55 protein-coding genes and 2 pseudogenes (2 of these 57 running past the window's edge) are annotated in these 57,671 nt (G+C 39.4%); 20 read left to right on the forward strand and 37 right to left on the reverse strand.

Features of this window, described 5'->3' with window-relative positions; all coding sequences use genetic code 11:
• From gyrB to QM859_RS03065, 5 genes are all read right to left on the reverse strand, one after another.
• On the reverse strand, positions 1-1,521 hold the 5' portion of the coding sequence (gyrB, locus tag QM859_RS03045) for a DNA topoisomerase (ATP-hydrolyzing) subunit B (protein ID WP_414262083.1). The gene continues 426 nt to the left of window position 1, outside the view; only the first 1,521 of its 1,947 coding nucleotides appear in the window; its start codon is at positions 1,519-1,521; its stop codon lies beyond the left edge, outside the window.
• A 14-nt stretch (positions 1,522-1,535) separates the two neighbouring features.
• Positions 1,536-2,099: an HAD family hydrolase gene (locus QM859_RS03050; RefSeq protein WP_368909976.1), complete on the reverse strand. Its 564-nt coding sequence runs from the start codon at positions 2,097-2,099 to the stop codon at positions 1,536-1,538.
• Between the two features lie 110 nt (positions 2,100-2,209).
• Complete coding sequence (locus tag QM859_RS03055) at positions 2,210-2,758, reverse strand: DJ-1 family glyoxalase III (RefSeq protein WP_070677564.1); 549 nt, start codon at positions 2,756-2,758, stop codon at positions 2,210-2,212.
• Positions 2,759-2,768: 10 nt separating this feature from the next.
• Positions 2,769-3,992: an FtsW/RodA/SpoVE family cell cycle protein gene (locus QM859_RS03060; protein WP_070677565.1), complete on the reverse strand. Its 1,224-nt coding sequence runs from the start codon at positions 3,990-3,992 to the stop codon at positions 2,769-2,771.
• Between the two features lie 33 nt (positions 3,993-4,025).
• Entirely contained in the window at positions 4,026-6,476 is a 2,451-nt protein-coding gene (locus tag QM859_RS03065; RefSeq protein WP_414262084.1) for a bifunctional DnaQ family exonuclease/ATP-dependent helicase, read from the reverse strand.
• A gap of 122 nt (positions 6,477-6,598) precedes the next feature.
• Here QM859_RS03065 and QM859_RS03070 point away from each other — a divergent pair, with 122 nt between their 5' ends.
• Positions 6,599-6,784, forward strand: a complete 186-nt coding sequence (locus QM859_RS03070) for a hypothetical protein (protein ID WP_414262085.1) — start codon at positions 6,599-6,601, stop codon at positions 6,782-6,784.
• 23 nt (positions 6,785-6,807) lie between these two features.
• Here QM859_RS03070 and QM859_RS03075 read toward each other — a convergent pair whose 3' ends face one another.
• The 5 genes from QM859_RS03075 to QM859_RS03095 all read right to left on the reverse strand — a co-directional run bounded on the left by QM859_RS03075 (position 6,808) and on the right by QM859_RS03095 (position 11,013).
• Positions 6,808-7,656: an NAD(P)H-hydrate dehydratase gene (locus QM859_RS03075; protein ID WP_414262086.1), complete on the reverse strand. Its 849-nt coding sequence runs from the start codon at positions 7,654-7,656 to the stop codon at positions 6,808-6,810.
• Positions 7,643-8,485 carry a phosphate ABC transporter ATPase gene (locus QM859_RS03080; RefSeq protein ID WP_414262087.1) on the reverse strand — a complete coding sequence of 281 codons (843 nt, stop codon included), beginning with the start codon at positions 8,483-8,485 and terminating at the stop codon, positions 7,643-7,645. The genes QM859_RS03075 and QM859_RS03080 overlap by 14 nt, the downstream gene beginning before the upstream one ends.
• A 120-nt stretch (positions 8,486-8,605) precedes the next feature.
• On the reverse strand, positions 8,606-9,463 hold the full coding sequence (locus tag QM859_RS03085; protein WP_414262088.1) for a bifunctional methylenetetrahydrofolate dehydrogenase/methenyltetrahydrofolate cyclohydrolase: 858 nt from the start codon (positions 9,461-9,463) through the stop codon (positions 8,606-8,608).
• A gap of 132 nt (positions 9,464-9,595) precedes the next feature.
• Positions 9,596-10,330 (reverse strand): amino acid ABC transporter ATP-binding protein, encoded by a 735-nt coding sequence (locus QM859_RS03090; RefSeq protein WP_247912981.1) that lies wholly within the window; start codon positions 10,328-10,330, stop codon positions 9,596-9,598.
• The gene (locus tag QM859_RS03095; RefSeq protein ID WP_004253828.1) at positions 10,330-11,013 is read right to left on the reverse strand and encodes an amino acid ABC transporter permease; all 684 of its coding nucleotides are present in this window, start codon (positions 11,011-11,013) and stop codon (positions 10,330-10,332) included. The genes QM859_RS03090 and QM859_RS03095 overlap by 1 nt, the downstream gene beginning before the upstream one ends.
• 205 nt (positions 11,014-11,218) lie before the next feature.
• Between QM859_RS03095 and QM859_RS03100 the strand changes: the two genes are divergently transcribed.
• The 5 genes from QM859_RS03100 (at position 11,219) to QM859_RS03120 (ending at position 15,646) form a co-directional block, all read left to right on the forward strand.
• On the forward strand, positions 11,219-11,449 hold the full coding sequence (locus tag QM859_RS03100; RefSeq protein ID WP_004253825.1) for a DUF1797 family protein: 231 nt from the start codon (positions 11,219-11,221) through the stop codon (positions 11,447-11,449).
• Positions 11,450-11,689: 240 nt separating this feature from the next.
• Positions 11,690-13,939: an ATP-dependent Clp protease ATP-binding subunit gene (locus QM859_RS03105; protein WP_223332722.1), complete on the forward strand. Its 2,250-nt coding sequence runs from the start codon at positions 11,690-11,692 to the stop codon at positions 13,937-13,939.
• Between the two features lie 89 nt (positions 13,940-14,028).
• Positions 14,029-14,478, forward strand: coding sequence for an NUDIX hydrolase (locus tag QM859_RS03110; RefSeq protein WP_414262089.1), 450 nt, complete (start codon positions 14,029-14,031; stop codon positions 14,476-14,478).
• A 63-nt stretch (positions 14,479-14,541) separates the two neighbouring features.
• A complete protein-coding gene (locus QM859_RS03115; protein ID WP_004253819.1) occupies positions 14,542-14,841 on the forward strand; it encodes a DUF1827 family protein in 300 nt (99 codons plus the stop codon).
• Between the two features lie 172 nt (positions 14,842-15,013).
• Entirely contained in the window at positions 15,014-15,646 is a 633-nt protein-coding gene (locus tag QM859_RS03120) for a GNAT family N-acetyltransferase (protein WP_414262090.1), read from the forward strand.
• Positions 15,647-15,692: 46 nt separating this feature from the next.
• On the opposite strand, the gene metK is transcribed toward QM859_RS03120, so the two are convergent.
• A complete protein-coding gene (gene metK, locus QM859_RS03125) occupies positions 15,693-16,883 on the reverse strand; it encodes a methionine adenosyltransferase (RefSeq protein WP_414262091.1) in 1,191 nt (396 codons plus the stop codon).
• 236 nt (positions 16,884-17,119) lie between these two features.
• Complete coding sequence (locus QM859_RS03130) at positions 17,120-17,818, reverse strand: GntR family transcriptional regulator (RefSeq protein WP_414262092.1); 699 nt, start codon at positions 17,816-17,818, stop codon at positions 17,120-17,122.
• A 140-nt stretch (positions 17,819-17,958) separates the two neighbouring features.
• On the opposite strand from QM859_RS03130, the gene guaA reads away from it, so the two are divergent.
• Positions 17,959-19,521 carry a glutamine-hydrolyzing GMP synthase gene (gene guaA / locus QM859_RS03135; RefSeq protein WP_414262093.1) on the forward strand — a complete coding sequence of 521 codons (1,563 nt, stop codon included), beginning with the start codon at positions 17,959-17,961 and terminating at the stop codon, positions 19,519-19,521.
• A gap of 81 nt (positions 19,522-19,602) precedes the next feature.
• On the opposite strand, the gene QM859_RS03140 is transcribed toward guaA, so the two are convergent.
• Positions 19,603-19,782: a hypothetical protein gene (locus QM859_RS03140; RefSeq protein ID WP_414262094.1), complete on the reverse strand. Its 180-nt coding sequence runs from the start codon at positions 19,780-19,782 to the stop codon at positions 19,603-19,605.
• 66 nt (positions 19,783-19,848) lie between these two features.
• On the reverse strand, positions 19,849-21,414 hold the full coding sequence (locus QM859_RS03145) for a hypothetical protein (RefSeq protein ID WP_414262095.1): 1,566 nt from the start codon (positions 21,412-21,414) through the stop codon (positions 19,849-19,851).
• 425 nt (positions 21,415-21,839) lie between these two features.
• On the opposite strand from QM859_RS03145, the gene QM859_RS03150 reads away from it, so the two are divergent.
• Genes QM859_RS03150 through QM859_RS03165 form a run of 4 tightly spaced genes read left to right on the forward strand, consistent with a single transcriptional unit; the run spans position 21,840 to position 26,364 of the window.
• On the forward strand, positions 21,840-22,613 hold the full coding sequence (locus QM859_RS03150; RefSeq protein WP_004251193.1) for an ABC transporter ATP-binding protein: 774 nt from the start codon (positions 21,840-21,842) through the stop codon (positions 22,611-22,613).
• Positions 22,603-24,657: an FtsX-like permease family protein gene (locus QM859_RS03155; protein WP_414262096.1), complete on the forward strand. Its 2,055-nt coding sequence runs from the start codon at positions 22,603-22,605 to the stop codon at positions 24,655-24,657. The genes QM859_RS03150 and QM859_RS03155 overlap by 11 nt, the downstream gene beginning before the upstream one ends.
• 32 nt (positions 24,658-24,689) lie before the next feature.
• Positions 24,690-25,373, forward strand: coding sequence for a response regulator transcription factor (locus QM859_RS03160; protein ID WP_414262097.1), 684 nt, complete (start codon positions 24,690-24,692; stop codon positions 25,371-25,373).
• Positions 25,363-26,364: a sensor histidine kinase gene (locus QM859_RS03165; protein ID WP_414262098.1), complete on the forward strand. Its 1,002-nt coding sequence runs from the start codon at positions 25,363-25,365 to the stop codon at positions 26,362-26,364. The genes QM859_RS03160 and QM859_RS03165 overlap by 11 nt, the downstream gene beginning before the upstream one ends.
• 92 nt (positions 26,365-26,456) lie before the next feature.
• Here QM859_RS03165 and QM859_RS03170 read toward each other — a convergent pair.
• The 9 genes and pseudogenes from QM859_RS03170 to rpsO form a co-directional block, all read right to left on the reverse strand.
• Positions 26,457-26,528: pseudogene (locus QM859_RS03170) on the reverse strand (IS3 family transposase); the annotation flags it as partial.
• A pseudogene (locus QM859_RS03175) lies at positions 26,521-26,715 on the reverse strand (IS3 family transposase); the annotation flags it as partial. The pseudogenes QM859_RS03170 and QM859_RS03175, both read right to left, overlap by 8 nt.
• Positions 26,716-26,806: 91 nt before the next feature.
• On the reverse strand, positions 26,807-27,007 hold the full coding sequence (locus QM859_RS03180) for a hypothetical protein (protein WP_316599594.1): 201 nt from the start codon (positions 27,005-27,007) through the stop codon (positions 26,807-26,809).
• Between the two features lie 183 nt (positions 27,008-27,190).
• Entirely contained in the window at positions 27,191-28,534 is a 1,344-nt protein-coding gene (locus QM859_RS03185) for a DEAD/DEAH box helicase (protein WP_414262099.1), read from the reverse strand.
• A 152-nt stretch (positions 28,535-28,686) separates the two neighbouring features.
• The gene (locus tag QM859_RS03190) at positions 28,687-29,382 is read right to left on the reverse strand and encodes an alpha/beta hydrolase-fold protein (RefSeq protein ID WP_414262100.1); all 696 of its coding nucleotides are present in this window, start codon (positions 29,380-29,382) and stop codon (positions 28,687-28,689) included.
• Positions 29,363-30,373, reverse strand: coding sequence for an ABC transporter substrate-binding protein (locus QM859_RS03195; RefSeq protein WP_414262101.1), 1,011 nt, complete (start codon positions 30,371-30,373; stop codon positions 29,363-29,365). Before QM859_RS03195 ends, QM859_RS03190 begins: the two co-directional genes overlap by 20 nt.
• Before the next feature lie 23 nt (positions 30,374-30,396).
• Positions 30,397-31,152 carry an ABC transporter ATP-binding protein gene (locus QM859_RS03200; protein ID WP_414262102.1) on the reverse strand — a complete coding sequence of 252 codons (756 nt, stop codon included), beginning with the start codon at positions 31,150-31,152 and terminating at the stop codon, positions 30,397-30,399.
• A 1-nt stretch (position 31,153) separates the two neighbouring features.
• Positions 31,154-32,200 carry a FecCD family ABC transporter permease gene (locus tag QM859_RS03205; protein WP_414262103.1) on the reverse strand — a complete coding sequence of 349 codons (1,047 nt, stop codon included), beginning with the start codon at positions 32,198-32,200 and terminating at the stop codon, positions 31,154-31,156.
• A gap of 566 nt (positions 32,201-32,766) precedes the next feature.
• Complete coding sequence (gene rpsO / locus QM859_RS03210) at positions 32,767-33,036, reverse strand: 30S ribosomal protein S15 (RefSeq protein ID WP_001018251.1); 270 nt, start codon at positions 33,034-33,036, stop codon at positions 32,767-32,769.
• A gap of 205 nt (positions 33,037-33,241) precedes the next feature.
• On the opposite strand from rpsO, the gene QM859_RS03215 reads away from it, so the two are divergent.
• Positions 33,242-33,616: a hypothetical protein gene (locus QM859_RS03215; protein ID WP_414262104.1), complete on the forward strand. Its 375-nt coding sequence runs from the start codon at positions 33,242-33,244 to the stop codon at positions 33,614-33,616.
• Between the two features lie 310 nt (positions 33,617-33,926).
• Complete coding sequence (thrS, locus tag QM859_RS03220; RefSeq protein WP_036755187.1) at positions 33,927-35,870, forward strand: threonine--tRNA ligase; 1,944 nt, start codon at positions 33,927-33,929, stop codon at positions 35,868-35,870.
• Positions 35,871-36,081: 211 nt separating this feature from the next.
• Here the strand turns inward: thrS and QM859_RS03225 are convergent, their stop codons facing one another.
• From QM859_RS03225 to QM859_RS03265, 9 genes are all read right to left on the reverse strand, one after another.
• Entirely contained in the window at positions 36,082-37,131 is a 1,050-nt protein-coding gene (locus QM859_RS03225) for a DUF389 domain-containing protein (RefSeq protein WP_414262105.1), read from the reverse strand.
• Positions 37,128-37,451, reverse strand: a complete 324-nt coding sequence (locus tag QM859_RS03230) for a potassium channel family protein (protein WP_000825751.1) — start codon at positions 37,449-37,451, stop codon at positions 37,128-37,130. The genes QM859_RS03225 and QM859_RS03230 overlap by 4 nt, the downstream gene beginning before the upstream one ends.
• Entirely contained in the window at positions 37,448-37,807 is a 360-nt protein-coding gene (locus tag QM859_RS03235) for a hypothetical protein (protein ID WP_000397555.1), read from the reverse strand. Before QM859_RS03235 ends, QM859_RS03230 begins: the two co-directional genes overlap by 4 nt.
• Entirely contained in the window at positions 37,732-38,034 is a 303-nt protein-coding gene (locus QM859_RS03240; protein ID WP_006151097.1) for a TMEM175 family protein, read from the reverse strand. Before QM859_RS03240 ends, QM859_RS03235 begins: the two co-directional genes overlap by 76 nt.
• Before the next feature lie 719 nt (positions 38,035-38,753).
• The gene (locus tag QM859_RS03245) at positions 38,754-39,803 is read right to left on the reverse strand and encodes a DUF389 domain-containing protein (RefSeq protein WP_414262106.1); all 1,050 of its coding nucleotides are present in this window, start codon (positions 39,801-39,803) and stop codon (positions 38,754-38,756) included.
• Between the two features lie 576 nt (positions 39,804-40,379).
• A complete protein-coding gene (locus QM859_RS03250) occupies positions 40,380-42,377 on the reverse strand; it encodes an ABC transporter permease (protein WP_414262107.1) in 1,998 nt (665 codons plus the stop codon).
• A 1-nt stretch (position 42,378) separates the two neighbouring features.
• A complete protein-coding gene (locus tag QM859_RS03255; RefSeq protein WP_045616090.1) occupies positions 42,379-43,137 on the reverse strand; it encodes an ABC transporter ATP-binding protein in 759 nt (252 codons plus the stop codon).
• Positions 43,138-43,461: 324 nt separating this feature from the next.
• Positions 43,462-44,436, reverse strand: coding sequence for a sensor histidine kinase (locus QM859_RS03260; RefSeq protein WP_414262108.1), 975 nt, complete (start codon positions 44,434-44,436; stop codon positions 43,462-43,464).
• A complete protein-coding gene (locus tag QM859_RS03265) occupies positions 44,429-45,106 on the reverse strand; it encodes a response regulator transcription factor (protein WP_000548968.1) in 678 nt (225 codons plus the stop codon). Before QM859_RS03265 ends, QM859_RS03260 begins: the two co-directional genes overlap by 8 nt.
• A gap of 95 nt (positions 45,107-45,201) precedes the next feature.
• On the opposite strand from QM859_RS03265, the gene QM859_RS03270 reads away from it, so the two are divergent.
• Entirely contained in the window at positions 45,202-46,278 is a 1,077-nt protein-coding gene (locus tag QM859_RS03270; RefSeq protein ID WP_414262109.1) for a DUF2974 domain-containing protein, read from the forward strand.
• 104 nt (positions 46,279-46,382) lie between these two features.
• Positions 46,383-47,012: an MBL fold metallo-hydrolase gene (locus tag QM859_RS03275; RefSeq protein ID WP_414262110.1), complete on the forward strand. Its 630-nt coding sequence runs from the start codon at positions 46,383-46,385 to the stop codon at positions 47,010-47,012.
• Positions 47,013-47,050: 38 nt separating this feature from the next.
• On the opposite strand, the gene QM859_RS03280 is transcribed toward QM859_RS03275, so the two are convergent.
• Positions 47,051-48,943 (reverse strand): M13 family metallopeptidase, encoded by a 1,893-nt coding sequence (locus QM859_RS03280; RefSeq protein WP_414262111.1) that lies wholly within the window; start codon positions 48,941-48,943, stop codon positions 47,051-47,053.
• A gap of 179 nt (positions 48,944-49,122) precedes the next feature.
• Here QM859_RS03280 and QM859_RS03285 point away from each other — a divergent pair, with 179 nt between their 5' ends.
• The 5 genes from QM859_RS03285 to QM859_RS03305 all read left to right on the forward strand — a co-directional run bounded on the left by QM859_RS03285 (position 49,123) and on the right by QM859_RS03305 (position 52,987).
• Positions 49,123-49,845 (forward strand): metal ABC transporter ATP-binding protein, encoded by a 723-nt coding sequence (locus QM859_RS03285; protein ID WP_075228047.1) that lies wholly within the window; start codon positions 49,123-49,125, stop codon positions 49,843-49,845.
• A complete protein-coding gene (locus tag QM859_RS03290) occupies positions 49,842-50,690 on the forward strand; it encodes a metal ABC transporter permease (RefSeq protein WP_006148893.1) in 849 nt (282 codons plus the stop codon). Before QM859_RS03285 ends, QM859_RS03290 begins: the two co-directional genes overlap by 4 nt.
• 31 nt (positions 50,691-50,721) lie before the next feature.
• Positions 50,722-51,651, forward strand: coding sequence for a metal ABC transporter substrate-binding lipoprotein (locus QM859_RS03295; protein ID WP_414262112.1), 930 nt, complete (start codon positions 50,722-50,724; stop codon positions 51,649-51,651).
• A gap of 109 nt (positions 51,652-51,760) precedes the next feature.
• Positions 51,761-52,255: a thiol peroxidase gene (gene tpx / locus QM859_RS03300; RefSeq protein ID WP_000206542.1), complete on the forward strand. Its 495-nt coding sequence runs from the start codon at positions 51,761-51,763 to the stop codon at positions 52,253-52,255.
• Positions 52,256-52,336: 81 nt separating this feature from the next.
• Complete coding sequence (locus QM859_RS03305) at positions 52,337-52,987, forward strand: metal-dependent transcriptional regulator (RefSeq protein WP_414262113.1); 651 nt, start codon at positions 52,337-52,339, stop codon at positions 52,985-52,987.
• Between the two features lie 43 nt (positions 52,988-53,030).
• Here QM859_RS03305 and dtd read toward each other — a convergent pair whose 3' ends face one another.
• From dtd to QM859_RS03325, 4 genes are all read right to left on the reverse strand, one after another.
• Positions 53,031-53,474: a D-aminoacyl-tRNA deacylase gene (dtd, locus tag QM859_RS03310; RefSeq protein WP_314943905.1), complete on the reverse strand. Its 444-nt coding sequence runs from the start codon at positions 53,472-53,474 to the stop codon at positions 53,031-53,033.
• A gap of 30 nt (positions 53,475-53,504) precedes the next feature.
• Positions 53,505-55,721, reverse strand: coding sequence for a RelA/SpoT family protein (locus QM859_RS03315; protein ID WP_004251252.1), 2,217 nt, complete (start codon positions 55,719-55,721; stop codon positions 53,505-53,507).
• A gap of 146 nt (positions 55,722-55,867) precedes the next feature.
• Complete coding sequence (locus QM859_RS03320; RefSeq protein ID WP_004251267.1) at positions 55,868-56,998, reverse strand: ABC transporter ATP-binding protein; 1,131 nt, start codon at positions 56,996-56,998, stop codon at positions 55,868-55,870.
• 112 nt (positions 56,999-57,110) lie between these two features.
• Positions 57,111-57,671 carry the 3' portion of a helix-turn-helix domain-containing protein gene (locus QM859_RS03325; RefSeq protein ID WP_414262114.1) on the reverse strand. Its footprint extends 309 nt past the window's final position, so 561 of the gene's 870 nt are visible here — the last part of the coding sequence; its start codon lies beyond the right edge, outside the window; it ends in the stop codon at positions 57,111-57,113.

The following is a 57,671-nucleotide window of genomic DNA, read 5'->3' on the forward strand; positions in this document are numbered from 1 at the left end:
GGCATCTGTCATGATAACCAGTTTTTGATAGCGAGCTTTGCTAACATCAAACTCAGCCCCAAATCCTGTTCCCATAGCTGTGAAAAGACTGCGAATCTCCTCATTAGCTAAAATCTTATCCATGCTCGCTTTTTCAACGTTAAGGATTTTACCACGAATTGGTAAGATGGCTTGGAACTCACGGTCACGCCCAGATTTAGCAGAACCTCCTGCAGAGTCTCCTTCGACGATGAAAAGTTCAGTTTCAGCTGGATTGTTTGATGAACAGTCCGCTAATTTTCCTGGAAGATTTGAAATTTCTAAACCAGATTTCTTACGTGTAACTTCACGCGCACGCTTGGCAGCAACACGAGCCTTAGCTGCCAAGATTCCCTTTTCTACAATTCGTTTAGCAATCTGCGGATTTTCCATCAAGAAATCTGAAAATGCCTCACTGAAAAGACGATTCGTGATTTTTACAACTTCACTATTCCCAAGTTTGGTCTTGGTTTGACCTTCAAACTGAGGATTTGGATGCTTGACAGAAATAACGGCTGTCAAGCCTTCACGGACATCCTCACCTGTAAGATTGTCCTCATTATCCTTGAGGAGTTTGTTCTTGCGGGCATAGTCGTTAATAACACGAGTCAAGGCAGTTCTGAAACCTTGTTCATGGGTTCCACCTTCATGGGTATGAATATTGTTGGCGAAACTCATGACATTCTCGTGGTAACCCGTTGTGTACTGCATCGCGACTTCCACTGTAATATCATCCATCTCACCGTCTGTGTAGATTGGTGTATCAAAGATAACATCCTTGTTTTCGTTGATGTACTCAACGTAGCTCGCAATCCCACCTTCGTAGTGATAATGCTTAGTTTGTTCAAGTCCTTCACGTTTGTCAGTAATAGAAATTTGAAGCCCGCGGTTCAAAAAGGCTAGCTCTTGAATCCGTTTATTTAATTTATCAAAATCAAATGTAGTTGTCTCAGTAAAAATTTCTGGGTCTGGAGTAAAGTGAACGATTGTTCCTGTTTTATCCGTATCCCCGATCACCTCAAGGTCTGCAACAACATGTCCACGACGGTATTCTTGGTAGTGAATCTTTCCGTTTTTATGAACGCGAACATCCAACTGAGTAGAAAGAGCATTTACAACTGATGAACCTACACCATGGAGTCCACCAGATACCTTGTATCCGCCACCGCCGAATTTACCTCCGGCGTGAAGAACAGTAAAGACTGTTTCAACGGCAGGACGTCCTGTTTTCTCTTGGATATCAACAGGAATTCCACGACCATCATCGACAACTGTAATTGAATCATCCGGTTCAATAAAGACCTCGATATGACTAGCGAATCCCGCCAAAGCTTCGTCGATAGAGTTATCTACGATTTCCCAGACTAGGTGGTGAAGACCTTCTTTGGCAGTTGAACCAATATACATCCCTGGACGCATACGAACAGCTTCCAGACCTTCCAAAACTTGAATTTGACTGGCATCATAATCTTGTGCCTGTTGGTTTTTAATATCTTCTGTCATTTTTCCCCTTTTTCTTACATGTCTATTGCTTGTTTTAAGGACACAACATCCTCAAAGAGATAGGCATCTAAGCCTGCAGCATGTCCTGCTTCTACATCAATGGCACGGTCACCAATGACTAGACCTGACCTTATATGATACTTATCACGTAAATAAATCATCGATTCAGGATCAGGCTTGCGTTTAAAACCTGAACTAGCCGTCACTACTTCTGTAAAGTAAAGAGCTATCTCAGTTTTTGCTAAAATCTCCAATACTTGATCGTTTCGATGAGAAACCAAGAAGTTACGGCCACCTTGGTCCGAAATATTTTCTAAAAGAGTAGGAATCCCATCAAACAAAACTGGATGTTCAAGCTCTCGGGCTTCATTTTCCTTATATTTTTCAAGAAAGTTTTCAATACCTGGAGCATACTTTTCGATGGCAAAGGCAGTCGAAACCTTCAAAGCCTCGTAAACACTATCGTGTTCCTGCTCAATCCCGAACTCTGCTAATGTTTCTACAAAAGCTGCTGTAGAAGTTTCATAATTATCAAGCAGGGTTCCACCTAAATCCCAGATGTAATCGTGATATTTCATACCCTTCATTATACCATTTTTTATAAAAAAAAGCGATGTTTACCTTGGTTTTTGCCATTAAAAAAGAGAAGAATCTTCTCCATCAAGAAAGATTCTCCTCCGTTTGTTCATTATTTTTCAAATAGGTCTGTGTAGAGCATGCCATTTCTTAGAGACTCAGCATCTCCGCCCAGTGTTTCAACCAAGTAGTAAGCAAAGACTAAAGCTGTTGCTGGTCCACGGCTCGTAATGATATTTCCATCCACTACGACTGTTTCTTTGTGGTAGTGACCGCCAGCAATTTGTTCTTGGACTCTATCATAGCAGGTGAAGTTTCTTCCTTCTAGGAGACCAGCTCGATTCAAAGCAATTGGAGCAGCACAGATGGCTGCCACCTTTTTACCGATTTTCTCAAATTTTTGAAGTTCAGTGATTAATTGTTCATTGTCCCGCAAGTGGGCAGCGCCAGGCATACCTCCTGGAAGGACAATCATGTCATACTCTGATAAATCACCATCAAACACTCGATCAGCCTGAACTTGAATGGCATGTGAACCTGTCACTTTATCTTCAAATCCTACCATATGGCAGGTGATATTTGCGCGGCGCATGACGTCTACGACCGTCAAGGCTTCAATTTCTTCAAAACCATTTGCTAGGATAACTGCAACTTTAGGCATAGCGACCTCCTTATTTCACTTTTTTCAATACAACTTTTTTACGTTTGAATCTTGTTCGACCACTCTTTTCATCAGCCAAATGGGTTTGGTAGCTCATCGATAACAGCAAACCGACACCAATTAGATTACTGATAATAGCTGATCCCCCTTGGGAAATAAAGGGCAAAGGAATCCCTGTCAGAGGAAGAAGACCAGTAACCGCACCAATATTTTCAAAGATATGGAACAAGAGCATCATGATAAATCCAGTTGAGATGTAGGTATAAAATTGATTATTGGATTTTAGGGTAATCTTTAACATGCGATAGATGAGCAGTAGATAGAGTGCAACCACTACAACTGAACCAATAAATCCAAAATCTTCCGCAATTACTGTGAAAATCATATCACTCTCGCGGACTGGAATAAGGAGATTAGACACATTAAAGCCTTGACCAAAAATTCCACCGCTACCAATCGCAATTTGACCCTGCGCCTGTTGATAGGTAGTCGTTTGGGCATAATCAAAGGGATTGAGCCAAGCTAGGATACGATTTATCTGATAAGTTGGCATCCCAATCTGATGCATAAAGGCACGCCCGTCTTTTGTGATAAAGATTGCTAGGAATCCTGCAATCGCCGATACAACTGCTACAAAAATTGGAATAATAATCTTCCAAGAAACACCAGACAATAAGACAAGTCCTGCAAAGATTGCGACAAAAACCATAGCTGTACCAAGGTCACTTTGCAAGGCTAGCAAAACCATAACTGGCATCGTGAAAACAATCATCCACAAAATTAATAAAAAATCTAAACCAATCGTTCGTTCTTTGTCTTTATGTTTCTTGGTAAAGGTTACGATAACGTATGCCAGCATCAAAATATAGGATATCTTCATGAATTCGGAGGGTTGAAAAAGTGTATAACCACCGATTGACACCCAGTTTTTCGCACCAGTTGCAGCTACTAAACTCGGCTTGTAGAAGACTAAAGGCAAGACCATCAAGGCTAGACCGAGTCCATATAAATAAGGCGTGGACTGCCAGAGAAATTTTGTGTTAAAAAACATGACTATGAAGCTAAAAACAATCCCTAGCGATATCCAAGCCAGTTGTTGTCCAAGTATGGACCAAACATTGTTTGGGTAGTCATGACTAACTGCTATATAAATAGCTACAACTCCAATCACCAACAAACAAAATACTGGTAATATTAAACTATAATCGACCCTAGAGTCGAGAGAACGTTTCATAAAAGGCCTCCTTCATTCTTTCAGGTATTCATTTCATTGTTTATTTAAAAATTCTTGAACTTTTGAGAATACTTGCTCTCGGCTAATATTCCTTACTCGACTGGTACGAGACAGAGCCTTGCTGATTTGTTTGCCATATCGTTTACTTGACATACGGCTATCTAAAATCAAAACTGCGGAGCGTTGACCAACTCGGCGCATGGTTCGTCCAATCGCTTGCTTAAGACGAATAATGGCCATAGGAAGCTGATAATCGTAAAAAGGATTTTTTCCTTCCAAACGAAGTTCTTGATTCATCTTTTTAGTAAAGGGATCTTCTGGATTTTGGAAAGGTAGACGAGTCACCACTTCAATAACCCGCGGATGTCTTGAAAAATCGACACCTTCCCAAAAACTTCCCGCCCCAAGCAAGAGCTCCCGCTCGCCTCTTTCAAAGCGTTTTTTTAACTGGGCAGGTTCTCCGTGCTTGTACTGGGCTAGATAGGGAACCCTCAAAACATCTGAAACTTGCAACAATAAATCTTTTGCAGTAAATAAGACTAGAATAGGTTCTTCAAGCTGGAATAATTCTTCTAGAACTTCTACAATTGCTTGTGCATATTCCTCGGATGAAATTTCTGTCACCAACGGAAAATCCTTCACCAACAAGATTTCCTGATTTTCCTGAAACTGTTCGTCCATGCAGTAAAAGGCCGCTTGAGGAAAACCTAACAATTCTGGTAAAGAAACCCTACTACTAATTTCAAGGGTTGCAGAGATTCCTAAAAGTTGACAGGTTTCTGGGAAAATCTGAGAAAAGAGCAAACGATGATTGCGACTAGAAGTGATTTCAACCTTCTTACTAGACACATCTGAAGTCGATAACCAAAATTCTCCCTCAGATGTAAAAAATCTCTGATAGTCTTTAAATTCTGGTAAATTCAACTCAGAAAAATCTTGGTGGAGCTTGTCAATGCTACTAGCTGGACACATCCTACGTTTACCAGATAGAAACTGATCGAGTAGGTAAGAAACTTCAAAACGAATACTTTCTAGCAAGCGTCTTTGAAGCATACCTTCTTCTCTCAATAAAGCTTGGTCTAGTTGATCTAGCAAATCCGTTAACAAATAAGATTTTCGAGAAAGATTTTCCAATGTCAACAAGATTTTCTGGGCTTCATCTAAAATCAAGAGACGCCCTTCTAAGAGACTAGGATCATCTTCAAGTCGGGTAACGAGGTAAGCATGATTGGTCACAAGCAACTTGCAAGAACGAGCCTTTTTCTGACCTCGTTTCCAAAAATCCTCTAGCCAAAAGAGGGAATCCTTGGAAAGTTTACCATCATGAACTAGATTTGGCAAAAATTGTTGATAACGATACAGCTGACCAATTTCATCTAGGTCACCTGTATCTGTTTCTGTTAACCAAACCAATAGTTGCATTTTAAAGCGTGTATAAAGACGATTTGTTTCTTCCTCTTGTAAAGCTAGATGAAGGGCATCGAGTTTCAGATAATTCTGTGGACCTTTAAGACTATGGATTGAAAGATGGAAGACCTCTTCTAGTTTTCTAGCTTCTTCTTGTATAATCTGATTTTGGAGAATTTTAGTAGGAACACTGAGTAGAATCCCTTTTTCATTTTCCAGAGATAAAGCCGGTAACAAATAGCCGTAAGTTTTCCCAATTCCAGTCTGAGCTTGAACAAAGGCAATTTGTTTATCTTGTAGGAAATCAAGAACTTTTTGAGCAAAGTTAGCTTGTGGGAGTCTATCTTCTAAGTCCAATAAAGCAATATTGGTCTGAAAATCTTTGGATAGCTTTCGCGGAGAAAGAAGTGACTTTTCTTTTTTTAAAAACAAGCCTTGAACTTCTATTAGATCATGCTCCATATGAAGGGACTGTTTCTGATAAACTTCCTCAATTACTATATATGACTCATATAATAGACTATCTGATAGGCTCAATAAACGTTCCAACAAACCTTTGGGCAGTTGAAACATTTTTTGCCTCATACAGAGAAAGAGCTCTGCTGTTGCTTGGGCATCAGATAGGGCTGAATGGGCTTGCTCTAGAGGAATCCCCAACTCTTGGCAGAGAATCCCAAGATTATACTTCTCAAGCTGAGGGTAAAATATTTGAGCCAACTCAACTGTATCGATACGAGGCGTGCGCAATTCATAACCCTCAAAAAAGAGGAATTCTGCCAATAAGTTAGCATCAAACTGAACATTGTGCGCAACAAAAATACCGTCTTTGACCAGTTCAAAAATCTTTTCAGCCACCTGAGAAAACTCTGGAGCCTTTGCCAAACGTTTATCAGTCAAACCCGTTAATTCTTTGATATGAGAATCCAAGCGTTCATGAGGGTTGACATCAGTAGCATACTGTTCAACAATCTCACCATCTTCAATGACTACAATTCCCACTTGGATGATTTTTGCCTTGCTTCCGGTACTTGTTGCTTCTAAATCTACAACCACATACCGATTATTTCTAAAATTCATCACTAAAAATTATATCAAAATTTGCACCATTTGACATCCCTGAACTTTATTTGAAGAGTCAAGTTTCTTACAAGATTTGAAAAAAAAATGATTGTATAGAATTTTAGAAAAGGAGGGAACTCATGAACCCATTAGATTTGTTTAATCAAGTAAAAGAACTCATTGAGAACAAAGATTTTTCTGCAGCAAAAACTTTTGTTGAAGAAAACAAGGATCAACTCGGTGAGTACCTAAGCCAAGCACAAGCTTTGGTCTCAGGATCAGAAGGACTTGACGGTCTTGTAGATAAGGTCAAAGGCTTCTTCTAATCATCAAAAGACACCTGATATTTTCAGGTGTCTTTTTGTATTTTTTTCATGAATGCAGGAATATGTTGACTAATCGTGGTTGGCAGAACTACAAAGTTGTCCTCAGCTAATTCTTGAGCAATTGCTGAATGTAGATAGGTCGCCACTGTCACTCTTTCATAAAGATTTGCTTGGGGAAATTGCCCTGCAAAGCCAGCGATCATCCCAGCTAAGGTATCTCCCATTCCTCCAGTCGCCTGATAAGGACCTCCAACACTCAACTGATAACAATCAGTTTGACCAGCTTGCCAAATTCGAGTCGCAGGACCTTTTTGAACTAGAATCGTTCCTGAAGGAAATCTCTTCAAAGTCTCTCCTGTTTCCTCAGTGCCTTGGGAATCCAAATCTAAGCCTGACAAGAATTGCCATTCCCTTTGATGAGGAGTTAAAACAAGATGAGCTTTGGGAAATTTCATTTCAGCCTTCGCTAAAATAGATAGGGCGCCACCATCCAGTATGAGGGTCTGATCTTGATTTGAATGATGAAAGACTGTTTGGAGAAGCTCTTCTCCACGCTCATCATCCACTAGTCCAGGTCCGACCAAGACAACACTCGCTTTCTCTAACTGTTGCTCCAGTAATTGCTTATCGTCAAGAGCAAAAGCCATAGCCTCCGGCAGATGGCTATGCAGAGCTGGAATATTCTCTTTATCCGTTGCTACTGTCACCAAGCCTGCGCCACTTCTAATAGCTCCTAAAGCAGCCATAATAATCGCTCCCCCATAGGGATACGTTCCTCCGATCAAGAGAAGACGACCGTAGTCTCCCTTATGACTAGAACGAGGACGCTCGATGATTACTTTTTTCAGTAAAGCCTGATCAATGACTTTCATAAGCTACTCCTTCATGCTTTCTCTTACTTTGTAGCACTTGATTAACCTTGGTATTCCAAGCCTGTAACCCTTCTCCCTCATAGTCTAGGTAAATCACTCTATCTTGTAATTGACAAGGAATCAAACCTTCAAAACAAGCCTTATCTTTTGATGGGATGATACACAAATGAAGAAAGGTATCCAAATCTAAACTATCTCTTACCTTCGCAACATGATAGCCATCAAAGATATAACCTGGCGCTTGAATTAATTCTTCATACAGAAAATGAAAACTAACGCCAGGAATGAACTTTTCTTGCAATTCCTCCTCAGACGGTGCCCGTCCTAACAAACGCTCCATAGCGAGTCGGTAACCCGAAGACGTATTAGACCATCCGAACATGATATAGTCAAAATAGTCTGCTGGATCAGAAGCTGCATTACGACTATCTGTAACTAGCTCAGCCCCACTTTTACCAAATATTTTTACCGCCGACATGAGTTTTCCAGTCTTAAAAATCGCCTGAGCCACCTCAACTGTACAAGTATGACTACAATAATTTGAAGTAACCAACTTCCTATGAATATCATAGGTAGAAGCTACAAGGCGATGACTTGGTCTGTAGGGAGGAAAAAAGCTATGCTCTTGCAAGTAATCATGAATTTGTATATTTAATTCAAGATCCTCACATTCCATAATGGTCTGACGACAATGGTCCTGTTCATAAGCAATAAACTTTGCTAGCTTCTCCAATTCCCATTCTTGAATCTGTGGATAATTTTCAAGAGCAAATTGATAGATTCCATCCCACTGGAGACTATAATCTGCATTACAAACTTTTACAATCACCTAATCACCTCTTCTTCATTATACTACAAAAAAATAAAGAAAAACATCAATTGAAATAAGTATCTTTACAGCAAATGAAAAGTCGAGATATCACTATCTCAACCATTTTTCATCATAAACTTAATTTTTATCTAGCATTCTTAAAGCAGCCTGATAAGTTTGCTCCATTAGCATGGTAATGGTCATTGGACCAACTCCACCAGGTACAGGGGTGATATGACTAGCAATTGGTGCAACAGCATCGTAGTCAACATCTCCACAGAGCTTGCCATTTTCATCTCGGTTCATCCCTACATCAATGACAACTGCACCTGGTTTGACAAAGTCAGCAGTCACGAACTTGGCGCGACCGATAGCTACGACCAAAATATCGGCTTTAGAAGCTACTTGGGCTAAATTATGGGTGCGAGAGTGGGTCAAGGTTACAGTTGCATTTTTAGCCAACAGTAACTGGGCCATAGGCTTCCCGACAATATTGGAACGACCAATTACGACCGCATTTTTACCTTCTAAGTCAATCCCATATTCATGAAACATTTCCATAATTCCTGCAGGTGTTGAAGGAATCATAACTGGGTGACCAGACCAGAGGCGTCCCATGTTGAGAGGATGGAAACCATCCACATCCTTTTCAGGGTCAATAGCTAGTAAAACAGCTTCTTCATCGATGTGTTTTGGTAATGGAAGCTGAACCAAAATCCCATGCCATGCTGGATCTTGATTGTATTTAGCGATTAATTCTAACAATTCCTCTTGAGTAATGGTCTCTGGAACTCGCACGACTTCACTTTGGAAGCCTGCAGCGATAGCAGAACGCTCCTTGTTGCGTACGTAAACTTGGCTTGCTGGATTTTCTCCGACTAAAATAACGACCAATCCTGGAACCAAACCTGTCTCTTCCTTTAATTTGGCTGTTTTTTCAGCCAACTGTCCTTGCAGCTTGGCTGCTAAAGCCTTTCCATCAATCATCTGTGTCATGTGTTTTCTCTTTTCTAACAAATATTTTCTATTATAACAAAAAATCGTTCTGCATTCTAACACTTCTTACCTAAGATACCCTATAGTCTGAAACTATAAGAAAAAGCCCACTTGGAGCTTTTCATGATATTCTTACAAAACCTTACTCAAGAAATCCTTGGTTCTTTGTTCTTGGGTTTGTTCAAAGACTTGCTCTGGAGTTCCGTCTTCAACAACAACACCATCAGCCATAAAGATGACACGATCCGCCACCTCACGAGCAAAGCCCATTTCATGCGTTACGATAACCATGGTCATTCCTGACTGAGCAAGTTCTTGCATAACTGCTAGTACTTCTCCTACCATTTCAGGGTCTAGGGCAGAAGTCGGTTCATCAAATAGTAAAACATCTGGCTCCATAGCAAGACCACGAGCGATAGCGATACGTTGCTGTTGCCCACCAGACAGACTTTGTGGATAAGCATCTGCCTTATCTGGTAAACCAACCTTTTCCAAGAGCTCATGGGCTCTCTTCTCAGCAACTGCCTTACTTTCCCCTTTAGTCTTAATAGGAGAAAGCGTGATATTTTCCATTACCGTCATATTTGGGAAGAGATTGAATTGTTGGAAAACCATTCCCATCTTTTCACGCATAGCAAAGAGGTCATTTTTCTTATCGGTAATGTCAACACCTTCAAATATAACTTTTCCTTTAGTAGCTTCTTCGAGGAGATTCATCGAACGAAGGAGGGTTGATTTACCGCTACCAGAAGGTCCGATAATAACCACTACTTGTCCTTTTTTGATTTCAAGATCAATTCCTTTTAAAACTTCATTTTTTCCAAAGTTTTTATGAAGGTTTTCAATTTTTATAAGTGTTTCAGTCATTATTTCTTATCTCCTTGTCCCATACGATTTTCAAAAGCTTTCAAGGCCAGTGTCAAGATAGAGGTCATAATCAAGTAGTAAAAGGCTGCAAATAAGAGCGGTGTTAAAGGTAGGTAGGTGGTTGTTGACACCGTAGTAGCTCCATTCCACAACTCCATAACCCCGATAGCTGACAAGAGCGAGCTATCCTTGATAATAGTGATAAACTCATTTCCTAGAGAAGGTAAGATATTTTTGATAGCCTGGGGTAAAATGACATAGCGCATGGCATTTTTTGGGCGAATACCTAGTGAATAAGCTGCTTCTAATTGTCCCTTTGGTACTGCATTAATCCCAGCACGAACTGTTTCTGATACATAGGCACCACTATTCATAGAGATAATCAAAATCCCTGGAATCAAGCGAGTCAGATCAACATCTAAGATCCCAATTTGAATAGTCGGAGCACTAATATGCATCAAGGCAAATGCAATCATAATCTGCACCATCATCGGAGTCCCACGGAAGACCCAGATATATAGATTAGCAAACCAGGCAAGTGGTTTAATCTTTGAACGTTGTGCAAAGGCCAACAGCACTCCTAGAATGGTCCCCAAGAAGACCACCAAGATAGAAATGATAATTGTTACAACGGCACCATAGTTAAAATATGGTAGATATTTGGGTAAAAAAGAAAAATTCATGGATACTCTACTTTCTGTTTTTAATATTTAAACTCAAAACTTGTATAAGGATAACATATATTGCATAAAAATTCAACATTTTCTCCTAATATTTTCAATAAATTTTCAAAGACGATAGAAATAGCGAGAAATCTTAGTTTTTTTCTAGTCAAGTAGAGACTGTTTATGGTAAAATAGTAAAGATAAGAAATGGAGGAGAATCAAAATGGAATCACATTTGGTTAGAATCATCAATCGCTTAGAAGCAATGACTAAAGATGGTGGTAACTTGAAACGTAACTTTGAGCGCGAAGGAGTTGTTGTCGCAGAGGTTGCTTTTAACCACGACGAAGAAAACGGACCACTCTTTACACTTCGTGACGTTGAAGCTCGTGAAACATATACATTTGATAGCATCGACCTCATTGCGATGGAAATCTACGAACTTTTATACTAATAGTTGAATATGGGCTGGAGAAGTCTCCTGCTTTCCCCAATGAAAATCCTTTTTGTATGACAAATGGGATTTTTCTTTTTATCCCTATATTTCATCTACAAAACTCTTTTATCATGAGTTCTAAGACTCAATCTTTTTACTTGCTTTCCCCTTCAATCATGATATAATGAGACTAAAGAACTTTGACTATTTTTGACCTTTCTGTTTTAGTCAAAGCCAAGAAAGAAACGAGGTAGTGATATGCTCTGTCAAAATTGTAAAATCAATGACTCAACGATCCATCTTTACACCAATCTTAATGGACAACAAAAGCAAATTGACCTTTGCCAAAATTGCTACAAAATTATCAAAACAGATCCTAACAATAGCTTATTCAAAGGCATTACAGATTTAAACAATCGTGATTTTGATCCATTTGGAGACTTCTTTAATGATCTGAATAACTTTAGGCCTTCTTCAAATAATAATGTTCCTCCAACCCAGTCAGGTGGTGGATATGGTGGCAATGGTGGTTTTGGTTCCCAAAATCGCGGGCCAGCTCAAACACCTCCTCCTAGTCAAGAAAAAGGACTCTTGGATGAGTACGGTATCAACATAACAGAGATTGCCCGCCGTGGAAATGTCGATCCTGTTATCGGTCGCGACGAAGAAATCATCCGTGTCATTGAAATTCTCAACCGTAGAACCAAAAACAATCCCGTCCTTATCGGAGAGCCTGGTGTTGGTAAGACAGCAGTTGTCGAAGGCCTCGCTCAAAAAATTGTAGATGGTGATGTTCCCCACAAACTTCAAGGGAAAGAAGTCATTCGTTTAGACGTTGTTAGCCTTGTCCAAGGTACAGGAATTCGTGGACAATTTGAAGAGCGCATGCAGAAACTCATGGAAGAAATTCGTGAGCGTAAAGATGTCATCCTCTTTATCGATGAAATTCACGAGATTGTCGGTGCTGGTTCTGCCGGAGATGGCAATATGGATGCAGGCAATATTCTGAAACCTGCCCTTTCTCGTGGAGAACTTCAACTAGTTGGTGCTACTACCCTCAATGAATACCGCATCATTGAAAAAGACGCCGCCCTTGAGCGCCGTATGCAACCTGTTAAAGTTGATGAACCGACTGTGGAAGAGACTATTATTATCCTCAAAGGTATCCAAAAGAAATACGAAGATTACCACCACGTTCATTATACAGATGCTGCTATCGAAGCTGCTGCTACTCTTTCTAACCGCTACATCCAAGATCGTTTCTTGCCCGATAAGGCTATTGACCTCCTAGATGAGGCTGGTTCTAAAATGAACTTAACCTTGAATTTTGTGGATCCTAAGGTTATCGACCAACGCTTAATCGAGGCAGAAAATCTCAAGGCCCAAGCAACTCGAGATGAAGATTTTGAGAAAGCAGCCTACTTCCGTGACCAGATTGCTAAATATAAAGAAATGCAAAAGACAAAAGTAACGGATCAGGATACTCCAATCATCAGCGAAAAGACGATTGAACACATTATTGAACAAAAGACCAATATTCCAGTTGGTGATTTGAAAGAAAAAGAGCAGTCTCAACTCATCAACCTAGCAGACGACCTCAAGGCTCATGTTATTGGCCAAGATGATGCAGTTGATAAGATTGCTAAGGCTATCCGTCGTAACCGTGTTGGACTAGGTACTCCAAACCGTCCAATCGGTAGCTTCCTCTTTGTTGGTCCTACTGGTGTCGGTAAGACAGAACTTTCTAAACAACTAGCTATTGAGCTTTTTGGTTCTGCTGATAGCATGATTCGCTTCGATATGAGCGAATACATGGAAAAACATAGCGTTGCCAAACTCGTCGGTGCCCCTCCAGGATACGTAGGTTATGATGAAGCAGGACAATTGACCGAAAAAGTGCGTCGCAACCCTTACTCACTTATTTTACTAGACGAGGTTGAAAAAGCCCATCCAGATGTTATGCATATGTTCCTTCAAGTATTGGATGATGGCCGTTTAACGGATGGTCAAGGCCGAACTGTTAGCTTTAAGGACGCCATCATTATCATGACCTCAAATGCAGGTACAGGCAAGGCTGAAGCTAGTGTTGGTTTTGGTGCTGCTAGAGAAGGTCGTACCAACTCTGTCCTTGGAGAATTAGGCAACTTCTTTAGTCCAGAATTCATGAACCGCTTTGATGGTATTATCGAATTCAAAGCTCTCAGCAAGGAAAATCTCCTTCAAATCGTTGACCTCATGTTAGATGATGTGAATAAACGCCTCTCAAGTAATAACATCCATTTAGATGTAACAGATAAGGTTAAAGAAAAACTTGTAGACCTTGGTTACGATCCAAAAATGGGAGCTCGTCCACTCCGTCGTACCATCCAAGACTATATCGAAGATGCCATTACAGACTACTACCTTGAAAATCCAAGTGAAAAAGACCTCAAGGCAGTCATGACAAGTAAAGGAAAAATCGTGATTAAGTCCAAAAATAAAACGGAAACAGTCGAGTCAAACGACTAGTTCCTCACATACAAAAGAATGTTCTTGCTTGACAGTGAGAACATTCTTTACTATTATAGAAAGAAAGCGCACTCACGAAGGAGAATTTTATGGCAAATCCAACATTTGGAGAAAAAAAAGAGGGAGTAACCTACAAAAATAGATATGGCGTTTATGCAGTCATACCTGATGCAAACCATGAAAAGATTATCCTCGTACAAGCTCCAAATGGTGCATGGTTCTTACCAGGAGGTGAAATCGAAGAAGGCGAAAACCATCTCGAAGCTCTCAAACGAGAGTTGATTGAAGAATTAGGATTTTCTGCTGAAATAGGCACCTACTACGGGCAAGCTGATGAATACTTCTACTCTAGACATCGTGACACCTACTACTACAATCCAGCTTATCTCTATGAAGCTACTTCTTACCAAGAAATCCAAAAACCTCTCGAGGACTTCAATCACTTAGCTTGGTTCCCAATCGATGAAGCTATTGCTAACTTAAAACGCGGAAGTCACAGATGGGCGATTGAAGCTTGGAAAAAACAACATCAAATTTAAACTATCTTTACCAAATTTCCCAAAAAGTGCTATAATAGACATAGAAATACAGGAGGAAACCCTATGAAGCTTATCAATACTACAAATTCACACTCGCAACTTGTTAAAAGTCAGCTAGAAAGCACCGACGCAACGCTTGTAGAGGTTTATTCTGCGGGAAACACAGATGTTATTTTTACTCAGGCTCCACTTCATTACGAAATCCTCATTTCCAATAAACATCGTGCAATCCGTGAAAAAGAAATGGAAATAATCAAAGAATTTTTCCTCAGTCGTAAAATTAATCAACAGGCTATTGATAAGGCAAATATTAAAACCCTCTATTCTGATAAATTGATTGAGATTTCAATCCCTACAAAATAGAATTAATCTACCCTACAGTTAAAACTGCGGGGTTTTTTAATACCTTTTCTTGTTTATATCTTTAAATAAATTATTGTGAATAAAGCTTTTTTGTGAAAATTTCACATTTCAATCGAAAAATGTGAGAAATTTCGTTATAATAGATAGAGAGATTTTAATGAAGGAGTATGATATGAAAGAAATAGTATACAGAGAAGCCGGGCTAGATGAATACCAAAAAATCGGGAAAGTATTGGCTGGTGCCTTTATGGACTACCCTTTCATGACTCTTATCAAAGATGATTTAAAAAAACCAGAATATTACCCAGCATTCTTAGAATTATTGGATAGCCTTCTGACCAAACTCTATATCAAAGGAGAGACCTGTCTAGTCGCTGAACGAGACGGGGAAATCATGGCCGTTGCCCTCCTGCAACAAAAGGATTTTTCCATTCTATCTTATTTGCTGAATGGTATGGTCAAGCTTTTCCGTTTTATTACTCCTCGCAATCTCTTGAAATATCTTGATTTGGTGGAACGTTCCGAACAGCATTTGAAAAGATCAGGAAATTTTGACTGGTATTTGATGATGTTAGGTGTCAACGCTTCTAGTCAAAACCAAGGAATCGGGAGTGCTTTTCTACAAGAAGGTGTTGAACCTTATCTTAAATCCAAAGGATGCAAACGCTTGGGCTTGATTACTAGTACTGAAAAAAATGTTTGTTTCTATGAAAAAAACAAGTATAAATTACTAGATTCGATGATGTTAGAATACGGAACAAAATCTATTGGAAACTGGGCTTTTGTAAAAATCCTGGATAACTAATTTTAAACATAAAAAAGATTGGTCTAAGGACCAATCTTTTTTTAGTTTACTTAACGGCTTCTTTCAAGGCTTCTACCTTATCCAAGCGTTCCCATGGAAGATCAATATCTGTACGTCCCATATGTCCATAAGCCGCTGTTTGACGGTAGATTGGACGTTTGAGGTCAAGCATTTGGATAATTCCTGCTGGACGAAGGTCAAAGATTTGACGCGCTGCTTTTTCAAGTTTACTTTCAGCTACCGTTCCTGTACCAAAAGTATCGATACGGACAGATACAGGTTGAGCTACACCGATTGCGTAGGCCAATTGCACTTCTGCTTTCTTAGCAAGACCTGCTGCAACAATGTTTTTAGCAATGTAGCGAGCTGCATAAGAAGCTGAACGGTCAACCTTAGTGGCATCCTTACCAGAGAAGGCACCACCACCGTGACGTGAATAACCACCATAGGTATCCACGATGATCTTACGACCCGTCAAACCTGAGTCTCCTTGAGGTCCTCCGATAACGAAACGACCAGTTGGATTGATGAAGAATTTAGTCTCATCATCCAGGTAAGAAGCTGGAATCACTTCCTTGATAACCTTGTTGATTACATCCTCATGGATCTGTTCATTGCTGACTTCTGGATCGTGTTGGGTTGAAATAACGACCGTATCCACGCGCACTGGTTGGTCATTTTCATCATATTCAACAGTAACTTGAGATTTAGCGTCTGGACGAAGGTAACTAATTTCACCAGACTTACGTAGCTCTGCCAAGCGACGAACTAACTTGTGGCTGAGTGAGATTGGCAATGGCATGAGTTCTTCAGTTTCATCAACTGCAAAACCAAACATGAGACCTTGGTCTCCAGCTCCAATCAAATCAAGTGGATCTTGATCATCATTCCCACGAACTTCTAAGGCTTCATTAACCCCTTGAGCGATATCTGGTGATTGTTCTACTAAGGATGGGTGAACTCCTACCGTCTCCGCAGAAAAACCGTACTCTGTATTGGTATAACCAATCTCTGCAATAGTATCACGAACCACTCGGTTAATGTCAACATAAGCATTGGTTGAAATTTCACCGAAAACATGTACTGAACCAGTATAAACAGCTGTTTCAGCAGCAACGTGCGCCTCTGGATCTTGCTCTAAAATAGCATCCAAGATAGCATCTGAAATTTGGTCTGCAATCTTATCTGGATGCCCCTCAGATACAGATTCAGACGTGAATAATTTACGTTCTGACATAAAAATGTCCCCCCTTAAAAAATATTCGTTATAGAGTTACAAAGAACTGGTAGGAAGAGTATTTACAATCAATCCCACCACCTTATCGGGACCATATAACCTAACTATTATAACACGAATCTTTGAAAAATACTCGTATGATTACTATTTTTCTTACTAGGAAAATGTTTTCTAATCATAATCAAATAAAAACTCTTAAAGTAGATGAGTTTCTACTTTAAGAGTGATGTTATAAACTAATTATTTTCTAGATAAAACTCAAACCGTTCTCCGACGTATTGGCTCTTTACATACTCAAAAGCCGTTCCGTCATCAAAGTAAGAAACCTGAGTCAAACCTAAAATAGCATGCCCTTTTTCAACTTCTAGGTAATGAGCTATCTTTTCTTTGGCTAAACGTGCGTATATGGTCTGGTGAGATTTACCAATTCGATAACCATGCTCTTGCAAGGTTTGAAAGAAGTGCTTAGTTACTTCTTCTTTTTTGAAATTCTTGATAAATTTCTCAGGAATCGATGCCACTTCATAGACAACAGGAACTTTATCCGCATAACGAACACGTTCCATACGAATAATATTGTCAGTTGGCAGTATACCTAGTTTAGCCACTTCTTGCTCATTTGGAATCGTACGACGGTAGGAAATCAGATGACTAGATGGCGTTTTCCCTTGAGCTTTAACAATTTCCGTAAAACTAGTTGTTCCACGCATTCTTTCCTGAACTCGTGTACTTGAAACGAAGGTCCCACTACCAACACGCCGTTCCAAAACCCCTTCTTCAACCAAAAGAGAGATTGCTTGACGCAGGGTCATGCGGCTAACGGCAAATTCCTCAGCTAGATCTCGCTCGCTAGGAAGTCTCTCTCCAATTTTCCAATTTCCCTCATCAATGTCTTTTTTGATTTGGTCATGGATTTTCATATAAGCTGGTAACATGCTTGCTCACTTCTTTTCTTTATTTTTTCCATTGTACCCTATCTCATATGTAAAAGTCAAACATCACTTGTTTAGTTGGTAATTACGATTCATTTATGATAGAATATTCAAGAAGATATTTCTTTTAAGAAAGGGAAAAGATGACCAACATTTCAACTGATTTGCAAGATGTCGAAAAGATCATCGTACTGGACTACGGTAGCCAGTATAACCAACTTATCTCACGTCGTATCCGTGAGATTGGTGTCTTTTCAGAACTAAAAAGTCACAAGATTTCGGCTGACGAAGTCCGTGCTATCAATCCTGTAGGGATTGTACTTTCAGGTGGTCCAAACTCTGTTTATGAGGAAGGATCATTTGATATTGATCCAGAAATTTTCGAACTTGGTATTCCTATTTTAGGTATCTGCTACGGTATGCAGCTATTGACTCACAAGCTTGGTGGTAAGGTTGTTCCTGCAGGCGATGCTGGTAACCGTGAATACGGTCAATCAACATTGACTCACACAGAATCAGCCCTTTTTGCGGGTACTCCAGATGAGCAACTTGTCTTGATGAGCCACGGTGATGCTGTTACAGAAATTCCTGCTGACTTTGTTCGTACTGGAACTTCTGCAGACTGTCCTTATGCATCTATTGAAAACCCTGATAAGAAAATTTACGGTATCCAATTCCACCCAGAAGTTCGCCACTCAGTTCACGGTTATGATATTTTGCGTAACTTTGCTTTGAATATCTGTGGTGCCAAAGGCGACTGGACAATGGATAACTTCATCGAGATGCAAATCAAACAAATCCGTGAAAAAGTTGGAGATAAACGTGTTCTTCTCGGACTTTCTGGTGGTGTTGACTCTTCTGTTGTTGGGGTTCTTCTCCAAAAAGCCATCGGGGATCAATTGATCTGTATCTTTGTGGACCACGGTCTTCTCCGTAAAGGGGAAGCTGATCAAGTTATGGATATGCTTGGTGGTAAGTTTGGTTTGAACATTGTCAAGGCAGATGCTGCCAAACGTTTCCTTGATAAATTGGCTGGTGTATCTGATCCTGAACAAAAACGGAAGATTATCGGTAACGAGTTTGTTTATGTCTTTGATGACGAAGCAAGCAAACTAACAGATGTGAAATTCCTTGCTCAAGGGACACTCTATACTGACGTGATTGAATCTGGTACGGATACTGCTCAAACTATCAAGTCTCACCACAATGTGGGTGGACTCCCAGAAGACATGCAGTTTGAACTGATTGAGCCACTCAACACTCTTTACAAGGATGAAGTTCGTGCACTAGGTACTGAACTTGGTATGCCAGACCACATCGTATGGCGCCAACCATTCCCAGGACCAGGACTTGCTATCCGTGTCATGGGGGAAATCACTGAAGAAAAACTCGAAACTGTCCGTGAATCAGACGCTATCCTTCGTGAAGAAATCGCTAAAGCTGGTCTTGACCGCGATATTTGGCAATACTTCACTGTTAACACTGGTGTTCGTTCAGTAGGTGTTATGGGAGATGGCCGTACTTACGACTACACCATCGCTATCCGTGCTATCACTTCTATCGATGGTATGACAGCTGACTTCGCCAAGATCCCTTGGGAAGTTCTCCAAAAAATCTCTGTTCGTATCGTAAACGAAGTTGACCACGTTAACCGCATCGTCTATGATATTACAAGTAAACCACCTGCAACCGTTGAGTGGGAGTAGAGTAATTCATTCAAAAAAACGCTTGAAATCAGTGATTTCAGCGTTTTTATTTTCTTTATAGCACCAATTTAGCACCAAAAACTATTTTTCAATATCTAAATCTAAAATCTTTTTAACAGTTTCAGTACTCTCTTTATACATATCCTTCTTTGATTCTCTAACAATTCTGATATAATCACTATCATCTTCATCTAATTCGTAAACTCGGTATAAATCATTTTTATACTCAAATTCACAACTTAACTCTTTGTTCTGATTCATATCAACCTCATTAAATCATGTTCTTATTTATATATTTATTATAAAACTTCCTACTTTTTTAGCAAATTACTCGGATTTTAGATTTATTTTTCCTTTCACCATATCTGGTGTAAACTTCGATGTTATTTCATATTCAATTGTACTAGGAACATTTTTAAATAATAGTTTAGAAGGAAATGCCATTGAAGTGTTATGTTTTAAGTACTCAATATCAAACCTTAAAATATCAGATTCTGGTTTATCAAAATATCTGTATATAAATATATCGTTTAATGAATCTTTATAATATTCTTTTTGGTCTTCATAACTAAATGTTCTAGTATATGTTAGAAGTGGAGAAACATTTATTTCTTCTGACCGGAAAGAGGGTTGCTGAGGATAATCATATGCACAAACCGAATCAGTTTCACTAATTTCAAATAGTATTTCTTCTATTTTAATTTCCTGTACTTTCTCTATTATATTTTCCCCTGGATATAATAGGTCATCATGTTTTAAAAGACAACCTTTAGGTACAATTAGTTTAATATCAATATCTTCATCATATGACTTACCTATATTAGAAACCATTAACTCTATATATTCAATGTTATCCATGAATGTAAAATATTCCGTGTATTCATTGAACGACACTATTTCCCAGTATAATTTTTTTAATAAAGAAAATCGGTTCCTTTCTTCATCGGTTCCAATATACGAAGTCGCACTTTTTCCGAAAGGCGTTGCCATTTGAAGTTTATTTTTTTTCAAATTTCCTAAACACCAGAATTTCTCATGTAGTTTGATTTCCTCTTTGATAGCAAAGTCGTTTATGAGTTTTTTAAAATCATCACTAATAGTCACATCATCAGCTATTTTTGACAGAAAATTAACGTTATCTTCTTCATTTAGAGAAAGAGTTAACTTTTTAGTATTATTATCTACTTTAGTTGGAACCTCAGAAATAACAGTTTTATTTAATTCTTCAATATGGTCAATAATTTTCTTGTAGTTTTCATTTAAAAACTTTGACTCTAGTAAATTAAATTTTATAGGAACAGAACATTCGTCGGAAGATGTATTCTTATCTCTTATCGTTAAAAGAGGTTTTAATTGTTCATTTTGAAAAGTTTCTTTTTCTGAAATTAATTTTAAAAAATAAAGTGATAGATGATTTGTAAAAAGCCTTTGAAAATCACTCTCGTCATTAACTATAAAAAATATCCCTCTATCTTTATATCTTTCTTTAAATTCTTGCACTTTTTCATATTGCTTAATGTCTATATTAGACGGAATTATCGGAGCTTCTAAAAAGTACATAAAAACTTGTTTATCAGCTGATAGCATCTCCTCAATTTCTTCTTCCGTTCCTGATTCATAATTATCTGTTGCTGTACCAAATCTTGTCCAAAATATAGCAACAGCTGCATCACATTCCCTAACAATTTGCTTATTCAATAATTCCTGTGGTTTATCACCTGATTCAGGAAAGCTATCCGTTGACCAATGCTTGATTGATACTTGTATATTATTCAAACTACCATATAGTTTATTAAAATTATCAACAGCTTCCTTAATTAATTGAAGATAGCCAGTAACATCCCCGGGACACGAAATTAATAAATCGTAAATAGCCACTCCTTCTCTTGGCATCCATGTATCCTCCAAAAATTTAATACTATACAAATCTAACCTATTATAATTATAAATCAAAAAAACAATATAATCAAATTCTCTTACTGTTTTATTGGTTATAAACATTGATTTCACTTGTCTAATTATCTCAATTTAATTGTATGCTGATTGCCATTAAATTTACTCTTTCTGATATTATTATCACTCGCCACTACTTTTCCAGCCATTCTGGTTACTTCTTCTCTCATAGCATTTGCTTTTAAATTGGAGTATCTTCCGAGACTACCTTTTTAAATTCCTGAAACCATGCTATAATATAGTAAGTATAAGTTCAATAAACTGACCATAGAAGTCAACAATAAAGATTTCTTACATCATCCGTAAGTGTTATTCTACTCTGATTCATATTATAATGAAAGTAACAAAAGATGGAGGTGTTTCACATGGAAACAATTTTACGAGTAGAATCATTAAAAAAGCATTATGGAAAAGAGCCGAATATCACCAAAGCCTTGAACGGTATATCTTTTCAAGTTGTCAAAGGTGAGTTCTTAGGGATTATGGGGAGCAGTGGTTCTGGGAAAACAACCCTTCTTAACTGTCTCGCTACTATCATCAAACCAACTGACGGCTCCATTCAAATGCAAGAAAAAGATTTAGGTCAGTTAAAAGGTAGTCAGTTAGCTGATTATCGTGGCAAGGAAATTGGTTACCTCTTTCAAAATTTTGAGCTTTTGGACAATCTGACAGCCAAAGAAAATATTTTACTCCCCTTGTCTTTGCACAAGGTCGATGCCAACGAAAGCAAGGTTCGGTTAGAATTGCTTTCCCAATATCTAGATATTTCTGAACTTCTGGATAAGTTCCCATCTCAATTATCAGGTGGTCAACGGCAAAGGGTAGCTGCTGCGCGTGCCTTGATTTTAGACCCTAAGATTGTATTTGCAGATGAGCCCACAGGAGCTTTGGATTCAAAAAATGCGACCATTTTGATGCAAAAATTATCCGAAATGAATCAAGTGGAAGAAACCACCATTCTCATGGTGACCCACGATTCAGTCGCTGCCAGCTTTTGCAACCGCATCTTGTTTATCCAAGACGGAAAACTATTCCATGAAATTCGACGCGATTATCCAAGAGAAAGTCAAGAAGATTTTTACCACAGAATACTAAAGGTCATGTCTGCACTGGCTGGAGGTGATGGCAATGTTTTCTAAATTAGTCTCAAGAAATAGCAAGAGGGATCGAAAGAATAATGGCTTGTATTTCAGTTCCATGGTTCTTTCTATTATCTCCTTTTACATCATCCTTTCTTTGTCCCATCAAGATGTGATGATCTTTCTAAAACAAATAGAAAGTGACGCTGTAAATAAACTCTTTAGCATGATTCCTATTCTTTACGTAGCAACGCTCTTTATTCTCTTTTTTCTAGTCTACTTCGCAAGCAGTATGCAGATGGAAAGAAGAAAACATGAATTTGGTGTGTATCTCACATTAGGCATGCGAAGAACCAAACTGTTCTTACTACTCCTCCTTGAGGATTTGAGAAACAGTGTCCTTGCCCTTGGAGTAGGTCTTCCAATTTCTATCTTGATTTCAGAACTAATCAGCCTAATAACCGCTAAAATTGTGGGACTAGGGATTATTGAACATCAATTTTCTCTATCTACTACAGCTCTACTCTATACAGTCATCGGCTTCCTAGCCGTAAAATTAGCTGTTTTTGTCCTTTTAAGTGCAAAAACAGCCAATAAGGAAATCGGAAACCTGCTTGCCTATTCTCCTTCTGGGACGAAGAAACTACTCCCCAAGGGGGTGTACCTTCTTGCTTCTGTCCTAGGGATTTTACTTCTTGGAACAGCCTATTACATGGGTATGAGTGGACGAGCTTGGGAGAGTGTCATAACCATGGGCATCACTGTTTTCTTGGGGACTCTAGGAACTATCCTCCTCTTCTTTGGTATGCGTTTATTTATAGACTTTTTGGTTAAGCTTGGAAGCAATCGAAAACTTCATGCCTATAATTTTAGACAGATTCAAGAATTAGTTATCCAGCGCTCAACTATACTGGCCATCTGCTCCCTCTTAATCTTCTCTGCCTTGTGCCTCTTTGGAGCAGGTGTTGCCATTGCAAGTGGCAATTCAGGCAATCAAATCCACGTATTGGATTATACATTTAGAGATAGCAAGCAGGAAACAGATGAAAATCTTGATGTAAATACAGTAAAAAAAGAGCTTGAAGCTGCTGGACTGGCATCACAGTTTTCAAAGATTCTACAAATCAAAGTCGGCAAACCGAAAGAACACGAGTCCGTGTCCTTCGAAGAGATCATCAAGGAGTTGAAAAAGCAAAAAGGCAACAAGAACATGGAAATTTTGCTCCAAAGATTTAAACAGTCTACTACTTCCCACCTCATACCAGTTTCCGAATACAATGAACTTAGAAAGGCTGCCAATCTCCCTCCTCTAGAATTAACTAGCAAGGAAGCCTACTTGTATATGGGGAAAGATTTCCTGCCGGATGAGGGTCTCGTCAACTCTGTTCTGAAGACAAATCCTCAAATCAAAGTCATGGAAAATGATGTAAAATTGATTGGAGAGGTGGAGTCTTTACCGATTGTAACGGATCGTGAAATCACCCTCTCTGTTGCCCTCATAGTCCCAGATGAAGTCTTTATGAACTATACAGACGGTCACTACTCGAACTATGTCAGCGGTATCTTGGCTCCTGAGCTGGTCAAAGAAAAAGGCTTGATGAGAGCTATCTCAGATACCAATGAAAAGCTAAATCAAACCTCTCTTGGCTATGAAAGCTATATACAAAATATGGGAAGACAATTATTTTACATTATCTCTGCCAGCTATATCACCATCTATCTGGCTATCATCTTCCTTGTTGTCGCAAATACAATTATCGGCGTTCAGTTTTTGATGGGACAAAGACAATCCTACAGACGATACCAGACCTTAATCCATCTCGGAGCAAACTACGAAACTCTTTGTAAATCTTCGGAAAAGCAAATCAACTGGTATTTCGGTCTACCAATAGCCCTTGCACTTATCAGTAGTAGCTTCGGAGTGAGCTCCCTCCTCACAGGAATAATGCCTGCTAGCGCAAGAATGGTTATGGGGCAGAAATTCATCACAGCCATGCTGATAGTACTGCTCTTAGCTGGATTTGAAGTCATCTATATCAGAATTGTAAAGAAAAATAGCAACAAGTACTTATTGTCATTAATGGAACCCAAAAGAGATGAATAAGGTAGAATAAAATAGGAAAAGGAGGAACCGATATGAAGCATATTCTGGTTATTGAAGATGAAGCCTTGATTCGAGATGAAATTGTCATCTTGTTAGAGAAAGCGGGTTATCAAGTTGATAAGTTGACTGACTTCAAAGATACAAGCCAGCAAGTGCTGCAATACGATACGGATTTAATCATACTGGATTTGAATTTACCAGGAGAAACAGGTTTTCAAATTTGTAAAAATCTCAAGTCCAAACGCTCTGTGCCCATATTGGTTCTCACCTCCCGTGAACAACTAAAAGATGAGATTTACGCCCTAAAATTAGGGGCTGACGAGTACTTAACAAAACCTTTCAAGAAAGGAAGATTCTTGGCTCGTATAGAAAACATCTTGAAACGCTATGAAGGTAGACAAAATTTGCTTGAAAAAGATAATTTCCTGCTGGATAGACAGACCTATACCCTTTATATCAATGGACACTCGATTTTACTCCCTCAAAATCAAGGGAAATTGTTAGAAACCTTATTAGTGGCAACTGATTCTGTCGTCACAAAAGAAGAACTAAGTATGAAACTGTGGAATACAACTGAGTTCATCGATGAAAATGCCCTACAAGTAAACATTGCAAGGCTGAAAAAGGTGATGAAACAGGCTGGCATTGCCCTTAAAGTCAAGTCCGTCAGAGGTATTGGTTACAAGCTAGAAGAGGTAAGTCCAGATGAAACATAATCTAAAATATATAGCTAGTTATCTGCCTTGGTTACTTGTTCTCTTAGCATTTGATCTATTTACAGCTGTCCTGCTTTGGCTTTCAGATGTAAGAATGTTTCAAGCTCTCATCCTTCTCTATATTTTAGCCACCGTCCTGCTTTTTTTCATCCTATCTTTCTTACTTATAAGAAAAGAAAGAAAAAAAGCCGCTGCCTATAAATCCTTCATAGCCAATCCTAAGATCGATACTGAGCTTGAATTATTGAATTTATCAAGTGCCTCAGAGAAAGAAAGCATTGAAAAAATAGCAGATACACTTTATCAAAAGCAGGCTCAAATAGGAAAACTCAACTCATTACTAGCCGAGTACGAGGACTATGTTGAAAAATGGGCGCATGAGATTAAACTTCCTTTATCGCTTCTTTCCCTCCTTTTAGACAATCAAAGTGACAAACTACCTGAGGATACTGCTTTTAAATTGGACTATGTGAAAAATCAAATCCAAGGAAATGTATCACAGATCTTATTCTACTACAGGGTGAAAAGTGAGAAAAATGATTTTCTATTTGAAGACCTTGACCTAGAAGAGTGTATCCAAGATCTTTTGGAGAACTTTGATCCCTTGCTCAAAGAAAAGAATTTTACGATTAAGTTAGAAAACATACAAGGAATCTGCTACACCGATCAACGCAGTTTTGGATTTATCCTGTCTCAAATACTAGCCAACGCCCTTAAATATAGCTCTGACAAACCAGAACTCAAGATTTCTATGTCAAGTGACAAGGGGCGCAAAACCCTGATTATTAGGGATAATGGGTGTGGAGTTAAAGCTTGCGACCTCCCTCATATCTTTGAAAAAGGATTTACAGGTGATTCAGGAGAGACAAGGAAAAAATCAACAGGCATGGGTCTCTATCTTGTCAAACAATTAGCAGATGCTTTAAAAATCGACATTGTAGTAAAATCCGAATGGATGCATGGATTTGAAATCTCTCTTTCTATTTCGTAATTTTTCGATTAAGAAAATTGCCTAGTCATAGAAAGCACATATTTTATCCCAAAAAGGAAAGCTGTACTGACCCCCAAAAGTTGGACAAATAATTATTGAAAGGATTTAGTTCTGTATTGCACAGGGCTAAGTCCTTTTAGTTTGACTTTAATTCGTTTGTTGTTTTAGTTCTGGAGAATAATAACGATTCATCCCTTTCTTGACGATATCTATGCCATAACGGTCAATTAATTTCATCATGTATTTTAGACCAGAAATATCCACACCAAATCTTTTCGAAAGCTTTTTGAAGCTTTGTCCTTGCTTTCTTAGTTCATAAATCTGAACTTTATCTTCATAATTCAATTTCATAATAAAACACCCCAAAAGTTAGATTTTTTCTGTCTAACTTTTGGGGTGCAGTTCAAATTTCTGATGGGATTTTAATATTTCATGATAATTCTTACCAGAAAAACTTTCGATAAATTCTAGCAATCGTTAAAAAGATAGCATAAAGTATGCCTAAGATAGTTAAAACTATTTTTCCAGTACTCACTTCTGAACCGATGACCAATATATGAAAGAGAGGAGCGAGACCAGTACACACATATATCAAATAAACAATAACATTTATTTCACCAATCCCAGCAATAAAGTCTTTCATTTTTATTTTCATTTACCTTCTCCAATAATCTACTTTTAATTTAAGTATATTATAAACTTCAGAAATTTAAAAGAATGATCTGATTAAATTTTAAGTTTTTAACATCATCTACTTATGAATTCTGACAATCCAGATGTAGAACTATCCAAAACAGTAAAACCACTTGGTTCTACTGTCTCAATTCTAAAATGTTTGGCGTTTAGCTTTGCGCTCTGCACGTCCACGGGCACGACTTTCAGCACGCTTGGTCTTCCGGCGTTTTTCATCGACCGCCCATTGAATTTTCTTCTTATAGCCTGGTTTGACTTTTTTCTTTTTCTTTTTGACCAGCCCAATCATTTCGATATCCAGTTTTTCCTGTTTTTTCTCACGATTGGCACGACGATCACGGTCATAAGTGTCTTGGAACTCTCCATCTTTAACAACCTTAGGTACAAACTTAATTCCTAATTTCTCCAACTCACGAATATCAGAGTCATCGCTTGGCTGATAAAGGGTGATGGCTGTACCTGGTAGACCATTACGTCCAGTTCGTCCAACACGGTGAACAAAGAAGGACAAGTCTTGTGGAATGGCATCGTTGATAACGTGGCTGACACCTTCGATGTCAATCCCACGCGCAGCTAGGTCAGTCGCAACGATATACTCAAAATCAAGATTTTTCACCTGATTCATGATACGTTTACGTTCACGAGGAGCAATGTCTCCATGAATCTTAGCCACCTTTAATCCTTGAGCTGTTAGGTAGCTGTGCAATTCATCCGCACGAGTTTTTGTATTGACAAAAATCATGGCGAGATACGGCTGCATGACTTGAGTCAACTCATAAATCTGAGCGTTCTTGTCTCTACCCTTTGTTGAAATCAACCAGTTGTCAATGGTATCAGAGATAACTGTCTTGGTCTTGATTTTCTCCATGACAGGATTGGACAAGTATTTCTTCAAAAATGGTTGTAGTTTTTGTGGGATAGTCGCTGAAAAGACCATAAACTGCAAGTCTTTTGGAAGACTTCCTGCAATCTTATCAACCGTCTCCAAGAATCCCATATCCAAGGTCATGTCCGCTTCATCGACTACAAAGGTCTTAGCTTTGTGAATGGCTAGGTCACCAGACTTGACCAAGTCATAAATACGACCTGGAGTTCCGATAACGATATGGGGCTGATTACTTGCTAATTTGTCAATCTGACGGGCCTTGTCTGTACCACCAACATAGTTGGCAACACGAATTTCTACTTCTGAATGTTCCGCAATCTGGCGAGCTGCTTGGTAAATCTGAGTCGCTAATTCACGACTTGGAGCTGTGATAACGGCCTGCACACTGTCACTCTCTTCATCCAACTGTTGGAAAATTGGAAGCAAGAAAGTATGAGTCTTACCTGAACCTGTTTTTGATTCACCAACCAAGTCACGACCAGCCAGGACAATAGGAATCAACTTTTCCTGAACCTCGGTAGGAGTCGTAAATTTCAACTCCTCCAAGGCTTTTTCTATATATTTTTTAAATTTAAATTGTGTAAATGACATAATTTCCTCGATTCTATCTATCTACTCATTATACCATAATTTAGTCTATTACAGGGGATGGATTTCCGTCAAGAATAATACCATGAACATTTTAACAACCAAGCATACATGAGAAACACTCCTAGTTACCATGAACAAGGAGTGTTATAGGATTAATTAAGCTTCCACTCGTCTCTCAGCCAATCACAAAAATGATGATAACGTTCCTTCAGAGCTTCATGATGCCCATAAGCATCAAATGTGCAATAAGTCGAAGGGACTTTCTCTGATATCAGATCATGTAGATCTCTGGCATAAATAGGAGCCTTAGACAGACGATTGGAATGATTGGCACCTTCTGTCTGACCATTTTGCAGATAAATCAGGCTTTGGCTCTGTATCAAGTCATGTTCTTCACAATATTCTGTAAAATCAGGATACCAGAAGGAACCACAGATAGAAAAGATACAGGTCGCAGGTAGATGACTACTATAAAGACTATAGACAGCAGCAAGACCACCCAGTGAATAGCCACCATAAGCAATTCGACTTTCATCAAGCAAATATTCTTTTTTTAGAATTTTTAAAATTCCTTGAAATAGCTTCTGATGGTATTGGTCTACCTTCCCACCAAAATCCGGAACCCCTTCTTTCAATGCACTAGCTTTCCAAGGTGTAAAGTCATCCAGACGATTTTCTGGAATCAACCCCACCAAAATCACAGATTGGGATAGGTCTGACAAATAATCCAATTTCCCATCGTTTAAAAGCACAACTGGATAGGCTTGTTGAGGATTATAGTTTGAAGGAATACTGATCCTAACTTGAATCCCTTCCCAGTTAAACTCCTTATTTCTTGATAAAGTCATTGATTTTTTCAAGGGAATCAATCACTGCAGGACCGTAATCCATCAACTCATCGTAAGAGATAGTCATGATTTTTTTATTTTTGATTGCTGAGACATTTTCCAAAACAGCATTTGCCTTCATCAAATCCACTGCTTTTTCATCTAACTTTTGATTGCGGTCACTAGTTACATAGATAATCAACTCTGGATCCATTGACACTAGATTTTCCAGGGTCAAACCAGAAGTTCCTGTTGCGACATTGGTATAACCAAGTTGGTTAAGCAAACTTTCCTGAAGGGCTGACTTGTAGGCACCAAAGGTTTCGTCATTGTAGGCCACCATAATCAGAGCTTTTTTCTTTTCACCCTGTGTTTCTGGGTTTGCTTTCTTAACCGCATCGATTTTAGCTTGTAATTGCTCGGCATATTGATTAGCCTTGTTTTGGACATTGAAAATGGTACCAAGATTCTTCACATCTTCTACGATATTTCCTAAATCTTGTTGGATAGTTGAAAGTGAAGCTTTTTGCGTATAAACAGGGATTTTGTTTTCATTCCAAGCACTAATGGTTCCCATTGACTTTTCAGAAAACATCATGTTGCGGCCCATCAAGGCATCTGGTTCATAAGAAAGAACTGTTTCTTGTGAGACAGATTTTTTATCACCAATGTGAGGGATGGCTTCAATAGCATCCTTGTATTTACCAGTTACCGCATTATCAGGATTGAGCATACCGGCAATTTTATCCTTCAAACCGAGTTCAAGTAGGATTTCAGTTGTTGAGAGGTTGTTGGTGATGACCTTTTCAGGTGCCTTTTCAAATACTTGTTCGACTTCGTTTCCTTTAGCATCATAAGTTTTGATAGTTACAGGATAGCTGGTTTCTGTATTAGCTTTTTGACTAGCTTCTGTTGTAGCCGGTGCCGGTGCTGTTTCTTTAGATGCGTTACTACAAGCTGCCAAAGATAAGGTAGCTACTGTTACAAGTAAAATACTAAGTGTTTTTTTCATGTTTTTTTTTTCCTTTTTAATTTTTATAAATAGTGAATCATGGCTTGCTGATCTTCTGTCCAAGTTACCTTACTTTGAACGCCATAGACAGCCTGCAATGACTCGGGTGTGATGGTCTCTTTTGGAGTACCTTGGTAAACAATCTCCCCTTCTTTCATTAGGTAGAGATAGTCTGAATAGCGACAAGCCAGCTGAATATCATGCAAGACAGCTAGCACGTTGATCTGAAGATTTTTGACAATGGTCAATAAGTCTAGCTGATACTTGATATCCAAATGATTGGTCGGTTCATCTAAGAGCAAGAGGTTCGGCTCTTGGGCCAAGGCGCGTGCTAACAGAACCCGCTGCTTCTCTCCTCCTGACAAAGAAGAGTAGAGTCGATTTCTCTTTTCGAGCAGATCTACCTTGATCAAAGCATCCTCAACCAAAGCAAAATCTCTGTCTTTTTCCTTTTGCAAGAAAGAGAGATGGGGCGTTCTACCCAGCATGACAATCTCCTCAACCGTACAATCAAACTGAAGTTGATTAAACTGCGTGATAACTGCCATCTGCTTTGCCGTTTCTTTGACGCTCATTTGGTCTAGAGGCTTCCCATCTAAAGAAATCAAGCCCTGATTCGGCTTTTCCTGTCGATAAAAGAGTTTCAGCAAGCTGGTCTTTCCACTTCCATTTGGTCCCAAAATAGTATGAAATTGGTTTCCCTCAAGTTTAAGTGAGACTCCTTTGAGAATCTTTTTTTCTCCGATTCCAAAGTGAATATCCTGGCACATTAAGTCCATATCAGACTCTCACCTCCCTTCGTCTACTTGCAACCATGTAGATAAAGAAAGGTGCACCTACTAGGGCCGTGAAAATACCAATCGGAAGTTCAGCATTTTGAATCAAAACGCGAGCAAAGACATCTGCCCAGACGACAAAGAGGGCGCCTAGTAAGGTTGCAATCGGAAAAAGCCTTTTGTAATTTGTCCCTACCAAACTTCGGGCTAGATGAGGTGTAATCAAACCGACAAAACCGATAATCCCACAGGTCGATACCAAGATAGCTGTCATCACAGCTACAATCGTTACATAGAGATACCAGTAAAAACGCAAGGGAATTCCCAAAGTCAAAGCCGCCTCATCTCCCATCATCATGGCATTGAAAACACGGTATTGGGAAGAGAAAAATAAAAAGGCGATTCCCACGATTATAGTTGGCAAGGTTAAGTGAGCCCAGGATGTCCCTGCTAAAGAACCCATGGTCCAAAACTTGATGGTCATAACGCTATCAGCATTGGCCCCAATAGAGATAATAAAGTTTGAAAAAGCCAAAAATAGGGCATGCACTACCGTCCCTGATAAAATGAGACTAGAAGTTGTCATCCTGCCCTGCATGGACGCAATGAGTAGAACTGCAACTGTTGCCAAAATCGCTCCTAAGAAAGAGCCTAGACCAATCATAACTTTAAATCCAAGAATAATACTCAAAGTTGCTCCAAAGGTTGCCCCGGCTGAAATTCCTAATACATAGGGTTCTGCTATTGGATTGTTGACCGTTGACTGCATGACACTACCACACATGGAGAGGCCAGCACCAACAATCAAAGCAAGAAAAACCCGTGGCAATCTCATATTCCAAACAATAGCAAGCGTAGACTTTGAAATGTCTCCTATCTCAAAAGGAGCCCCTAACTGACTCAAAATTATCCGATAGGTATCACTCAAGCTAATTTGAACAGACCCCATAGAAACTGCCAGAAACAGAGAAATCCCCAAAGCTCCTAACAGGATAGCTAGTAAAAAACAATATCTCAGGTTTTGATGGCTTCCAGAAAATTTGGAAAGCATGAAACCCTCCTTTAACAAAAATTAAAAATTTAGACAATTTTCATAATTAGTATACCACATTTCTAAATCAGGAACAAGACTAGAAAAAAGCACACAAAAAAGCCCTCTGAAGTCAGAGAGCTTATTTGAGCTCGGGCTAAAATCCTAGTGAAAAAGATGAAATTCCTTGTGTTCATCGAACACTGCGTTCTTTCCCTATTTTCATACGGATTTTTAACGCCCTTAGCATCATGATTCTTGCTGGATAAAACGTTTGTAGACTAGGCGGCAAGCCGAAGATTGTACAAAAATGTTAGTGAAACAAAAAATCTCCCCGAAGGGAGATCATTCTGGTTTATTTTACCTTACAGTGCTAAGAACCATAACCGAAGATTATACTTGAGTATATCGAGGTAAGGTGACAAAAATAAAAAGCTACTCAACTAGAGTAGCCTTATTTTCAAGATGTGCTCAATTGAACACGGCCTAAGCACTTGGCAAAAAAGATAAAATCTCCTAGAAACTGAAGTTTCTTCGTCAATTTTCCTATTTTTGCTTTGTGCTTTTGACGGCCTTTGTATCTTGAATTAACGACGAAGTCCTAGAGAGTTGATCAACTCACGGTAACGGTTAACGTCGTTTTTACGCAAGTATGCAAGCAAGTTACGACGGCGACCGATTTTCTTCATCAATCCACGGTAAGTAGCGTGGTCTTTTTTGTGTTGTTTGATGTGTTCGTTAAGGTGGTTGATTTCCCAAGTAAGGACAGCAACTTGAACCTCTACTGAACCTGTATCACCTTCGTGACGTGCATATTGTGCAATGATTTCATTTTTTTTCTCTTTTGAGATTGCCATGATGTTTCTCCTTTTTATTTGGCTTCATCCGAGTGACAGGTTGGCATGCCTGTAACCAAGAAGAAGTTATTTGTCTTTACGACATTTCTTATTCTACCAAGAACTAAGTTCTTTGTCAACTGATTTACTATTCTTACCGCAAAAGTGCTATAATAGTTATAGGAAGGATATCTAAGTAGACATCTTGAAAAGAGAGGTGATTACCATGCGTAAATTCTCGCAATATCTCCCCTACTATCTGGTCATATTTTTCTTTTATTGGCCACTTTATGAGCTGTTATTATGGACTATTACTAAAAACTATATCTTGAAGGAGCTCACCATCGGCAACGTTATTATCTTCTCTCCACTGGTGACTTTCATAGTATCACTATTCTACTCTTATCGTTTCAAGTTCTCAGTTTGGTGGTTAATTGGAGTTGGCTTGCTCTTTTGCTTTACCATCATTACTTTCGGAGAATTTATCCTTCTCTACTTCCTAGCCTATGAAATCTTTGCCCTCGTGGGTATGGCTGTCGGTGTAGCTATTAAGAATCTAGTGCAAAAACTGAAAAGGAAAAAACTTTCACAAAATCCTTGAAAAATCTCACAATCATGCTATAATAATGCATAGAGACAAGTCACTTAGACCCTTTCTACCAGAGAGTGCGTGGTTGCTGAGAACGCATAGGAAGACTATACTGATACTACTCTACTGACTTTTATGCAAACATAAAACGGTGGCCACGTTAGAGCCAATCAGAGGTGTCCCTCTTTTTTGAGGAACATAAATGAAGGTGGAACCACGTTGCGACGTCCTTTTTGGATGTCGCTTTTTTGTTTTTTTGATGAAGAAATCAAAAAGAGTTTCACTATAACTAAAATATTTAAAAGATTATAAGGAGAAAATCATGATTCAAATTACTTTCCCAGATGGCGCTGTTCGTGAATTCGAATCTGGCGTTACAACTTTTGAAATTGCCCAATCCATCAGCAATTCTCTAGCTAAAAAAGCTCTTGCTGGTAAATTTAACGGCAAACTCATCGACACTACTCGTGCGATCACTGAAGATGGAAGCATCGAAATCGTGACACCTGATCACGAAGATGCATTGGATATCTTGCGTCACTCAGCAGCCCACTTGTTCGCTCAAGCCGCTCGTCGCCTTTTCCCAGACATTCACTTGGGTGTTGGTCCAGCCATCGAAGATGGTTTCTACTACGATACAGACAACCAAGCGGGTCAAATCTCTAATGAAGATCTTCCTCGTATCGAAGAAGAAATGCAAAAAATCGTTAAAGAAAACTTCCCATCTATTCGTGAAGAAGTGACAAAAGATGAAGCCCGTGAAATCTTCAAAAACGACCCTTACAAGTTGGAATTGATCGAAGAGCACTCAGAAGACGAGGGTGGCTTGACCATCTACCGTCAAGGTGAGTATGTAGACCTTTGCCGTGGTCCACACGTCCCATCAACTGGTCGTATCCAAATCTTCCACCTTCTCCATGTAGCTGGTGCTTACTGGCGTGGAAATAGCGACAATGCCATGATGCAACGTATCTACGGTACAGCTTGGTTCGACAAGAAAGACTTGAAAAACTACCTTCAAATGCGTGAAGAAGCCAAAGAACGTGACCACCGTAAACTTGGTAAAGAGCTTGATCTCTTTATGATTTCTCAAGAGGTTGGTCAAGGTCTTCCATTCTGGTTGCCAAATGGGGCGACAATCCGTCGTGAGTTGGAACGCTACATCGTCGACAAGGAGTTAGCTTCTGGCTACCAACACGTTTACACTCCACCACTTGCTTCTGTAGAGCTTTACAAGACTTCTGGTCACTGGGATCACTACCAAGAGGACATGTTCCCAACTATGGATATGGGAGATGGGGAAGAATTCGTCCTTCGCCCAATGAACTGTCCACACCACATCCAAGTCTTTAAACACCATGTTCACTCATACCGTGAATTGCCAATCCGTATCGCTGAAATCGGGATGATGCACCGCTATGAAAAATCTGGTGCCCTCACTGGTCTTCAACGTGTGCGTGAAATGTCTCTCAACGACGGTCACCTCTTTGTGACTCCAGAACAAATCCAAGAAGAATTCCAACGTGCTCTTCAGTTGATTATCGATGTTTATGAAGATTTCAACTTGAATGAATACCGTTTCCGCCTCTCTCTTCGTGACCCTCAAGATACTCACAAGTACTTTGATAACGATGAAATGTGGGAAAATGCCCAAACCATGCTTCGTGCTGCCCTTGATGAAATGGGCGTTGACTACTTTGAAGCTGAAGGTGAAGCTGCCTTCTATGGACCAAAATTGGATATCCAGGTTAAGACTGCCCTTGGAAAAGAAGAAACCCTCTCTACGATCCAGCTTGACTTCTTGCTTCCAGAACGCTTCGACCTTAAATACATCGGAGCTGATGGTGAAGAACATCGCCCAGTTATGATCCACCGTGGGGTTATCTCAACTATGGAACGCTTCACAGCGATCTTGATTGAAAACTACAAGGGTGCCTTCCCAACATGGCTTGCGCCACACCAAGTAACCCTCATCCCAGTATCTAACGAAAAACACGTGGACTACGCTTGGGAAGTAGCGAAGAAACTCCGTGACCGTGGTGTCCGTGCTGATGTGGATGAACGTAATGAGAAAATGCAATTCAAGATTCGTGCTTCACAAACTAGCAAGATTCCTTACCAATTGATCGTTGGTGACAAGGAAATGGAAGACGGAACTGTCAACGTTCGTCGCTATGGCCAAAAAGAAACAAACACTGTGTCAGTAGATGAGTTTGTAGCAGCTATCCTAGCCGATATCGCCAACAAATCACGTGTTGAAAAATAAATCGATCGCAGTCTGAGAAACATTTTTCAGTAAGAAAAAGCAACAACTATTTCAGTTGTTGCTTTTTATATTTTATTTAACCTGAGCTAGTAGTGATTGGTCAAACCACCACAAATGATATTCTCATCAACAATCCTTTCTATCCATTAACTTTTGGATATAGGATATCCTCCCAAGATTTGCTTCCATGAGTTAGATAAGTTGACTATCCTCAGTCCTTGTCTGCCTCAATTTCTTTTACGATGTCATCTTGTGAATCTTTTTCAGAGAGTTTTTGATCAATATACTTGTCAATGTTTTCATAAAATTCCTTGGTCGCTTCACTATCTAATGTTGGCGAGTTCTGAACTTGATTCACTTTCAATTGAACAGATTGAATACCGTAAGAGGCTTGTTTTTGGTGGAGTGTTTCTAATTCTTCTTCTGAAATCGGATCTCCAACAACCGTCAAGACCAATTCATTGTTACTTGACTTGTAGACTTGATTAATAACCGTATAATTGGCGAACTCTTTTCCTACAAACTGTTTGATCCCTTCTTTGCGCGCTTGTTCTATTGTCAGAGTAACTGCCGAATAGCTAGCTGGAAGAATCAACAATACAATCAAAGATATCAAGCCAATTCTCATTTTAATGCTCAGCTCTTTAAATGAAGTTAAAGGAGATTTTCTCATCAAAATTCTTGTTCCAACAATGTTGGCTAGCATGATAAAGACACAGTTGATCAAGAAAAGATAGAGAGCCCCCAATAAAAATCGTACATTCCCATTAGCTAAACCATAGCCAGCAGTACAGATAGGCGGCATCAGAGCTGTAGCAATGGCTACTCCTGGCACGATATTGTTTGCTTCTTTTTTCCTTGAACCGATCACACCAGCAATCCCACCAGCAATAGCAATGAGGACATCCCAAATGGTTGGAGAGGTTCGTGCAATCAACTCGCTACTTGCATAAGACAAGGGAGAAATCCAGAAATACAGAGTCGAGACAAGCAAACTGACCAACACTTGAGTCAATAAAACCTCTAGAGATTGCTTGATTAAACGCGTATCAAAAATAGCTAAACCGAATCCCAGTCCAACAATCGGTGTCATGAGAGGTGAAATCAACATGGCTCCTATAATGACAGCTGTTGAATTCATATTTAGTCCGATAGAGGCAATAAAAATTGCACACATCAAAATCGCTGTATCTCTCAATCGAACATGAAGGTCATCGTATAGTTTCTCGCGGAATTCACGTGTTGAATAATTGGCAGTCATTTGTCCTCTCCTCTTTCCTTATTTAAATTGGTATAATAATTAAAAATAACAGCTGATAAACAGCCAAAAAATATGAGCCCATAAATCGTCAAGAAGACACTGGTAATCCTTCCAATCAAGGTCACAGCTAGGAGATCCCCGTAGCCGACAGTCGTCGAAGTCACAAAAGCATACCAAAGACCGTCTCCGTAATTTGTGATAGCAGGTTCAACTAGGAAAAGCACGCCTCCTGACCCAAAAACAAAGGTCACAAAACTCAGAGCAAACCGAGTAAAACCGGTAACCTGCATAATATGCCATAACATTTTTAAACGTTTCATTTGTTCTCCTTATTCATACTAGCTCCTGACCGAGCCGTTTTTTTCCAATAATCAAAGTGAAGATAGGACATGATCTCCATCAGAGAAAGATAGACAAACTGATAGATCTGATTTAAGCTGATTATCAACTGATATTGTTTGAAAAATGACTGGAAGAAAGACCAGATATGACTGTCTTGAATCAGTCCCTTCTTAATATCAGACAGGATATTAGCTAAAGCTCCCAAGGACTGAAACGGTAAATCCTTGACATTTATATAGATCCGGTCCACCACATCATTCAGACTGGTATCTTGGATGGCATGAAATTCTCCAAAGAGAACTCCTGCCGCTCCAAGAGTAGAAACAAATTCCACCAAATAATTTCTGAGGAAATTTTCTCAACCTTTTCCCATAATGTGTTTAGTGCCATCCATAACGATCCCAACCAGAAAAAGGAAAGAAAACAAGCAAAGAAATTTTGCCGTAAATCCCAAAAAGCTTCAAGACTTGGTGTTGTTGGTTTTTCTAACTCTAAAACCAAGATGGTCATAATAATTGCTAGAACAGCATCTGTCAATACAATTAATCTGTCTTTCTTCATCGGATTGCATCCCCTTTCTTTTTTGTAACATTCTATCTTATCGCATAATATTGGATATTCTTTCATAATCCGACTACAAACAAAAATAAACCAAAAAGTATGTCCCTATTATACTATATTTAACTCTAGAAGTATTCATCCATCTAATTAATAAATATATCATATTTCACAATAAGTGAATACTATCAAAGATTCATCCCCTTTCACTTCATCATGTAGTGTTGCTTAGATTTATCAAAAACAACCAAATTTGTATTAATTTCAAGTATCACCTAGTTACAAAAATTTGGGGTGAACAGAAAAAGCATCCCGTATTTTTGATACGAAATGCTTTCAATAAGTTTAAATAAGTTTTAACGTTTACTAAATTGTGATGCTTTACGAGCTTTTTTCAAGCCTGGTTTGGAAAGTATGAATTTCAGTTGGACTAAAAACAGCGTAATATAAAGACTTTTCTCCGCTTTTATAAAAGCTTTTTTCCAATCAAATTCAACTAATTTTATCCGAATGGTGTGGATTTTACCCCCAAAATTACAGAGAATGGAGCTGATAAACACTAAACGTTCACACCATTAGTTAAATGATTTTTTGTTCATCATTTTTCTTAGATGATAGAACTTCTAATTTATTTCTTATTCAAGCAAAAACAACCTGCTATAAGTAAGAAAGAGGAAGATACAAGAAAAACACGGCGTAAAAACCGATTCAGTTCATTGTCCTCAATCCTTGTCTGCTTCATTTTCTTTTACGAGATCGTTTTGTGAATCTTTTTCAGAGAGTTTTTGATCAATATACTTGTCAATGTTTTCATAAAATTCCTTGGTCGCTTCACTATCTAATGTTGGCGAGTTCTGAACTTGATTCACTTTCAATTGAACAGATTGAATACCGTAAGAGGCTTGTTTTTGGTGGAGTGTTTCTAATTCTTCTTCTGAAATCGGATCTCCAACAACCGTCAAGACCAATTCATTGTTACTTGACTTGTAGACTTGATTAATAACCGTATAATTGGCGAACTCTTTTCCTACAAACTGTTTGATCCCTTCTTTGCGCGCTTGTTCTATTGTCAGAGTAACTGCCGAATAGCTAGCTGGAAGAATCAACAATACAATCAAAGATATCAAGCCAATTCTCATTTTAATGCTCAGCTCTTTAAATGAAGTTAAAGGAGATTTTCTCATCAAAATTCTTGTTCCAACAATGTTGGCTAGCATGATAAAGACACAGTTGATCAAGAAAAGATAGAGAGCCCCCAATAAAAATCGTACATTCCCATTAGCTAAACCATAGCCAGCAGTACAGATAGGCGGCATCAGAGCTGTAGCAATGGCTACTCCTGGCACGATATTGTTTGCTTCTTTTTTCCTTGAACCGATCACACCAGCAATCCCACCAGCAATAGCAATGAGGACATCCCAAATGGTTGGAGAGGTTCGTGCAATCAACTCGCTACTTGCATAAGACAAGGGAGAAATCCAGAAATACAGAGTCGAGACAAGCAAACTGACCAACACTTGAGTCAATAAAACCTCTAGAGATTGCTTGATTAAACGCGTATCAAAAATAGCTAAACCGAATCCCAGTCCAACAATCGGTGTCATGAGAGGTGAAATCAACATGGCTCCTATAATGACAGCTGTTGAATTCATATTTAGTCCGATAGAGGCAATAAAAATTGCACACATCAAAATCGCTGTATCTCTCAATCGAACATGAAGGTCATCGTATAGTTTCTCGCGGAATTCACGTGTTGAATAGTTTCCGGACATTGGTTACTCCTTTTATTTCATATAATCTTGTTTCTGCATGGATGATGGTAGGGAGACTTCTATCTAAACTGACATATTTTTATTCTTACCTGTGATTCTTTTGAACATTATCTTTTAAATATCCATCAGTCCATCCTACATATTATATCAAAAATTTTACAGTCTTTCTCTGAAGAAATCAATTCATTTAAAAGATAGAGAAAGGAAGAAATTTTTGTATCCTTATCCGAAGAAGAAAAACGATATCTCCTCTGAAAGTAGATACCTTTTTAATGTTTAAACATGATGAGTTTGTAGCAGCAATCCTAGTTGATCTCGCCAACAAATCACGTGTTGAGAAATAAGAGATAAAACCTGGGACAAAATCCCAGATACTAAAAAAGAGGCTGGGACAAAAGTCCTAGCCTCTCAATTGTCTTTGAATTATCGAGCAAGACGCAGTGGTTGATTGGGCTCTACTACGCTGATTTCATCAGCTTTTATAGCCCTACTCAACTGTGCGGAGGTGGGACGACGAAATCGAATTCTAACGAATTAACGATTTCTGTCCCACTCTCTTTTTTGATGTTTCTGTTTTTACATTTGAACAATTCTACGATAGCTTCTTGAAGTAATCATAAAGATAAGTACGTAGATGAGGGCAAAGATACCACAAATAGAAAGTGTTACACTTAACATCATAGCTGTATCTACTACCCCAATGACCTTAAGAATCAAACTTAACATATGATAGGCAAAAGCCAAGTGTAGGAAAGCAAAGATTACAGGGAGGAAGAAAACAGTCAAGACCTGCTTGTTAATGGTTTGTTTGATTTGTTTTTGATCCAAGCCCACTTTTTGCAAGATGACAAAGCGTTCACGATCCTCATAACCTTCTGAGATTTGTTTATAGTAAATGACCAGTACAGTACCTACCATAAAGATGATAGAGAGGAAAATACCGATAAAGAGAATTCCACCAAAGAGAGCGTTCATTTCAGCAATTGCATCAGTTTTAGTAGTTCCATTATAAACCATAGCATCTTCACTCTTGAGATTATGGCTAAAATTATTTACATACGCATCAAAATCATCAGCTAGTTTTAACTGTTCCTCTAGACTTGCGGTGACATCCATACCACCATAAAACTGAGGGTAGACAGCAGAATCTTGGTACTGATCCAAAAAGCTTTGAAGATCTGGTACAACTAGGTAGTTAAAATCTGAAACTAAAAGGATATAGAGATTGGAAACATGGTTAGCTAAAAAATCTTGCTGGATTTCTTGCTTGATACTATACTCCTGACTGTTAAGACTAAATGATTTCTGACCTTTTAATTGGTTATTTTTAGCCCAAAGACCTACTTCATTACCAGTAAGATTTAGCTTTTGTCCAGTCATTTTTTCATAGTCTTTTTGATCAAATACTAGAAAAACTGTCTTAGGTAATTCCGTGATTTGTTCTTTAGTCATGATGGTTAATTTAGTTCCATCTTGACTAGAAAGGCCAAAGCTAGCATAGCTAAGAACGTCTTTATTGCTAATCGTCAAGTTCTTTTCACTGGCATATTGAGTCAATAGTTGGTCTAAATTCTCAACTTCAATATTATTTCCCTTTGCCTTAACATCGAAATCATGAGGATACATGATATTTTTTATATTTTCAGAACCGTTGTAGATACTGGTTGCTGCTGACATAGTAACCAAAACCATGGTGGAAAGGATGGTAATGGTTGCTAAACCGACAGCGTTTTTCTTCATACGGAAGATAAGGTTAGAAACAGAGATGAGGTTATTTGGTTGGTAGTAATAACGCTTGTTTTTCTTGAGTAAGTGTAAGAAAACTGTAATACCCGCATTGAATAAGAGGTAGGTCGCAACAATTACCAACAGGACGGCTATAAAGAAAGTAACAGTCGCTGAAACTGGATCTTTTACGCTTTGTGCTAGATAGTAGCCACTACCTAGTGCAATTAGCCCTAGTAAAGTTTGAAGGACTAAGAAACGTCCCTTCTTCTCCCCTTTTACTTTTTCACGAGATAGTTGCAGAGCATCCATACGGATGATACGTAGGGTATTTAGAAACACAAGGACTAAAAAGATAAGACCAAATACTAGAAGAATTGAAAGGACTACGGACCATTGAAAGGTTGCGACTAGCTCTACCTTCATCTTTGCAAGTTTAAGCAATATAGCAAAGATGAGATTGTCAAAGAGGGCACCAATGCCAATCCCAGAAGTCACTGTTACTAAACCAAATATCAGGAGCTCCTTGAAGGTCATACCAATTAAATGGCGCTTTTCTAGTCCCAACATACCATAGACACCCAGTTCTTTTGAGCGATTTTTCATAACAAAACTATTGGCATAAAGGACGATAATGGCTGACGCAAGGGTGACGACAAACATACCAAATCCTAGAGTAGTTTGAATGGTGGATCCTCCACGGATTTCCGCAATCTTGGGATTGAAGGTCAGAGAGTAAAAGAGATAGCTGATAGTAACTGCCAAAATGACAGACAAAGCAAAGGGATAATAGAGTTTGCGGTTTTTAATTAAGTTGGATATGGCCAGCTTAATGGTTAATCGAAACATACTAGTTCACCTCACTTGCCATAACAGTCAAGGTGTCAGAGATTTCTTGGAACATCTGACGATCCGTCTTTTCACCTCGATAAATTTGATTATAGAGAATACCGTCCTTGATGAAAAGAACACGTTTTGCACGGCTGGCCGCAGCTGTTGAGTGGGTTACCATGAGAATGGTCTGTCCTTGCTCGTTGATCTGATCAAAGATATCAAGGAGGGCTGCAGATGATTTAGAGTCTAGGGCTCCTGTTGGCTCGTCCGCAAGAAGAATTTCTGGTTCTGTGATGATAGCCCGTGCAACTGCTACCCTTTGTTTTTGCCCTCCAGAGATTTCATAAGGGTACTTCTCCTGCAATTGATTGATGCCAAGATTTTCGGCCGTCACGACCAATTTTTTCATCATTTCTGTAATAGGCTTTCTAGACAATACCAAAGGGAGTAAGATATTGTCTTTAACAGAAAGCGTATCTAACAAATTGAAGTCTTGGAAGACAAAGCCTAACTTTTCACGACGGAAGCTTGATGCTTCAGAATTTTTAATGATGGCTGTGTCAGTTCCGTTTAGGAAGACCTGCCCACGCGTTGGCTTGTCAAGCATAGCAAGAATATTGAGTAGGGTCGATTTACCAGATCCAGACTCACCCATGATAGCGACGTAGTCGCCTTTTTCAACGGTAAAGTGAATATCTTTCAGGGCTTCTACTTGGTTGCCTTGAAAGCGAGTTTTATAAATCTTTTGAACGTGTTTTACATCTAATAGTGTCATGACAATCTCCTTTTTAATATCCCATTAATTGAAACTGAGCTTGCATCATTTCGATGCCGATTTGAACTCGCTCGATATCCTTTGAACTCGGCTTACTTGTTTGTTTCTTTTGTAAAATTGTTTTCATGGTTTCTCTCCTTTTTCTTTATGCTCTAAGTTTACTCCAAAAAAAGAGGGCTTGCCATAACATAACCTTACAAAAGGGGCCTTTAATCTTACATTTTTGTAAGATTACATTTTTATCTAATTGAAGCCTTTTTTCTCACTATATCAAGGTCTAAAGAAGAGCTTGAAAGGTTTCTTCCAAGCTCTTCACAATTTTTTTCATTCAATCAGTAAATTCACTTCAGAGAACTTAATCCTCACAGTTGTTCCTTGCCCAAGTTCGGATTCTATTTGAATCTGATGTCCTAATTCTTGGCTGATTTTCCGGGTTAGATAGAGTCCAAGTCCAGATGACTGCTGGGTCATTCGACCATTATATCCTGAAAATCCACGTTCAAAGACTCTCAACCGATCACTGTTTTTGATACCAATCCCAGTATCTTTGATGCAAAGGTCTGAACCTTCCATGTAGATTTCAACCCCACCTTCATTTGTGTACTTGAGGCTATTTGACAGGATTTGTTCAATGACTACCAACAGCCATTTTTTATCCGTCACAATACTTCTATCCAAGTCATGCAGATTGATACTAAGACCTTTCTGGATAAAGAAAATGGCATATTTGCGAATGACTTCCTTGACCAGATCTTCTATATTTTCTTTCTTCAAAATCAAATCATCATGGAAGCTTTCTAAGCGTAGATATTGGAGAACGAGGTTGGTATAGGAATCAATCTTAAAAATTTCCTGCTCCAACTGTTGTTTCAGTTGGCGATCTGCCACCTCACTCACTAGGAGTTTACTGGCTGCAATTGGTGTTTTTATCTGATGAACCCAGAGTGTATAGTAGTCCACCAAATCATTATAGCGGTTTTCAGCATCTGATTTCTTTTGATAGAGTTCAGATTCGCTTTTCTCTAATTTTTCAGTTAGAAGGACTTCCATTGGTGACTTAGCTTTTCTTTCACCATAGAGCAATTCCTTACGATAACGTTGCAATTCTATCAAGAAATCAAATATCAAAAACAAAAATGTCAAAAATGTAGATAGAAAGAAGAAATAGTTAAAGTAGGGCCCTTGCTTATCAAACAAGATTTCAAAGAGAAAAAGCAAACCTGTAAGCGATAGAATAAAAGCAAAAAAACGGCTACGCGAACGGATATAAGCTAGAAAAAAACTTTTAAGTTCAAGCATGTTTCAATCCATACCCTATCCCTTTCTTGGTTTCGATAAAACCAATCAAACCTTCTTCCTCCAGTTTCTTGCGCAAGCGAGCGACATTAACAGATAAGGTATTGTCGTCGATAAAAAAGTCACTGTTCCAGAGTTCCCGCATCAAATCATCACGCGCTACGATATTTCCTGCATGTTCAAATAAAACTCGTAAAATCTGAAATTCATTCTTTGTTAAACTGATAGCTTTTCCATTGACATGCACATCCATAGACTTGGTATTGAGAATAACTCCAGCATACTCTAGGAGACTCTCATCCCTTCCAAACTCATAGGAACGACGCAACAAACCCTGTACCTTAGCTAAAAGGACCTGCTGGTCAAAAGGCTTGGTCACAAAATCGTCTGCTCCCATATTAATAGCCATCACGATGTCCATAGCCTGGTCTCTTGATGACAGAAACATAATAGGAACTTTGGAAATCTTGCGAATTTCCTGACACCAGTGATAGCCATTAAAGAGAGGCAATCCAATATCCATCAGGACCAGATGAGGCTCAGACTGAACAAATAGCGTCAGAACTTCCATAAAGTCTTCTACCATGACTACTTCGAAACCCCATTCGGAGAGCATTTTCCCAACTTGCTGACGGATTACTGGATCATCTTCTACTAGTAAAATCTTGTGCATCTGCTCCTCCTTTTTTTATATTATAGCAAAATTCTTCTCACTACTAGCGAAATTGATGCAAATCTGATATGATAAAAGTTAAGAAAGGAATTCTCATGGCCAATATTTTTGACTATCTAACTGATGTTCAATACGATTCTTTTTATGATCTTCCCTTAAATGAACTGGATGTACTTGCTTTGACAGAGCTGACTTATCTGTCTTTTGATAACTTACTAGACGAATCAGATAATCGCTTACTAGATGTCGCAACACGTGTTCCTCGTGACATTAACGTGTTGACTAATAAAGAACGTCTGCAACTCTTAGATCAACTCTCCACACACAAGCGTTTTAAAAATAGCAAGCTCTCTAACTTTGTCAACGATATTGATGAAGAACTCCAAAAGCAATTCGCTGCTATGACCTATCGTCTGAACCTAGATACCTATCTGATTGTCTTTCGTGGCACAGACGACAGTATTATTGGTTGGAAAGAAGATTTCCATATGACCTATATGAAGGAAATTCCAGCTCAAAAACATGCTCTCCAGTATTTACAGGACTTTTTTGCTCAACATCCTAACCAAAAGGTGGTCCTAGCAGGACACTCAAAAGGGGGCAATTTAGCTGTCTATGCTGCCAGTCAACTCGACCCACTTTTACAAAAAAACATTGTCGCCGTCTATACTTTTGATGCGCCTGGACTTCACAAGGAACTGACCGAAACAGCTGGCTATCAAAACATGATGGAAAGAACAAAAGTATTTGTCCCACAAGGTTCTATCATCGGGATGATGCTGGAAATCCCTGATAAGAAAATCGTCGTTCGAAGCACTGCTTTAGGCGGTCTTGCCCAGCATGACACCTTTAGTTGGCAGGTTGAAGACAAACACTTTGTCCAACTAGAGGAAATTAGTAGCGAAAGTCTCCAAATCAAAGACACTCTTAAAGAATGGGTGGACAGTGTGCCCGATGAAGAACTAGAGCTCTACTTTGATCTCTTTTTCGGAACCATCCTAGAATCTGGAATCACTTCCATCAATGATTTATCTTCTAGAAATGCTATCGACCATGTTCGACAACTTGTTTCTCAAGCCCAGACACTAGAGCCCGAGCAAGTTGAAATCTTAAAAAATCTGACACAACTCCTACTGGATGCACGTTTCCAAGCCTGGAAAAATCATTTTTAAAAAGTTAAAAGTCCCTTCCTTTATGGAGGGACTTTCTTGTTGATTCCTTATTTTGTGCTTCTGTGTTATACTAGAAACTGTAAATCTATGAAAGAGAAAATCCTATGAAAATCCATAAAACTGTGAATCCTGTTGCCTATGAAAATACTTATTATCTTGAAGGAGACCAACACCTGATTGTAGTCGATCCTGGTAGCCATTGGGAGGCCATTCGCAAGACTATCGAAACCATCAATAAACCAGTCTGTGCCATTCTTCTGACCCACACTCACTACGACCATATTATGAGTCTTGATTTGATCAGAGATACTTATGGAAATCCTCCAGTCTATGTGGCAGAAAATGAAGCTTCTTGGCTCTATACTCCTGTTGACAACCTTTCAGGTCTCCCTCGACATGACGATATGGCAGATGTCATCTGCAAACCAGCTGAACACACTTATGTCTTTCATGAAGAATACCAGATTGAAGAATTCCGCTTTACAGTCTTACCAACGCCAGGCCACTCTATCGGTGGAGTTTCATTGGTTTTCCCAGATGGACACTTGGTCTTAACGGGAGATGCCCTTTTCCGAGAAACCATTGGTCGGACAGATTTGCCAACTGGTAGTATGGAACAACTCCTTCATAGTGTCCAAACCCAGCTCTTCACCCTTCCAAACTACGATGTCTATCCAGGACATGGTCCGGCTACGACTATCGCGCACGAAAAAACCTTCAATCCATTTTTCTAAAATATAAAAACCAAGGACAATCATCCTTGGTTTTTTGATTACCAAATAATCACACGGTCTTCTGGTGAACGCCACATGCCGTCGCCTTCTTTGACATCATAGGTTGTAAAGAAGTCATCGAAGTTTGGCACTTGGACGTTAACACGGAGTTTAGCTGGGGCGTGCACATCAACGCTGGCCATGAGTTTCATCAACTCTGGGCGACCTTTCATACGCCAGATACGAGCAAAGTTATGGAAGAACTCTTCAGCTGAGAAGTCTGGTTCTCTCTTAGCAGCTTCAAGGGCAGCAGCGATTCCTCCAAGGTCGGCAACGTTTTCGGATACAGTTAGTTTCCCATTGATTTTTGCACCGTAAGATTCTTGACCATCAAACTGGTCGATAACCTTCTGCGTTTTCTCTTTAAAGGCAGCATAGTCGCTCTCAGTCCACCAATCCTTGAGACTTCCATTTTCATCAAAGGAAGCTCCATTAGTATCAAAGGCGTGAGAAATTTCATGGGCAATAACCGCACCGATACCACCATAGTTGGCAGAAGATGACTGATGCAAATCATAGAATGGAGCCTGTAGGATAGCGGCAGGGAAGACAATCAAGTTCTTTTGTGGATTGTAGTAGGCATTGACCATATGAGCAGGCATTCCCCACTCCTTGTAGTCAACCGGCTGATTCCACTTGCTCCAACTGTGCTTGATTTCTACACGCGCAAAGGCTAGGGCATTCTCAAAGAGGCTAGCAGATTCATCCACTACCTTGTCCTTATAGCGAGCTGGCAGTTCTTCTGGATAACCGATATAAGGCTTGATGACATTGAGTTTGACGATGGCTTTTTCTCGAGTTTCAGGAGTCAGCCAGTCATTTTTAGCCAAACGTTCCTTATAAACGTCAATCATGGTCGCCACTTTTTTCTCTACGTCCGCCTTAGCTTCTGGAGAGAATTTTTCGTGGGCATACCAAAGACCGAGGGCTTGTTTAAATGGTCCTTGAGCTAAATGGTAAGCTGCCTTGCGTTTGTCTTGAGCCTCTGGAACTCCTGAAAGAGCTCGTCCGTAGGCACCTGACAAGATACGAATCTCATCTGTCAGATAACTAGTCGAAAGATTAACCACACTCAAGATCAAGCCTGCCTTAAGTAAAGGCCAAGCTTCTTCACTATAGAATTGCTCTGCTGCTTGCCAGAAACGTTCTTCATCTACAATGACCTTATCAGGAACTTGACCAAGAATCGCTTGGAAAAAGTCATCCAATGGAAGGGCAGGAGCAAATTTTTTGAAATCTTCATAAGAATATGGATGGTAGAGTTTAGCATATTCTGAACTTTCTTCATTAGAGAGGACTACTGCTGCGATACGGCGGTCCAATTCCAATCGTTTCTCTAGCAAGTCTTCGATTTCTTCATCTGAGAAGTTATAGGCTTTAAGGAGATTAGAAGTACTTTCTTTCCAAAGGTTCAACAATTCCTCACGCTGTGGATGGTCTTCCGCATAGTAGGTTGTATCAGGCAAGATTGTTCCTGGAGCACTAGCCCAAAGAACATTGGTTCTAGCATCCATAAAGTCTGGTGATACACCAAATGGAAGGAAGTTTGGTTTACCAGCTAATTCAAATGCTGCTAGTTTACTTGCGAAATCCGCAAAACTTTCCAAATCCTGGTATTCCTCCAATAAAGGAAGGACTGGTTCAATTCCATCAGCTTCTCGCTTATCGAAATCTCTCACCATGCTGTGGTATTTGACAAAGTTTGCTAGGATAGGATCTTCTGGAAGATCTTCTCCTGCCAACCATTTGTCAGTCGTCGTTAGCATCAACTCTTCAATTTCTTCGTCAAGGTCGATAAAACCACCTGTTCTCGATTTATCGGCTGGAATAACAGCAGTCTTTTCCCACTCACCATTTATAGCATCATAAAAATCATCTTGATAACGTGTCATCTTGTTCTCGCTTTCCTATTTTCACTTATTCCTAGCTTAGCAAAAATCCCTGGGGAATGCAATTAAAAATACCGTCTTCTCCTGATTGTTTTCTAGTTAATATTTTAAATATTTACAAAAATTAACTTGACTTAATTTTTATTTTAATGTATATTAAAAGATAGGAGGAATATAACTGTATGATACGTATCGAAAACCTCAGTGTCTCCTACAAAGAAACGTTGGCACTAAAGGATATTTCACTAGTGCTCCAAGGACCAACGATTACTGGAATTATTGGTCCAAACGGCGCTGGGAAATCAACATTATTAAAAGGTATGCTGGGAATTATCCCACATCAAGGTCAGGCATTTCTCGATGACAAGGAAGTTAAAAAATCCTTACATCGAATCGCCTATGTCGAACAAAAAATCAATATCGACTACAACTTTCCCATCAAGGTCAAGGAATGCGTCTCGTTAGGACTATTTCCCTCTATTCCTCTCTTTCGAAGTTTAAATGCTAAACATTGGAAGAAAGTGCAAGAGGCCCTTGAAATCGTCGACCTAGCTGACTACGCTGAACGTCAAATCAGTCAACTCTCTGGAGGTCAGTTCCAGCGGGTCTTGATTGCCAGATGTTTGGTGCAGGAAGCCGACTATATCCTCTTAGATGAACCCTTTGTGGGGATTGACTCAGTCAGTGAAGAGATTATCATGAATACGCTGAGAGATCTGAAAAAAGCTGGGAAGACGGTTCTCATCGTCCACCACGACCTCAGCAAGGTTCCCAACTACTTCGATCAAGTCTTGCTTGTCAATCGAGAAGTGATTGCTTTTGGTCCGACCAAAGAAACCTTTACCCAAGCCAATCTCAAAGAAGCTTACGGTAATCGACTCTTTTTCAATGGAGGTGACCTATGATTGCAGAATTTATAGATGGATTGCAAAAATTCCATTTCTTACAAAATGCCTTGATAACAGCTATTGTTATCGGGGTCGTAGCTGGAGCTGTAGGATGTTTCATCATTCTACGTGGGATGTCACTCATGGGAGATGCCATTTCACATGCTGTCTTACCAGGTGTAGCCCTCTCCTTCATCTTGGGCATTGACTTCTTTATCGGAGCCATTGTCTTTGGACTGCTAGCTGCTATCATCATTACCTACATCAAGGGAAACTCGATTGTCAAAAGCGATACCGCCATCGGCATTACCTTTTCTTCTTTCTTAGCCCTCGGTATCATCTTGATTAGTGTCGCTAAAAGTTCAACTGACCTTTTCCATATCCTTTTTGGTAATATTCTTGCTGTTCAAGATACAGATATGTTTATTACTATGGGTGTAGGGGCAGCCATTCTCTTGTTAATCTGGATTTTCTTCAAGCAACTCTTGATAACGTCCTTTGATGAACTCTTGGCTAAAGCCATGGGAATGCCTGTCAATTTCTATCACTACTTACTCATGGTACTCCTAACTCTCGTGTCTGTGACAGCCATGCAAAGTGTCGGAACTATCCTGATTGTAGCCATGCTGATTACCCCAGCTGCAACTGCTTATCTGTATGCTAATAGCCTGAAAAGTATGATTTTCCTTTCCTCAACCTTTGGAGCTACAGCTTCAGTTTTGGGACTCTTTATCGGCTATAGCTTTAACGTTGCGGCAGGTTCTAGTATCGTGCTTACAGCTGCTAGTTTCTTTCTCATTAGCTTCTTTATCGCTCCAAAACAACGATATTTGAAACTGAAAAATAAACATTTGTTAAAATAAGGGGCAAAGCCCCAATAAATTGGAGGATCTAATGAAAAAATTAGGTACATTACTCGTTCTCTTTCTTTCCGTCATTGCTCTTGTAGCATGTGCTAGTGGAAAAAAAGATGCAGCTTCTGGTCAAAAACTAAAAGTTGTTGCCACAAACTCAATCATCGCTGATATTACTAAAAATATTGCTGGTGACAAGATTGATCTTCACAGTATCGTTCCTGTTGGTCAAGACCCACACGAATACGAACCACTACCTGAAGACGTCAAGAAAACTTCTCAAGCTGATTTGATTTTCTATAACGGTATCAACCTTGAAACAGGTGGAAATGCTTGGTTTACAAAATTGGTAGAAAATGCCAAGAAAACTGAAAACAAAGACTACTTTGCAGTCAGCGAAGGCGTTGATGTTATCTACCTTGAAGGTCAAAACGAAAAAGGCAAAGAAGACCCACACGCTTGGCTCAACCTTGAAAATGGGATCATCTTTGCTAAAAACATCGCAAAACAATTGAGCGCTAAAGACCCTAGCAACAAAGAATTTTACGAAAAAAATCTCAAAGAATACACTGAAAAACTAGACAAGCTTGACAAGGAAGCCAAAGAGAAATTTAACGCTATTGATGCGGACAAGAAACTCATCGTAACCAGCGAAGGATGCTTCAAATACTTCTCTAAAGCTTACGGTGTCCCAAGTGCTTACATCTGGGAAATCAATACTGAAGAAGAAGGAACACCTGACCAAATCAAGACTTTGGTTGAAAAACTTCGCCAAATGAAAGTTCCATCACTATTTGTTGAATCCAGTGTCGATGATCGTCCAATGAAGACTGTTTCACAAGACACAAACATCCCAATCTATGCTCAAATCTTTACGGACTCAATCGCTGAAGAAGGTAAAGAAGGTGACAGCTACTACAACATGATGAAATACAACCTTGACAAGATTTCTGAAGGTTTGTCTAAATAATCATTTTAAAAAACGTCAGTCACCATGAATTGGCGTTTTTTTACGGTCAAATTATTGGTAAATTCTGACCATTAAAGGTAAAATGAAAGAAAAAAGATTGGAGTAGCTTATGACTACATTCCTCGGAAACCCTGTTACGTTTACAGGAAAACAACTACAAGTAGGAGACAAAGCACTTGATTTCTCTCTCACAACGACTGACCTCTCTAAAAAGACACTGGCTGACTTTGAAGGCAAGAAAAAGATTTTGAGTGTCATCCCTTCTATCGATACAGGCATCTGCTCGCTTCAGACTCGTCGCTTTAACCAAGAATTGGCTAGCTTGGACAATACTGTAGTCCTAACAGTATCAATGGACCTTCCATTTGCTCAAAAACGCTGGTGTGGTGCTGAAGGAATTGAAAATGCCATCATGCTCTCAGACTACTTCGACCACTCCTTTGGACGCGATTATGCCCTCTTAATCAATGAATGGCATCTGCTTGCTCGAGCCGTTTTTGTTCTCGATACCGACAACACCATCCGCTATGTTGAATACGTAGACAATATCAATAGCGAACCAGACTTTGAAGCCGCTATTGCAGCTGCAAAAGAACTCAACTAAGTCAAGCTCTTGTAGCAAGAAGCTAGAGAAATCTAGCTTTTTTTGGTATACTAGATGGAGATAATAAACAAGGAAATGCGAATGACACCAAATAAAGAAGACTACTTAAAATGTATTTATGAGATTGGCATGGATGTTCCTAAGATTACAAATAAGGAAATTGCTGCTCGAATGCAGGTATCTCCTCCAGCTGTAACTGAAATGATTAAGCGCATGCAGTCTGAAAATCTCATCTTAAAAGATAAGAAAAAAGGATACTTGCTAACCAATATTGGTCTAACACTTGTATCAGAACTTTATCGTAAACATCGTCTGATTGAGGTCTTTCTAGTTCACCAACTAGACTATACCAGCAATCAGATTCACGATGAGGCTGAGGTATTAGAGCATACAGTGTCAGACCTTTTTGTGGAGCGACTGGAAACTATGTTAGGATTTCCAAAGACCTGTCCCCATGGAGGAACCATTCCTGCTAAGGGTGAGCTTCTAGTTGAGGTTAATAACCTGCCACTTTCTGATATCAAAGAAGTAGGAAACTACCTTCTGACAAGAGTTCATGACAGCTTTGAAATCCTCCAATATTTGGATAAACATGCCATCCATATTGGAGACCAACTCCAGGTCAAGCAGTTCGATGGCTTCTCTAATACCTTTACCCTGTTTCACAACAATGAAGAACTTCAAGTCAGCCTCGAAATCGCTAAACAACTCTATGTTGAAAAAATGAACTAAAGTCTTTATCAGCAAAAAACCAAGCTAGCGGGCTTGGTTTTTCTTATCTATTTTTGGTGTCAAGGATGATGGTTACTGGGCCATCATTGACCAGTTCTACCTGCATATCTGCTCCGAAGACACCTGTTTCAACAGGAACCTCTTTGGCTAGTTCCTGGTTAAAATCTTGATAGAAGGCCTCAGCCATATCTGGTTTAGCGGCGCCTGTAAAGGCTGGACGATTGCCTTTTTTGGTATCGGCAAACAGAGTGAATTGAGAGATAGAGAGGATTTCTCCTTGGATATCCTTAACAGATAGGTTCATCTTGCCTTCGTCATCTGAAAAGATCCGCATATTGACTAGTTTTCTGACTGCATACTCCAAATCCTCTTGCTGATCCTCAGGTCCAACACCCACTAGGAGCAAGAGTCCTTGTTTGATTTGACCATGAATCTGCCCCTCAATAGAAACCTGAGCTTGCTTGACTCGCTGAACGATGATTTTCATAGAAATCCTTTCTGACTGTATCGATCATACTTAACCATTGGTCCGTTTGACTGAGTACACTTCTGGTACACTCTTAATCTTATCAACCACCGTTGTCAACATTGAAAGGTTAGAAATTCCAAAGGATACATGGATATTGGCAAATTTCATATCCTTGGTCGGTTGGGCATTAACCGAAGAGATATTCTTAGTTGTGTTTGATAGGACTTGCAAGATATCATTCAAAAGACCAGAACGGTTGAGTCCATAGATATCGATATGAGCCATATATTCCTTGGTTGAGAATTGGTCTTCCCATTCAACATCTAGCAGACGTTGCTCATAGTTTTCCTGTGAACGAAGGTTCATACAGTCCACACGGTGGATGGCAACTCCGCGACCCTTGGTAATATAACCAACGATATCATCACCTGGAACAGGGTTACAACATTTGGCAATCCGGACTAAGAGACCAGAAGCACCTTGGATGACAACTCCACCCTCATGCTTCACCTTAAGCGTGTCCTTGTTCTCTACTTTGACTTCGCCACCCTTGACCAGTTCTTCTGCTTCTGCCTTAGCCTTGGCACGCTCTTCTTCACGACGTTCTTTTTCCGTCAAACGGTTAAAGACAGTGATGGCTCCGATTTCTCCAAAACCAATGGCTGCAAAGAGAGCTTCTTCTGTCTTGTAGCTGGTTTTTTGAAGGACTTCATCCATGTGGCGCTTGTCCATAAATTTATTGGCCACATAGCCGTTTTCTTGGAGCTGACTAATCAGCATTTCACGGCCTTTATTGATGGACAATTCTTTATCTTGGTTTTTAAAGAACTGACGAATTTTGTTACGGGCCTTGCTGGTCTTAACCATATTGAGCCAGTCACGGCTTGGTCCAAATGAGTTTGGATTGGTGATGATTTCAACCTGGTCCCCTGTTTTCAGCTTGGTTGTCAAAGGAACCATACGACCATTGACCTTGGCACCAGTCGCTTTTTCCCCAATCTTGGTATGAATCTCATAGGCAAAGTCAATCGGTCCAGAATCCTTTGGAAGAGAACGAACCGCCCCATCTGGAGTAAAGACATAAATCTCTTCAGCCAGATAGTTTTCTTTGACCGTATCTACAAATTCCTTGGCATCATCCGCCTGGTCTTGGAGTTCCATCATCTCCTTGATCCAGTTCATCCCAATGGCAGATTCCTTGCTATTAACTTGACCTTTCATTCCTTTTTTGTAGGCCCAGTGAGCCGCAACCCCGTACTCAGCAACCTCGTGCATTTCCTTGGTACGGATCTGGAACTCGATCGGTCCTTTTGGTCCATAAACAGTCGTATGGATAGACTGGTAACCATTGGCCTTACGATTGGCAATATAATCCTTGAAACGGCCTGGCATTGGTTTCCATAGCTCATGAACGTAACCCAACATGGCATAGACATCACTCTGAGTATCTAGGATACAGCGAATGGCAATCAGGTCATAGATCTCCTCAAAGCGTTTTTTCTTGTCCTGCATCTTACGGTAAATAGAGTAGATATGCTTAGGACGGCCATAGATTTTTCCTGTAAGATTGCGCTCAGATGAATACTCCTCAAGTTTTGTCACAACTTCATCGACCAAGGCTTCACGTTCTTGACGTTTCTCCTTCATCATATGAGTTATCTTGTAAAACTCTGTCGGATTGAGGTAACGGAAGGAAAGATCCTCTAGTTCCCACTTAACACTTGAAATCCCCAGACGGTGAGCAAGTGGTGCGTAGATTTCCATGGTTTCTCGGGAAATACGTTCTTGCTTGTCCTTACGAAGATGCGTAAGGGTACGCATATTGTGCAGGCGGTCAGAGAGTTTTACCAAGATAACGCGAATATCCTCTGACATGGCCATAAGCATCTTGCGGTGATTCTCAGCTAACTGCTCTTCTATAGACTTGTATTCGACCTTACCAAGCTTGGTAACACCGTCTACAATCACTCGAACATCATGGCCAAACTCGCGCTCTAAGTCATCCAAAGTAGCATCTGTGTCTTCTACCACGTCATGCAAAAAACCACAGGCAACAGTGACAGCGTCCAACTTGAGCTTAGCCAAGATACCTGCTACCTGGATAGGGTGGATAATGTAAGGCTCGCCTGATTTACGATATTGGCCACTGTGGCACTCTACAGCATAAACCAAGGCCTTATGGACAAAAGCCACATCCTCTTTCGATAAATATTTTTGCGTTAAAGCGACGACTTCATCGCCAGAATAAATTACTTCTTTTGGCATGCATACTCTCCAGTTCTTCCTACCATTTTAACACTTTTTAGTCAATAAGAAAACTAGTAAAGTCTCCTTCTATCCGAGTTTCTAAACTTTATAAAAAAAACACTACTAGAAAAACTCTAGTAGTGTTGTTTTAATTCAAATCTATCTTAGTAAACTGTCTTTTCAGTTTCTACATCGAAGAAGTGAGCTTTGTTCAAGTCAAATCCAAGTTCCACAGTTGCACCAGCTTGCAAGTAGTCACGTGCGTCAACCTTAGCAACGAATTCATCTTTACCAACTTGGCAGTATAGGTGAGATTCTGAACCAAGCAATTCTGATACAGAGATAGTTGCTTTCACAACTGATTCTGGGAATGTTTCAAGGAAAGCAGGTTCTGCGTTCACGTCTTCTGGACGGATACCGAAGATCAATTCTTTACCTTCGTAACCTTTATCGCGAAGAACTTTCAAAGCACCTTCTGGAACTTTCAAGTTAAAGGCGTCACCAACGATGTGGTCACCGATCAATTTTACGTTGATGAAGTTCATAGCTGGGCTTCCGATGAATCCTGCTACGAATTTGTTAACTGGGTTTTTGTAAACTTCTTGAGGAGTACCGATTTGTTCAACACGTCCGATAGTACCAGTACCAGCAGGGTTTTTAGTAGCTGACATGATAACGATACGGTCTGCAAGTGTCATCGCTTCTGTTTGGTCGTGAGTTACGTAGATAGTTGTAGCTCCGATACGACGGTGGATTTTAGCAATTTCAGCACGCATAGATACACGAAGTTTCGCATCCAAGTTTGACAAAGGTTCGTCCATCAAGAATACTTTTGCATCACGGACGATAGCACGACCCATGGCAACACGTTGACGTTGACCACCTGAAAGGTCAGCTGGTTTACGATCCAAGAATTCTTTCAATCCAAGAATTTCAGCTGCTTCTTGTACACGTTTGTCGATGTCTTCTTTGCTATATTTACGCAATTTCAAACCGAAAGCCATGTTATCGTATACAGTCATGTGTGGGTAAAGAGCGTAGTTTTGGAATACCATGGCGATGTCACGGTCTTTTGGAGCTACGTCATTGACAACAACACCATCGATAGATGCAGTACCTTCTGTGATGTCTTCAAGACCTGCAATCATACGGAGAGTAGTTGATTTACCACATCCCGAAGGTCCTACGAAAACGATAAATTCTTTGTCTTTGATGTCCAAGTTGAAGTCTTCAACTGAGTAGTGTTCGCTGTTTGGATATTTTTTGTAAATGTTTTTAAGATTTAATTCTACCATTTCGGTGAACTCCTTTAATTTTTGATAGTTTTATTATATATGAAAACGCTTTACATTTCTATGGCAAGGTGACCAAAAAAATAAAAAAGTTCTGTGCAACTTGCACAAAACTTTAAATAATATCTGGTAATATCAATTGATAGCACAAGGTCAAATCTGTCAGTTCTTTTAACTGAAGCCCTGTCAACTCTTCCCATTTATCAATCTTGTATTGGAGAGAATTGCGGTGTAGATAGAGTTGTTGGGCTGTTTTAGTTAGGACTGCACTATTTTCCCATAAGGAGAGAATGATTTCCTGAATTTGATCCTGATCCAAAATCATCTGGTGTAGATAATCTTTTATCAAACCAAGATCCACCATTTGTTCACCCATACTCCAAAGGTAGAGCTGAGAAAACGTATGGAATCCTTGATGACCTTGACGCCACCAGTTTTTATACAAGTCACGTTCTGCTTTGATGAGATCTGTCAAACTCTGATTTCCTGTTTGCGACCAGACCTGCCCCAGCATGATGGATAAGCGAACCCCAAAGTCGTATTCTACGGCTTCCAAAGTATCCATCAAGATAGAGCGAACAGAAGTGTATTTGTCCTGTTGGAGAACAAATAAGTAATCCTGAGCCCCCACCTGAAGCACTGTCTCGCAGTTAGGAAAGAGGGTTCTCATCATATC

This window comes from Streptococcus infantis (genome assembly GCF_047463175.1).
In the GTDB taxonomy this organism is placed as follows: domain Bacteria; phylum Bacillota; class Bacilli; order Lactobacillales; family Streptococcaceae; genus Streptococcus; species Streptococcus infantis_AC.

Excerpts from the sequence above, each read along its gene's own strand:
- QM859_RS03050 (WP_368909976.1), bottom strand. The coding sequence starts at position 2,099 with ATGAAATATCACGATTACATCTGGGATTTAGGTGGAACCCTGCTTGAT.
- QM859_RS03055 (WP_070677564.1), bottom strand. The coding sequence starts at position 2,758 with ATGCCTAAAGTTGCAGTTATCCTAGCAAATGGTTTTGAAGAAATTGAA.
- QM859_RS03060 (WP_070677565.1), bottom strand. The coding sequence starts at position 3,992 with ATGAAACGTTCTCTCGACTCTAGGGTCGATTATAGTTTAATATTACCA.
- QM859_RS03065 (WP_414262084.1), bottom strand. The coding sequence starts at position 6,476 with ATGAATTTTAGAAATAATCGGTATGTGGTTGTAGATTTAGAAGCAACA.
- QM859_RS03070 (WP_414262085.1), top strand. The coding sequence starts at position 6,599 with ATGAACCCATTAGATTTGTTTAATCAAGTAAAAGAACTCATTGAGAAC.
- QM859_RS03075 (WP_414262086.1), bottom strand. The coding sequence starts at position 7,656 with ATGAAAGTCATTGATCAGGCTTTACTGAAAAAAGTAATCATCGAGCGT.
- QM859_RS03085 (WP_414262088.1), bottom strand. The coding sequence starts at position 9,463 with ATGACACAGATGATTGATGGAAAGGCTTTAGCAGCCAAGCTGCAAGGA.
- QM859_RS03090 (WP_247912981.1), bottom strand. The coding sequence starts at position 10,330 with ATGACTGAAACACTTATAAAAATTGAAAACCTTCATAAAAACTTTGGA.
- QM859_RS03095 (WP_004253828.1), bottom strand. The coding sequence starts at position 11,013 with ATGAATTTTTCTTTTTTACCCAAATATCTACCATATTTTAACTATGGT.
- QM859_RS03100 (WP_004253825.1), top strand. The coding sequence starts at position 11,219 with ATGGAATCACATTTGGTTAGAATCATCAATCGCTTAGAAGCAATGACT.
- QM859_RS03105 (WP_223332722.1), top strand. The coding sequence starts at position 11,690 with ATGCTCTGTCAAAATTGTAAAATCAATGACTCAACGATCCATCTTTAC.
- QM859_RS03110 (WP_414262089.1), top strand. The coding sequence starts at position 14,029 with ATGGCAAATCCAACATTTGGAGAAAAAAAAGAGGGAGTAACCTACAAA.
- QM859_RS03115 (WP_004253819.1), top strand. The coding sequence starts at position 14,542 with ATGAAGCTTATCAATACTACAAATTCACACTCGCAACTTGTTAAAAGT.
- QM859_RS03120 (WP_414262090.1), top strand. The coding sequence starts at position 15,014 with ATGAAAGAAATAGTATACAGAGAAGCCGGGCTAGATGAATACCAAAAA.
- metK (WP_414262091.1), bottom strand. The coding sequence starts at position 16,883 with ATGTCAGAACGTAAATTATTCACGTCTGAATCTGTATCTGAGGGGCAT.
- QM859_RS03130 (WP_414262092.1), bottom strand. The coding sequence starts at position 17,818 with ATGTTACCAGCTTATATGAAAATCCATGACCAAATCAAAAAAGACATT.
- guaA (WP_414262093.1), top strand. The coding sequence starts at position 17,959 with ATGACCAACATTTCAACTGATTTGCAAGATGTCGAAAAGATCATCGTA.
- QM859_RS03140 (WP_414262094.1), bottom strand. The coding sequence starts at position 19,782 with ATGAATCAGAACAAAGAGTTAAGTTGTGAATTTGAGTATAAAAATGAT.
- QM859_RS03145 (WP_414262095.1), bottom strand. The coding sequence starts at position 21,414 with ATGCCAAGAGAAGGAGTGGCTATTTACGATTTATTAATTTCGTGTCCC.
- QM859_RS03150 (WP_004251193.1), top strand. The coding sequence starts at position 21,840 with ATGGAAACAATTTTACGAGTAGAATCATTAAAAAAGCATTATGGAAAA.
- QM859_RS03155 (WP_414262096.1), top strand. The coding sequence starts at position 22,603 with ATGTTTTCTAAATTAGTCTCAAGAAATAGCAAGAGGGATCGAAAGAAT.
- QM859_RS03160 (WP_414262097.1), top strand. The coding sequence starts at position 24,690 with ATGAAGCATATTCTGGTTATTGAAGATGAAGCCTTGATTCGAGATGAA.
- QM859_RS03165 (WP_414262098.1), top strand. The coding sequence starts at position 25,363 with ATGAAACATAATCTAAAATATATAGCTAGTTATCTGCCTTGGTTACTT.
- QM859_RS03180 (WP_316599594.1), bottom strand. The coding sequence starts at position 27,007 with ATGAAAGACTTTATTGCTGGGATTGGTGAAATAAATGTTATTGTTTAT.
- QM859_RS03185 (WP_414262099.1), bottom strand. The coding sequence starts at position 28,534 with ATGTCATTTACACAATTTAAATTTAAAAAATATATAGAAAAAGCCTTG.
- QM859_RS03190 (WP_414262100.1), bottom strand. The coding sequence starts at position 29,382 with ATGACTTTATCAAGAAATAAGGAGTTTAACTGGGAAGGGATTCAAGTT.
- QM859_RS03195 (WP_414262101.1), bottom strand. The coding sequence starts at position 30,373 with ATGAAAAAAACACTTAGTATTTTACTTGTAACAGTAGCTACCTTATCT.
- QM859_RS03200 (WP_414262102.1), bottom strand. The coding sequence starts at position 31,152 with ATGGACTTAATGTGCCAGGATATTCACTTTGGAATCGGAGAAAAAAAG.
- QM859_RS03205 (WP_414262103.1), bottom strand. The coding sequence starts at position 32,200 with ATGCTTTCCAAATTTTCTGGAAGCCATCAAAACCTGAGATATTGTTTT.
- rpsO (WP_001018251.1), bottom strand. The coding sequence starts at position 33,036 with ATGGCAATCTCAAAAGAGAAAAAAAATGAAATCATTGCACAATATGCA.
- QM859_RS03215 (WP_414262104.1), top strand. The coding sequence starts at position 33,242 with ATGCGTAAATTCTCGCAATATCTCCCCTACTATCTGGTCATATTTTTC.
- thrS (WP_036755187.1), top strand. The coding sequence starts at position 33,927 with ATGATTCAAATTACTTTCCCAGATGGCGCTGTTCGTGAATTCGAATCT.
- QM859_RS03225 (WP_414262105.1), bottom strand. The coding sequence starts at position 37,131 with ATGACTGCCAATTATTCAACACGTGAATTCCGCGAGAAACTATACGAT.
- QM859_RS03230 (WP_000825751.1), bottom strand. The coding sequence starts at position 37,451 with ATGAAACGTTTAAAAATGTTATGGCATATTATGCAGGTTACCGGTTTT.
- QM859_RS03240 (WP_006151097.1), bottom strand. The coding sequence starts at position 38,034 with ATGAAGAAAGACAGATTAATTGTATTGACAGATGCTGTTCTAGCAATT.
- QM859_RS03245 (WP_414262106.1), bottom strand. The coding sequence starts at position 39,803 with ATGTCCGGAAACTATTCAACACGTGAATTCCGCGAGAAACTATACGAT.
- QM859_RS03250 (WP_414262107.1), bottom strand. The coding sequence starts at position 42,377 with ATGTTTCGATTAACCATTAAGCTGGCCATATCCAACTTAATTAAAAAC.
- QM859_RS03255 (WP_045616090.1), bottom strand. The coding sequence starts at position 43,137 with ATGACACTATTAGATGTAAAACACGTTCAAAAGATTTATAAAACTCGC.
- QM859_RS03260 (WP_414262108.1), bottom strand. The coding sequence starts at position 44,436 with ATGCTTGAACTTAAAAGTTTTTTTCTAGCTTATATCCGTTCGCGTAGC.
- QM859_RS03265 (WP_000548968.1), bottom strand. The coding sequence starts at position 45,106 with ATGCACAAGATTTTACTAGTAGAAGATGATCCAGTAATCCGTCAGCAA.
- QM859_RS03270 (WP_414262109.1), top strand. The coding sequence starts at position 45,202 with ATGGCCAATATTTTTGACTATCTAACTGATGTTCAATACGATTCTTTT.
- QM859_RS03275 (WP_414262110.1), top strand. The coding sequence starts at position 46,383 with ATGAAAATCCATAAAACTGTGAATCCTGTTGCCTATGAAAATACTTAT.
- QM859_RS03280 (WP_414262111.1), bottom strand. The coding sequence starts at position 48,943 with ATGACACGTTATCAAGATGATTTTTATGATGCTATAAATGGTGAGTGG.
- QM859_RS03285 (WP_075228047.1), top strand. The coding sequence starts at position 49,123 with ATGATACGTATCGAAAACCTCAGTGTCTCCTACAAAGAAACGTTGGCA.
- QM859_RS03290 (WP_006148893.1), top strand. The coding sequence starts at position 49,842 with ATGATTGCAGAATTTATAGATGGATTGCAAAAATTCCATTTCTTACAA.
- QM859_RS03295 (WP_414262112.1), top strand. The coding sequence starts at position 50,722 with ATGAAAAAATTAGGTACATTACTCGTTCTCTTTCTTTCCGTCATTGCT.
- tpx (WP_000206542.1), top strand. The coding sequence starts at position 51,761 with ATGACTACATTCCTCGGAAACCCTGTTACGTTTACAGGAAAACAACTA.
- QM859_RS03305 (WP_414262113.1), top strand. The coding sequence starts at position 52,337 with ATGACACCAAATAAAGAAGACTACTTAAAATGTATTTATGAGATTGGC.
- dtd (WP_314943905.1), bottom strand. The coding sequence starts at position 53,474 with ATGAAAATCATCGTTCAGCGAGTCAAGCAAGCTCAGGTTTCTATTGAG.
- QM859_RS03315 (WP_004251252.1), bottom strand. The coding sequence starts at position 55,721 with ATGCCAAAAGAAGTAATTTATTCTGGCGATGAAGTCGTCGCTTTAACG.
- QM859_RS03320 (WP_004251267.1), bottom strand. The coding sequence starts at position 56,998 with ATGGTAGAATTAAATCTTAAAAACATTTACAAAAAATATCCAAACAGC.